Origin of the sequence: Candidatus Blastococcus massiliensis AP3, assembly GCF_000582785.1 — a bacterium.
Classification (GTDB): Bacteria; Actinomycetota; Actinomycetes; order Mycobacteriales; family Geodermatophilaceae; genus Blastococcus; species Blastococcus massiliensis.
On sequence record NZ_HG931173.1, the window covers coordinates 433,075 to 490,550 of the forward strand.

General features: G+C 71.8%; 58 protein-coding genes, 1 tRNA gene, 3 pseudogenes and 1 riboswitch (1 of these 63 running past the window's edge). Of the genes and pseudogenes, 47 read left to right on the top strand and 15 right to left on the bottom strand.

Annotated elements, in window-relative coordinates:
• The 6 genes from BN344_RS20515 to BN344_RS02150 form a co-directional block, all read left to right on the top strand.
• Positions 1–337: PucR family transcriptional regulator (locus BN344_RS20515; RefSeq protein WP_040336825.1), on the top strand; the 337-nt coding region annotated here is incomplete at its 5' end.
• A 193-nt stretch (positions 338–530) separates the two neighbouring features.
• On the top strand, positions 531–1,733 hold the full coding sequence (locus tag BN344_RS02130) for an acyltransferase domain-containing protein (RefSeq protein WP_040336826.1): 1,203 nt from the start codon (positions 531–533) through the stop codon (positions 1,731–1,733).
• Positions 1,730–2,698: a beta-ketoacyl-ACP synthase III gene (locus BN344_RS02135; protein ID WP_081788308.1), complete on the top strand. Its 969-nt coding sequence runs from the start codon at positions 1,730–1,732 to the stop codon at positions 2,696–2,698. The genes BN344_RS02130 and BN344_RS02135 overlap by 4 nt, the downstream gene beginning before the upstream one ends.
• Positions 2,699–2,810: 112 nt before the next feature.
• The gene (locus tag BN344_RS02140; protein ID WP_040336827.1) at positions 2,811–3,056 is read left to right on the top strand and encodes an acyl carrier protein; all 246 of its coding nucleotides are present in this window, start codon (positions 2,811–2,813) and stop codon (positions 3,054–3,056) included.
• Between the two features lie 46 nt (positions 3,057–3,102).
• On the top strand, positions 3,103–4,338 hold the full coding sequence (locus BN344_RS02145; RefSeq protein WP_040336828.1) for a beta-ketoacyl-[acyl-carrier-protein] synthase family protein: 1,236 nt from the start codon (positions 3,103–3,105) through the stop codon (positions 4,336–4,338).
• Between the two features lie 89 nt (positions 4,339–4,427).
• A complete protein-coding gene (locus BN344_RS02150; RefSeq protein WP_040336829.1) occupies positions 4,428–5,840 on the top strand; it encodes an acyl-CoA carboxylase subunit beta in 1,413 nt (470 codons plus the stop codon).
• A 324-nt stretch (positions 5,841–6,164) separates the two neighbouring features.
• On the opposite strand, the gene BN344_RS02155 is transcribed toward BN344_RS02150, so the two are convergent.
• Together BN344_RS02155 and BN344_RS18815 are read right to left on the bottom strand one after the other, a co-directional pair.
• Complete coding sequence (locus BN344_RS02155; RefSeq protein ID WP_040336830.1) at positions 6,165–6,665, bottom strand: DUF3145 domain-containing protein; 501 nt, start codon at positions 6,663–6,665, stop codon at positions 6,165–6,167.
• A gap of 404 nt (positions 6,666–7,069) precedes the next feature.
• Positions 7,070–8,215, bottom strand: coding sequence for a GGDEF domain-containing protein (locus tag BN344_RS18815; RefSeq protein WP_155858711.1), 1,146 nt, complete (start codon positions 8,213–8,215; stop codon positions 7,070–7,072).
• Positions 8,216–8,343: 128 nt separating this feature from the next.
• Here BN344_RS18815 and BN344_RS02165 point away from each other — a divergent pair, with 128 nt between their 5' ends.
• On the top strand, positions 8,344–9,237 hold the full coding sequence (locus BN344_RS02165; RefSeq protein ID WP_040336831.1) for a maleylpyruvate isomerase family mycothiol-dependent enzyme: 894 nt from the start codon (positions 8,344–8,346) through the stop codon (positions 9,235–9,237).
• Here BN344_RS02165 and BN344_RS02170 read toward each other — a convergent pair.
• On the bottom strand, positions 9,224–9,886 hold the full coding sequence (locus BN344_RS02170) for a TVP38/TMEM64 family protein (protein WP_155858712.1): 663 nt from the start codon (positions 9,884–9,886) through the stop codon (positions 9,224–9,226). The genes BN344_RS02165 and BN344_RS02170 overlap by 14 nt on opposite strands.
• A gap of 35 nt (positions 9,887–9,921) precedes the next feature.
• A complete protein-coding gene (locus BN344_RS02175) occupies positions 9,922–11,166 on the bottom strand; it encodes a M23 family metallopeptidase (protein ID WP_081788309.1) in 1,245 nt (414 codons plus the stop codon).
• A 10-nt stretch (positions 11,167–11,176) separates the two neighbouring features.
• A riboswitch (cyclic di-AMP (ydaO/yuaA leader) is annotated at positions 11,177–11,335 on the bottom strand.
• A 187-nt stretch (positions 11,336–11,522) separates the two neighbouring features.
• On the opposite strand from BN344_RS02175, the gene BN344_RS02180 reads away from it, so the two are divergent.
• Both BN344_RS02180 and BN344_RS02185 read left to right on the top strand, forming a co-directional pair.
• Positions 11,523–11,599: transfer RNA gene (locus tag BN344_RS02180), tRNA-Ile, on the top strand.
• A gap of 69 nt (positions 11,600–11,668) precedes the next feature.
• Complete coding sequence (locus tag BN344_RS02185) at positions 11,669–12,595, top strand: tyrosine-type recombinase/integrase (protein ID WP_040336832.1); 927 nt, start codon at positions 11,669–11,671, stop codon at positions 12,593–12,595.
• Positions 12,596–13,457: 862 nt separating this feature from the next.
• On the opposite strand, the gene BN344_RS02190 is transcribed toward BN344_RS02185, so the two are convergent.
• The 5 genes from BN344_RS02190 to BN344_RS02205 form a co-directional block, all read right to left on the bottom strand.
• Complete coding sequence (locus tag BN344_RS02190) at positions 13,458–14,213, bottom strand: ZIP family metal transporter (protein ID WP_197022211.1); 756 nt, start codon at positions 14,211–14,213, stop codon at positions 13,458–13,460.
• A 109-nt stretch (positions 14,214–14,322) separates the two neighbouring features.
• Positions 14,323–14,481: a hypothetical protein gene (locus tag BN344_RS20520; RefSeq protein WP_231486428.1), complete on the bottom strand. Its 159-nt coding sequence runs from the start codon at positions 14,479–14,481 to the stop codon at positions 14,323–14,325.
• A 52-nt stretch (positions 14,482–14,533) separates the two neighbouring features.
• Positions 14,534–14,677 (bottom strand): hypothetical protein, encoded by a 144-nt coding sequence (locus tag BN344_RS20525; RefSeq protein WP_231486429.1) that lies wholly within the window; start codon positions 14,675–14,677, stop codon positions 14,534–14,536.
• A gap of 417 nt (positions 14,678–15,094) precedes the next feature.
• Positions 15,095–16,180 carry a baeRF3 domain-containing protein gene (locus BN344_RS02200; protein WP_155858713.1) on the bottom strand — a complete coding sequence of 362 codons (1,086 nt, stop codon included), beginning with the start codon at positions 16,178–16,180 and terminating at the stop codon, positions 15,095–15,097.
• Entirely contained in the window at positions 16,177–16,602 is a 426-nt protein-coding gene (locus tag BN344_RS02205; RefSeq protein ID WP_040336833.1) for a hypothetical protein, read from the bottom strand. Before BN344_RS02205 ends, BN344_RS02200 begins: the two co-directional genes overlap by 4 nt.
• Positions 16,603–17,287: 685 nt before the next feature.
• On the opposite strand from BN344_RS02205, the gene BN344_RS18820 reads away from it, so the two are divergent.
• From BN344_RS18820 to BN344_RS18835, 8 genes are all read left to right on the top strand, one after another.
• The gene (locus tag BN344_RS18820) at positions 17,288–17,497 is read left to right on the top strand and encodes a hypothetical protein (protein WP_155858714.1); all 210 of its coding nucleotides are present in this window, start codon (positions 17,288–17,290) and stop codon (positions 17,495–17,497) included.
• Positions 17,481–18,263: an amino acid kinase family protein gene (locus BN344_RS02215; protein ID WP_051515457.1), complete on the top strand. Its 783-nt coding sequence runs from the start codon at positions 17,481–17,483 to the stop codon at positions 18,261–18,263. The genes BN344_RS18820 and BN344_RS02215 overlap by 17 nt, the downstream gene beginning before the upstream one ends.
• Before the next feature lie 83 nt (positions 18,264–18,346).
• Positions 18,347–18,628, top strand: coding sequence for a hypothetical protein (locus BN344_RS21140; RefSeq protein ID WP_414625669.1), 282 nt, complete (start codon positions 18,347–18,349; stop codon positions 18,626–18,628).
• Between the two features lie 96 nt (positions 18,629–18,724).
• A complete protein-coding gene (locus BN344_RS19780; RefSeq protein ID WP_051515458.1) occupies positions 18,725–19,363 on the top strand; it encodes a hypothetical protein in 639 nt (212 codons plus the stop codon).
• 450 nt (positions 19,364–19,813) lie between these two features.
• Positions 19,814–20,584, top strand: coding sequence for an allophanate hydrolase-related protein (locus BN344_RS19785; protein WP_231486615.1), 771 nt, complete (start codon positions 19,814–19,816; stop codon positions 20,582–20,584).
• 327 nt (positions 20,585–20,911) lie between these two features.
• Positions 20,912–21,691 carry an isocitrate/isopropylmalate family dehydrogenase gene (locus BN344_RS02225; RefSeq protein ID WP_051515460.1) on the top strand — a complete coding sequence of 260 codons (780 nt, stop codon included), beginning with the start codon at positions 20,912–20,914 and terminating at the stop codon, positions 21,689–21,691.
• The gene (locus tag BN344_RS02230) at positions 21,688–22,164 is read left to right on the top strand and encodes a hypothetical protein (protein ID WP_155858716.1); all 477 of its coding nucleotides are present in this window, start codon (positions 21,688–21,690) and stop codon (positions 22,162–22,164) included. The genes BN344_RS02225 and BN344_RS02230 overlap by 4 nt, the downstream gene beginning before the upstream one ends.
• A gap of 13 nt (positions 22,165–22,177) precedes the next feature.
• Complete coding sequence (locus BN344_RS18835; protein ID WP_051515461.1) at positions 22,178–22,765, top strand: copper chaperone PCu(A)C; 588 nt, start codon at positions 22,178–22,180, stop codon at positions 22,763–22,765.
• A gap of 213 nt (positions 22,766–22,978) precedes the next feature.
• Here BN344_RS18835 and BN344_RS02240 read toward each other — a convergent pair whose 3' ends face one another.
• Positions 22,979–24,100: a calcium/sodium antiporter gene (locus tag BN344_RS02240; RefSeq protein ID WP_051515462.1), complete on the bottom strand. Its 1,122-nt coding sequence runs from the start codon at positions 24,098–24,100 to the stop codon at positions 22,979–22,981.
• A 62-nt stretch (positions 24,101–24,162) separates the two neighbouring features.
• On the opposite strand from BN344_RS02240, the gene BN344_RS02245 reads away from it, so the two are divergent.
• The 8 genes from BN344_RS02245 to BN344_RS02280 are packed head-to-tail and all read left to right on the top strand — an operon-like array spanning position 24,163 to position 31,241.
• A complete protein-coding gene (locus BN344_RS02245) occupies positions 24,163–24,483 on the top strand; it encodes a monovalent cation/H+ antiporter complex subunit F (RefSeq protein ID WP_051515463.1) in 321 nt (106 codons plus the stop codon).
• Positions 24,480–24,773, top strand: a complete 294-nt coding sequence (locus tag BN344_RS02250) for a cation:proton antiporter (protein WP_040336836.1) — start codon at positions 24,480–24,482, stop codon at positions 24,771–24,773. The genes BN344_RS02245 and BN344_RS02250 overlap by 4 nt, the downstream gene beginning before the upstream one ends.
• Positions 24,770–25,735 carry a hydrogenase subunit MbhD domain-containing protein gene (locus tag BN344_RS02255; RefSeq protein WP_081788313.1) on the top strand — a complete coding sequence of 322 codons (966 nt, stop codon included), beginning with the start codon at positions 24,770–24,772 and terminating at the stop codon, positions 25,733–25,735. Before BN344_RS02250 ends, BN344_RS02255 begins: the two co-directional genes overlap by 4 nt.
• On the top strand, positions 25,732–26,049 hold the full coding sequence (locus tag BN344_RS02260; RefSeq protein WP_040336838.1) for a cation:proton antiporter subunit C: 318 nt from the start codon (positions 25,732–25,734) through the stop codon (positions 26,047–26,049). The genes BN344_RS02255 and BN344_RS02260 overlap by 4 nt, the downstream gene beginning before the upstream one ends.
• Positions 26,046–27,527, top strand: coding sequence for a complex I subunit 5 family protein (locus BN344_RS02265; protein ID WP_051515464.1), 1,482 nt, complete (start codon positions 26,046–26,048; stop codon positions 27,525–27,527). Before BN344_RS02260 ends, BN344_RS02265 begins: the two co-directional genes overlap by 4 nt.
• Positions 27,524–29,026 (top strand): proton-conducting transporter transmembrane domain-containing protein, encoded by a 1,503-nt coding sequence (locus BN344_RS02270; protein ID WP_040336839.1) that lies wholly within the window; start codon positions 27,524–27,526, stop codon positions 29,024–29,026. Before BN344_RS02265 ends, BN344_RS02270 begins: the two co-directional genes overlap by 4 nt.
• Positions 29,023–30,732, top strand: a complete 1,710-nt coding sequence (locus BN344_RS02275) for a complex I subunit 5 family protein (RefSeq protein ID WP_051515465.1) — start codon at positions 29,023–29,025, stop codon at positions 30,730–30,732. Before BN344_RS02270 ends, BN344_RS02275 begins: the two co-directional genes overlap by 4 nt.
• Positions 30,729–31,241 carry a Na+/H+ antiporter subunit E gene (locus BN344_RS02280; RefSeq protein ID WP_166518173.1) on the top strand — a complete coding sequence of 171 codons (513 nt, stop codon included), beginning with the start codon at positions 30,729–30,731 and terminating at the stop codon, positions 31,239–31,241. The genes BN344_RS02275 and BN344_RS02280 overlap by 4 nt, the downstream gene beginning before the upstream one ends.
• Positions 31,242–31,343: 102 nt before the next feature.
• Here BN344_RS02280 and BN344_RS20045 read toward each other — a convergent pair whose 3' ends face one another.
• Genes BN344_RS20045 through BN344_RS20055 form a run of 3 tightly spaced genes read right to left on the bottom strand, consistent with a single transcriptional unit; the run spans position 31,344 to position 32,523 of the window.
• The gene (locus BN344_RS20045) at positions 31,344–31,649 is read right to left on the bottom strand and encodes a hypothetical protein (protein ID WP_197022212.1); all 306 of its coding nucleotides are present in this window, start codon (positions 31,647–31,649) and stop codon (positions 31,344–31,346) included.
• Between the two features lie 24 nt (positions 31,650–31,673).
• Positions 31,674–32,009, bottom strand: coding sequence for an integrase catalytic domain-containing protein (locus BN344_RS20050; protein ID WP_197022213.1), 336 nt, complete (start codon positions 32,007–32,009; stop codon positions 31,674–31,676).
• 28 nt (positions 32,010–32,037) lie between these two features.
• Entirely contained in the window at positions 32,038–32,523 is a 486-nt protein-coding gene (locus BN344_RS20055) for a hypothetical protein (RefSeq protein WP_197022214.1), read from the bottom strand.
• 276 nt (positions 32,524–32,799) lie between these two features.
• On the opposite strand from BN344_RS20055, the gene BN344_RS02290 reads away from it, so the two are divergent.
• The 11 genes and pseudogenes from BN344_RS02290 to BN344_RS21145 all read left to right on the top strand — a co-directional run bounded on the left by BN344_RS02290 (position 32,800) and on the right by BN344_RS21145 (position 47,111).
• On the top strand, positions 32,800–33,222 hold the full coding sequence (locus BN344_RS02290) for a hypothetical protein (protein WP_155858718.1): 423 nt from the start codon (positions 32,800–32,802) through the stop codon (positions 33,220–33,222).
• On the top strand, positions 33,219–34,307 hold the full coding sequence (locus BN344_RS02295; RefSeq protein ID WP_051515467.1) for a baeRF3 domain-containing protein: 1,089 nt from the start codon (positions 33,219–33,221) through the stop codon (positions 34,305–34,307). Before BN344_RS02290 ends, BN344_RS02295 begins: the two co-directional genes overlap by 4 nt.
• A gap of 264 nt (positions 34,308–34,571) precedes the next feature.
• Positions 34,572–35,576 carry a TerC family protein gene (locus BN344_RS02300; RefSeq protein WP_040336841.1) on the top strand — a complete coding sequence of 335 codons (1,005 nt, stop codon included), beginning with the start codon at positions 34,572–34,574 and terminating at the stop codon, positions 35,574–35,576.
• A gap of 597 nt (positions 35,577–36,173) precedes the next feature.
• Complete coding sequence (locus BN344_RS02305; RefSeq protein ID WP_051515468.1) at positions 36,174–37,532, top strand: acyltransferase family protein; 1,359 nt, start codon at positions 36,174–36,176, stop codon at positions 37,530–37,532.
• A gap of 309 nt (positions 37,533–37,841) precedes the next feature.
• Positions 37,842–40,592, top strand: coding sequence for a cation-translocating P-type ATPase (locus BN344_RS02310; protein WP_051515469.1), 2,751 nt, complete (start codon positions 37,842–37,844; stop codon positions 40,590–40,592).
• 736 nt (positions 40,593–41,328) lie between these two features.
• Positions 41,329–42,684, top strand: a complete 1,356-nt coding sequence (locus tag BN344_RS02315) for a glycerophosphodiester phosphodiesterase (RefSeq protein WP_166518174.1) — start codon at positions 41,329–41,331, stop codon at positions 42,682–42,684.
• Entirely contained in the window at positions 42,681–42,881 is a 201-nt protein-coding gene (locus BN344_RS02320) for a hypothetical protein (protein WP_040336843.1), read from the top strand. Before BN344_RS02315 ends, BN344_RS02320 begins: the two co-directional genes overlap by 4 nt.
• A 1,278-nt stretch (positions 42,882–44,159) precedes the next feature.
• A complete protein-coding gene (locus tag BN344_RS02325; protein ID WP_040336844.1) occupies positions 44,160–44,570 on the top strand; it encodes a hypothetical protein in 411 nt (136 codons plus the stop codon).
• Between the two features lie 131 nt (positions 44,571–44,701).
• On the top strand, positions 44,702–45,652 hold the full coding sequence (locus BN344_RS02330) for a baeRF3 domain-containing protein (RefSeq protein ID WP_155858719.1): 951 nt from the start codon (positions 44,702–44,704) through the stop codon (positions 45,650–45,652).
• Between the two features lie 569 nt (positions 45,653–46,221).
• Positions 46,222–46,955: pseudogene (locus tag BN344_RS02340) on the top strand (IS5 family transposase); the annotation flags it as partial.
• On the top strand, positions 46,944–47,111 hold the full coding sequence (locus BN344_RS21145; protein ID WP_341765880.1) for a hypothetical protein: 168 nt from the start codon (positions 46,944–46,946) through the stop codon (positions 47,109–47,111). The pseudogene BN344_RS02340 and the gene BN344_RS21145, both read left to right, overlap by 12 nt.
• 644 nt (positions 47,112–47,755) lie before the next feature.
• On the opposite strand, the gene BN344_RS02345 is transcribed toward BN344_RS21145, so the two are convergent.
• Positions 47,756–48,109, bottom strand: coding sequence for a helix-turn-helix transcriptional regulator (locus tag BN344_RS02345; RefSeq protein WP_051515666.1), 354 nt, complete (start codon positions 48,107–48,109; stop codon positions 47,756–47,758).
• 277 nt (positions 48,110–48,386) lie between these two features.
• Between BN344_RS02345 and BN344_RS20535 the strand changes: the two genes are divergently transcribed.
• The 6 genes and pseudogenes from BN344_RS20535 to BN344_RS20970 all read left to right on the top strand — a co-directional run bounded on the left by BN344_RS20535 (position 48,387) and on the right by BN344_RS20970 (position 51,634).
• Positions 48,387–48,728 carry a hypothetical protein gene (locus BN344_RS20535; protein ID WP_040336845.1) on the top strand — a complete coding sequence of 114 codons (342 nt, stop codon included), beginning with the start codon at positions 48,387–48,389 and terminating at the stop codon, positions 48,726–48,728.
• Between the two features lie 502 nt (positions 48,729–49,230).
• The gene (locus BN344_RS20540) at positions 49,231–49,815 is read left to right on the top strand and encodes a baeRF3 domain-containing protein (RefSeq protein ID WP_269319890.1); all 585 of its coding nucleotides are present in this window, start codon (positions 49,231–49,233) and stop codon (positions 49,813–49,815) included.
• A gap of 178 nt (positions 49,816–49,993) precedes the next feature.
• Entirely contained in the window at positions 49,994–50,611 is a 618-nt protein-coding gene (locus tag BN344_RS20955; RefSeq protein ID WP_269319868.1) for a UPF0182 family protein, read from the top strand.
• Positions 50,547–50,861, top strand: a pseudogene (locus BN344_RS20960) (UPF0182 family protein); the annotation flags it as partial. The gene BN344_RS20955 and the pseudogene BN344_RS20960, both read left to right, overlap by 65 nt.
• Before the next feature lie 139 nt (positions 50,862–51,000).
• Positions 51,001–51,156 (top strand): annotated as a pseudogene (locus BN344_RS20965) (UPF0182 family protein); the annotation flags it as partial.
• A gap of 124 nt (positions 51,157–51,280) precedes the next feature.
• Positions 51,281–51,634: a UPF0182 family protein gene (locus BN344_RS20970; protein ID WP_269319869.1), complete on the top strand. Its 354-nt coding sequence runs from the start codon at positions 51,281–51,283 to the stop codon at positions 51,632–51,634.
• Between the two features lie 871 nt (positions 51,635–52,505).
• Here the strand turns inward: BN344_RS20970 and BN344_RS02365 are convergent.
• Positions 52,506–53,054, bottom strand: coding sequence for a DUF1269 domain-containing protein (locus BN344_RS02365; RefSeq protein WP_051515473.1), 549 nt, complete (start codon positions 53,052–53,054; stop codon positions 52,506–52,508).
• Positions 53,055–53,807: 753 nt separating this feature from the next.
• On the opposite strand from BN344_RS02365, the gene BN344_RS20065 reads away from it, so the two are divergent.
• From BN344_RS20065 to BN344_RS02380, 5 genes are all read left to right on the top strand, one after another.
• The gene (locus BN344_RS20065; RefSeq protein WP_051515474.1) at positions 53,808–54,434 is read left to right on the top strand and encodes a hypothetical protein; all 627 of its coding nucleotides are present in this window, start codon (positions 53,808–53,810) and stop codon (positions 54,432–54,434) included.
• Positions 54,435–54,551: 117 nt separating this feature from the next.
• A complete protein-coding gene (locus BN344_RS19790; protein WP_155858721.1) occupies positions 54,552–54,758 on the top strand; it encodes a hypothetical protein in 207 nt (68 codons plus the stop codon).
• A 188-nt stretch (positions 54,759–54,946) separates the two neighbouring features.
• The gene (locus BN344_RS18845) at positions 54,947–55,204 is read left to right on the top strand and encodes a ParB/Srx family N-terminal domain-containing protein (RefSeq protein ID WP_051515475.1); all 258 of its coding nucleotides are present in this window, start codon (positions 54,947–54,949) and stop codon (positions 55,202–55,204) included.
• Positions 55,205–55,435: 231 nt separating this feature from the next.
• Positions 55,436–55,624: a hypothetical protein gene (locus tag BN344_RS18850; protein WP_155858722.1), complete on the top strand. Its 189-nt coding sequence runs from the start codon at positions 55,436–55,438 to the stop codon at positions 55,622–55,624.
• Positions 55,625–56,416: 792 nt separating this feature from the next.
• A protein-coding gene (locus tag BN344_RS02380) for a ferredoxin reductase family protein (protein ID WP_051515477.1) crosses the window boundary here: on the top strand, positions 56,417–57,476 show its 5' portion. 254 nt of this gene lie beyond the right edge of the window; 1,060 of the gene's 1,314 nt are visible here — the first part of the coding sequence; the start codon lies at positions 56,417–56,419; its stop codon lies off the right edge, out of view.

Here is a 57,476-nt window from a genome sequence, read left to right on the forward strand (position 1 = left end):
CGAGGCCCCCCGGCCGGTGGGCGCGGACGCGCTGCTGCCCGAGCGAGCGCTCGACGGCGACCCACTGGCCCGCGCGGCGCTCCGCGACGAGGTCGCCGTCCCCCTCCACGCCGCCGGGGGCGAGGTGCTGGAGACCGTCCGGGCGGTGCTCAGCAGCGGCGGCAACCTGGAGGCCAGCGCCCGCGCGATCTTCGTCCACCCCAACACCGTGCGGTACCGGCTCAAGCGGGCCGCCGAGCTGACGGGCCTGTCGGCGACCGACCCGCGGGGCAGCTGGACGCTGCAGGTCGCGCTGGCCCTGGCGTACCTGGACCAGGACCGATCGCGCCGGGACTAGAGGATCCCTCCACACGCCCCAACCGGCGCCGCTCGCCGTCGGCGCATTACACCGGCTCAGTGGTATCCACCACCGACGACGGCTTTTCGGGGGTCCGAACCAGCGATCTCTGTAGGAACCCACCAAAGATCACCGGTGTCCTTTCGTGCCGCGCGTCACCGCGGACCGCCGCGGTCTTTGGCACGGTGAGAGAGTGCTCGCCGTCCTCGCCCCGGGTCAGGGTGCTCAGAAGCCCGGAATGCTCACCGACTGGCTGGATCTGCCCGGCGCGGAGCCGTTCTTCCGGTGGGCCGGCGCGATCGCCGACGCCGACCTGCTGACCCTCGGCACCACCGGGGACGCCGAGGCGATCACCGACACCGCCGTCACCCAGCCGCTCGTCGTGGCGATGAGCCTGCTCGTGGCCCGCGAGCTCGGCGGCCTCCCCGGCCCGGTCACGCACGGCCCGCACGACGGGCGGGACGTCGTGATCGCCGGGCACAGCGTCGGCGAGCTGACCGCCGCGGCACTGGCCGGCGTCCTCGGCGTGGAGGCGGCGATCGCGCTCACCGCCGTCCGCGGCCGGGCCATGGCCGCGGCCTGCGCGCAGACCCCGACCGGCATGTCCGCCGTCCTCGGCGGGGATCCCGACGAGGTGCTCGCCGCCATCGAGCGGCACGGCCTGGCGCCGGCGAACCTCAACGGCGCCGGCCAGATCGTCGCCGCCGGGCCGCTCGACGGACTGGCCGCGCTCAAGGCCGACCCGCCGGCCAAGGCGCGGGTCATGCCGCTGTCGGTGGCCGGCGCCTTCCACACGCCGTTCATGGCCTCGGCCCGCGAGGAGCTCGAGGGTCTGGTCGATGGGCTGCGCCCGGCGGACCCCAGCCGGCTGCTGCTCTCCAACGCCGACGGAGCCGCGATCGACTCCGGCGCCGAGGCGCTGCGGCGCCTGGTCAGCCAGGTCACCAGCCCGGTGCGGTTCGACGCCTGCCTGGCCACCCTGCGGGAGCTCGGTGTCACCGCGGTCATCGAGCTGCCGCCGGCCGGCGCGCTCGCCGGGCTGGCCAAGCGCGAGTGGAAGGGCGCGGGCATCGAGATCCTCACGCTCGCGGGCCCCGGGGACCTCGACCGCGCCCGGGAGCTGATCGCCGCCGAACGCGGCCGCGCGGAGGCCGAGCACTTCCCCGACTGGCGGATGGTGGTCGCCCCGGCGCGCGGCACGGTCAGCCCCGCGCAGATCGCCGAGGGCACCGCGCTGCCCGCCGGCACCCCGCTCGGCTGCATCCGCGGCCGCCGCGAGGAGGTCAACGTCTCCGCCGCCTACGACGGCGTGCTGGCCGAGTGGCTGGTCCACGACGGAGACCTCGTCGACGCCGGCGACCCGATCGCCCGTCTCTACCCGGAGGTGCCCGCGTGACCAGCATCCAGTTGCCGACCGGGGCGCCGGGCGCCCGCGTCCTCGGGCTCGGCGGCTACCGCCCCCGTCGGCGGGTCACCAACGACGAGCTCGCCCAGGTCATGGACACCAACGACGAGTGGATCCAGAGCCGGGTCGGGATCGCCGAGCGGCGCTGGGCCGGCGAGGACGAGACCCTGGTCGAGATGGCCACCGCGGCCGGCGGCAAGGCCCTGGCCGCCAGCGGCCTGGCGCCCGACGAGGTCGACCTCGTCGTCCTGGCCAGCGCCAGCCTGCGCCAGCCCATCCCGGGCATCGGCCCGCAGGTCGCCCACCGGCTGGGCATCCCCCGGCCGGGAGCGTTCGACCTCAACGCCGGGTGCGCCGGGTTCTGCTACTCCCTCGGCCTGGTCTCCGACGCGATCCGCTCGGGCTCGGCCCGTAACGCCATGGTCATCGGCGTGGAGCGGCTCACCGACGTCACCGACATGGACGACCGCTCCACCGCGGTGATCTTCGCCGACGGCGCCGGCGCCGCGGTGATCGGGCCGGCCGACGAGCCGGGCATCGGGCCGGTGGCCTGGGGCAGCGACGGCGACCAGCACTCCGCCATCGAGATCGCCGCCGGGACGTCGCACATGGCCATGGCCGGCCAGGCGGTCTACCGCTGGGCGACCACCAAGCTGACCGAGACCCTCCACCAGGCCATGGAGCGGGCCGGCGTCACGGCCGCCGACATCGACGTCTTCGCCCCGCACCAGGCCAACCTGCGCATCATCGAGTCGATGACCAAGCGGCTCGGCTTCGGCGAGAAGACCGTGATCGCCCGCGACATCGTCCAGTCGGGCAACACCTCGGCCGCCTCCATCCCGCTGGCCCTGACGGCGCTGCTCGAGTCGGGCGAGGCGAGGTCCGGAGACCTGGCGCTGATCCTCGGCTACGGCGCGGGGCTCACCTTCGCCGGCCAGGTGCTGCGGCTCCCATGACCGCGCACCGGAGCGCTGCCGCTCCCCCCAGTCTCCGGGGCACCACGTCCCGGACGTCGAACGGCCGCCCCGCACCGGGGCGCCGTCCCATGCGAGAGAGAGGACCCGCCGCGTGAGCAGCACCCAGGAGATCCAGTCCGGTCTGGCCGAGATCCTGGAGGAGGTCGCCGGCGTGACCCCCGCCGACGCCACCCCCGAGAAGTCGTTCACCGAGGACCTCGACGTCGACTCGCTGTCGATGGTCGAGATCGCCACCGCCGTCGAGGACAAGTTCGGCGTCGCGATCCCCGACGACGAGCTCGGCAACATCAAGACCGTCGGCGACGCGATCAGCTACATCGAGAAGAACCAAGGCTGACCCAGCCGACCCCCGATCGCCCTGCGCAGCACCAGGAGGAACCGCCATGAGCACGTCCGACGTCGTCGTCACCGGCCTCGGTGCCACCACGCCGCTGGGCGGCGACGTGCCCAGCACCTGGGAGGCGCTGCTCGCCGGGCGGTCGGGGGTCACCCGGATCACCGACGACTGGATCCAGGAGTACCCCGCCCAGCTCGTCGCGCGGCTGGCCACCGACCCGGCCGACCAGCTCGACCGGGTCCGCGCCCGCCGGCTCGACCGCAGCCAGCAGGTCGCCGTCGTCGCGGCCGAACAGGCGTGGGCCGAATCCGGGGCGGCGGACTCCGGCGTGGCGCCGGAGCGCATCGCCGTCGTCTTCGGCACCGGCATCGGCGGCGCGCTCACCCTCCTCGGGCAGGACGACGTCCTGGAGGAGAAGGGCCCCAAGCGGGTCTCCCCCTTCACCATCCCGATGCTCATGCCCAACGGCCCGGCCGCCGCGGTCGGGCTGTCGATCGGGGCCAAGGGCGGGGTGCACGCGCCGGTGAGCGCCTGCGCCTCGGGTGCCGAGGCGATCCGCTGGGGCCTGGACCTGCTGCGCTTCGACCGCGCCGACATCGTCCTCGTCGGCGGCACCGAGGCGTGCGTGCACCCGCTCCCCATGGCCGGGTTCGCCGCGATGCGGGCGATGTCCACCCGCAACGACGAGCCCGAGCGCGCGTCCCGCCCCTTCGACAAGGCCCGGGACGGCTTCGTGCTCGGTGAGGGTGCGGCCGCGATGGTGCTCGAGCGCGCGGACTCCGCCGCCGCGCGCGGCGCCCGCGTCCACGCCCGTCTGGCCGGGGCTGGCGCCACCGCCGACGGCTACGACCTGGTCGCCCCCCACCCGGAGGGCGAGGGCGCCGGACGCGCCATCGCCGCGGCCCTGCGCGACGCCGGGCTGGAGCCCTCCGATGTCGGGCACGTCAACGCGCACGCCACCTCGACCCCCGTCGGCGACACCGCCGAGGCGGCCGCGATCCGCTCCTCGCTCGGGGACCACGTCCTGGTGAGCGCCACCAAGAGCCAGACCGGGCACCTGCTCGGTGCGGCAGGCGCGCTGGAGGCGGTCTTCACCGTCCTCGCGCTGCGCGAGCAGATCGTGCCCGCCACGGCGAACCTCGACGACCCGGACGACGACGCGAACGTGCAGTCCCTCGACATCGTGCGGCACGAGCCCCGGCGAGCCACCCTCACCGCCGCCGTCAACGACTCGTTCGGCTTCGGCGGCCACAACATCGCGCTCGTCTTCACGACCGCCTGAAGAAGGACCTCGCTGCCCCCGCCACTCGCACGCTCGCGCCGGGACCCTGCAGCGAGGCCGAACGCCCACTTCCTTGTATGGAGGAACCCGTGACGACAGCGCCCGCAGCTCCCCTCCTCACAGCGCCGGACCCCCGCGACCCCGAGGACCGGTTGTCCCGGTTCTTCGACCCCGGCTCCCTGCGGCTGCTCGCCGCCCGGGACACCTCCGGTGTCCTGGCGGGCCGCGGCACGGTGGCGGGCAGCCCGGCTGTCGCCTTCTGCACCGACGCCACCGTGATGGGCGGCGCGATGGGCGTCGACGGCTGCCGGCACATCGTCGACGCCATCGACACCGCTCTGCGCGAGCGCGTGCCGGTGATCGGCATCTGGCACTCCGGGGGTGCCCGCCTCGCGGAGGGCGTCACCGCCCTGCACGCCGTGGGCGAGGTCTTCGCGGCGATGGTCCGGGCGTCGGGCCGCGTCCCGCAGATCTCGGTCGTCCTCGGCGCGGCCGCCGGAGGCGCGGCCTACGGGCCCGCGCTGACCGACGTGGTGATCATGGGACCGGCCGGCCGGGTGTTCGTCACCGGCCCCGACGTGGTCCGGTCGGTCACCGGTGAGGACGTCGACCAGGAGACCCTCGGCGGGCCGGACACCCACGGCCGGCGCTCGGGCGTCGTGCACGTGGTCACCGACAGCGAGCCGGCGGCCCTCGAGACCGCCCGGCTGGCCGTCGACCTGCTGGCCGCCCAGGGCAGCTTCGCCCCGGCCGCCGACGAGCCCGACGTGGACCTGGGCACCCTGCTGCCCGAGCAGCGGCAGCGCGCCTACGACGTGAAGCCGCTGATCAGCTCGGTCCTCGACGAGCCGGGCCTGGAACTGCACCCGCGGTTCGCGCCGAACGTCGTCACCACGCTGGGCCGGCTGGCCGGGCGCACCGTCGGGGTGATCGCCAACAACCCCATCCGGCTGGGCGGCTGCCTGGACTCCGCGTCGGCGGAGAAGGCCGCCCGGTTCGTGCGGATGTGCGACGCGTTCGGCGTGCCGCTCGTCGTGCTCGTCGACGTCCCCGGCTACCTGCCCGGCGTGGGTCAGGAGTGGGACGGCGTGGTGCGGCGCGGCGCGAAGCTGCTGCACGCCTTCGCCGAGGCCGTGGTGCCGCGGGTGACGCTGGTGACCCGCAAGTCCTACGGCGGCGCCTACATCGCGATGAACTCGCGCTCGCTGGGGGCCACCGCCGTCTTCGCCTGGCCCGGCGCCGAGGTCGCCGTCATGGGCGCCAAGGCCGCCGTCGGCATCCTGCACCGCAAGAAGCTCGCCGCGGCCCAGCCGGGCGAGCGGGAGGCGCTGCACACGCAGCTGGCCGAGGAGCACGAGCGGATCGCCGGCGGGGTCAACAGGGCGCTCGAGATCGGCGTCGTCGACGAGGTGGTGGAGCCGGCGCACACGAGGCGCAGGCTGGTGACGGCACTGGCCGCCGCCCCGCTCGGCCGCGGAGCGCACGGCAACATCCCGCTCTGAGCCTCGGCGGGGATCAGGTGACCTGATCCCCGAGCGTCCTACCCTTCCGCCCACGGCGAGGGAGGACGCTGCACGGCGAGGGAGGACGCTGCACGGCGAGGGAGGACGCTGCACGGCGAGGGAGGACGACGGGCGCACGGGACAGAGACGTGGAAGGTCGCCCGGACGCCGCTTCCCCGACGGCGTCCGAACGACCGGTTCCAGGCTACGACGCGACCGGCCGGAGGCCGAGACGTCGTGCTCGTTCTGTGACCCTCAGACCACGTCGACGGTCCGATTCCGCGCCCCGGCCCGCCCCTCGCTGCGAGGCTCCCGGGGCTGTCCTCAGACGACCTGGTGCAGCCAGGTGACCGGGCTGCCGTCGCCGGCGTGCCGGTAGACCTCGAGGTCGGCGTCCCAGGCCGCGCCGAGCAGCTCGTCCACCCCGTGCCGGAACGCCTCGATCGAGGACGCCGTCGCCGCGAGGTGCCGGAGCTGCTGCTCGCTGATCATGATGTCGCCGTTGGCGCTGGTCGGCGCGCGGAAGACGCCGTGGCCCGGCACGTAGGACATGCGCTCGCCGTCATTGCCGTGGCTGGCCTCTTCGGTGACCTCGAAGCGCAGCATCGGCCACTGGCGCAGGGCAGCCACCAGCCGGGCACCCGTCCCGGGCGCACCGGTCCAGGCCACCTCCGCACGGAACGAACCGTGCGCAGCGGGCTGCTCGTCCCACGACAGGGAGACCGGCGCGCCGACGACGCGTTCCAGCGCCCACTCGACGTGCTGGCAGAGCGCTTTCGGGCACGCGTGCACGAAAACGACACCCTGGGTTGACCGTCGCTGCACGGGGCACCTCCATCGACTCGATCGGTCTCGTCTTCCCCTACGGACCCATCGATTCGGTGACGCGCTGTGTTCGGCAGTGACGGAGCAGGACTACCTCGACCAGTCTGCACGATGGTGACCCGATCGCGCCAGCCCGGATGGGGCGGATGTGCCGGATGTGACACACGAGTCCTGAACGGCCGCTTTCTCGCTGGTCAGCGGCATTACCACGGCAGGCCGTAGCGCGTCTACCGGATCGCGCGCGCTCCCTGGCCCGCTCGCCGAGGTCCCCGCGTGAGCTCCCCCGACGGTCAGCGCGCCCGATCGGCCAACCCGACCACTTCGTCACACACAGTAGCGAGAGGTCGCCACGGACAGTGGTGACCGACGCGCGGACGGCGTGTCGCGGGGGCGGCTCGCGGAGGTCAGGCGGGCTGGTGGACGACGCGGTCCCCGCCGGCCGCCTTGGCCCGGTACATGGCGTCGTCCGCGCGGTGCAGCAGGTCGGCGCTGCCGTACCCGGCGCGCACCTCGGCGACGCCGATGCTGGCCGTGACGCCGACGGCGAGGCCCACCCGGGCGACCGCCGTCCGGAGCCGCTCGGCGAGCATCTCGCTGGAGAAGTCCTCGGTGACGTCGGCCAGGACGGCGAACTCGTCCCCGCCGAAGCGCGCCACGGTGTCGGTCTCGCGCACCGCCGTCCCGAGCACCGAGGCAACGGACTGCAGCAGGGCGTCGCCGGCGCCGTGACCGGCGCGGTCGTTCACCGCCTTGAAGCCGTCGAGATCGACCAGGCAGACGACCGCCCGGGCACCCGACGCCGCGGCGTCGACCGCGTCGGCCAACCGCTCCAGGAACAGCCGCCGGTTGGGGATGCCGGTCAGCGGGTCGGTCGCGGCGAGGGCCCTCTGGGTGCTGATCAGCAGCGTCTGCCGCTCGTGGGCGGCCCAGGCGTTGACCGACGCCATCGTGCAGATCAGGGTGAACGCGATCAACAGGACGACGAAGAACGCCGCGGAGCTGGTGAGCCCGGAGAGGCCGAAGGCGAGCACGTAGCTCACGGTCATGGCCGTGCCCATGGCCACCACGCCGTGCGGCGAATAGGTCACGGCCATGTAGGTCAGGGTCAGGAAGAGCATCGCGTCGAGCGGGCTCTCGGCTCCGCCGTCGAGGGCCGTGGCGATGATGATCACCGCGGTCGTCGCGAGGGTCCACAGGTAGAACATCACCGGGCCCCGCCGGTCCAGCAGCATGTCCCGGAGCGGCAGGAGGAGGATCGGGGGGCAGCCAGCCACCACCACGGCGGCGAGGGCGAAGATCCACGGGCTGTGCCGCGCCTCGGTCTCGGTGAACAGCGAGTAGATCAGCACGGCCAGGGCGCTCAGCTCGCTGAGCACGATGCCGTAGCGGATGTGCCGGACCAAATAGGCGACGCGGTCGTCGTCCTCGGCCAGTGGCCGGAAGAGGCCGGAACGCAGCGCGGCGAGGCCCCGGCGGAGCCGGCCCGCGAGGCGGACCTCCGCCGGTGCTGCGCCGCTGCTGCGGCGGTCGCCGGACACTGCGCTGGTCACACCGCTGCGATCGTCCTCCACCGGGACGTCCTTGACCCCGATCTCACCCCTTGGGAGGGCAGGGGTTGCGGATCGAGATTGGTACGTAAATCACGCCTGCCGGACCGGCGACGGGGTAGTCCGCGCTGGTGGAGCGACAGCAGGGTCTGGCGGACGCCGGACGGGACACGGTCAGCGGCATGGTGCTGGGTGCGTGGGACGCCTTCCTCGCCCAGGCCGAACGGGTCGATCTCAGCCGTCCCTCGCGGCTGCCGGGGTGGCGCGCCCACGAGATCTGCGTCCACCTGGGCTGCTGGGAGGACCACGCGGCGATGGCCGACCTCATCGCCTCCGCCCGCTCGGCCGGTGCCGGGAGCCAGCCGGATCCCGACGCGGTCAATGCCCGCGTCACCGCCGCGCACCGGGATGCCTCCCGCGAGGAGGTGCTCGCCGCGCTGCACCGCAACCGCGAGGCCACGGTCCGCTACCTCGCCGACGAGCCGGTCGAGCTCGACACCGCCCCCACCGTGTCCGTCGTCGGGCGCCTCCCGCTGCTCAGCGTCGTCCTCGGCCAGGCCTACGAGCTGGCCGTGCACGGCCTGGACCTGGTCCCCTGCGGCGCGGAACCACCACCGGCAGAGGTCCTGCAGTCGGGGCTGGCGGCGCTCACCGATGTGACCGGCGCCCTGGCGTCGTCCTGCGGCATCACCGGCGGGGTCACCCTGGCGACGCCGGACGGCGGCTGGTCGTTCGCCGCCGATCCCGACGGCTGGGTCGTGCGGTCGGTCCCCGGCGGCGAGCACGAGGGCCCGGCGGTCGAGGGTGCGGCCGACCTGCTGCTGGAGGCGGCGTCCGGGCGGATCAACCCCGTGCCCGCCGTGGCCACCCGGAAGCTCAAGGTCCACGACGTCGGCGGGCTGCTGCAGCTGGCGCCGATCGTGCAGAAGGTGCCCGGCATCCCCGGCGGGCCGATCCTGCAGCTGGCGGCACGCACGGTGGGCGGCCCGGCGGCCGCGCTCGGCCGGCTGTTCAGGAGGGGCTGACGCGCGGGCGGCGGCGTCGGAACCAGACGACCGCGACGGCCAGCAGCGCCACCACCGCGACCGCGACCGCCGCCGTCGCGCTGGAGACCAGCGCCGGCGCCGATGCACCGACGCCGACCTGGACGACCGTGGTGGGCAGGATGCCGAGCGCCGTCGCGCCGGCGTAGGGCAGCAGACGCATCGCGGTCAGCCCGGAGGCGTAGCTGAGGACGACGAACGGCACGACCGGTATGAGCCGGCCCACCAGCAGGGGCACGAAGCCACGGTCGACCAGCAGCCGGTCCAGCCGCTCGAGGCGCGGCCCGGCCAGCCGGGTCACCGCCTCCCGGCCCAGCCACCGGCTCACGCCGAAGCTGAGGACGGCGCCCAGCATGGCGCCGGTGAGCGCCACGAGGAGGCCGGGGACGAAGCCGACGACGAGGCCGAGCAGGACCGAGACGGCCGTGCGCGGCACCGGCGCCATCAGCACCAGGCCCACCCCGCCGACCAGCGCGGCCCAGCCCGCCGGCCCCGCGGCGCGCAGCCAGCGACGGAGGACGTCGACCTCGGGCAGGTCGACGGTGAGGGCGACCACCGCCCCGGCAGCCAGCACCAGCACCAGGAGGGCCGCCCGCACCCAGGCGGTATCAGCTCCCCCGGTCCTCGGCACCCGCCCATGATCGGGCACCGACCCGCCCGTCGGGCTCAGCAGCCGCCGAGAGAGATGCCACGTGCCTTCAGCCACGGCACCGGGTTGGTGCGGTTGGCGTAGAGGCCGCCGGTGTGCACCTCGAAGTGCAGGTGCGGCCCGGTGGACTGGCCGCGGTTGCCGACCTCGGCGATCCGCTCGCCCGCGGCGACGACCTGTCCCGGCGTCACGAAGAACTGGTTGACGTGGCCGTACAGGGTGATCGAGCCGTCGCCGTGCAGGACGGCGACCGCCAGCCCGAAGCCGCTCGCCGGGCCGGCCTGGAGGACGACGCCGCTCTCCGGCGAGTACACCGGCGTGCCGATCGGGGCGGCGATGTCGACGCCCGCGTGCAGGGTGCCCCAGCGCGAGCCGTAGCAGGAGGTCACCCGGCCGTTGGTCGGTGCGACGGCGCCGCCGGGCGCGACCGAGACGGCACTGGCCGCGGCACCGGCGGCGAGCCGGGACACCTGCTGCGCCTCCCAGGCAGCCGCGGCGTCACGGGCGCCCTGCATCTCCAGCAGGCGGATCTCGGCGCCGCGCAACTGCTGGTCGAGGCTCGCCTTCTCCACGGCGAGCGCGTCGAACTCGGCCTGCGCGCCCGACAACTGCGCCTCGGCGGCGTCGCGGGCCTCGGCCGCAGCGCGCGCGGCCCGGTCCCGCTCGGCGGCGGCCTCGCGCGCCTCGCGCTCCGCGCGCGCCTGCTGCGCCTCCACTACCTCCATGGTCGCCAGGATCTGGGCCCGCTCGGCGCCGAGGACCTCGAGCGTCGCGGCCTGCTGCAGGAGCTCGCCGGGCCCCTTGGCGTCGAGCAGCAGGTCGATGTCCCCGAAGGACTCCTGGCGGCTGCCCATGTAGGCCTGCCGGCCGACGGTCGCGACGTCGTCCTGGGCGCGGTCCACGGCCTCGCCCGCTTCGGCGAGGGCGGTCGCGGCCAGCCAGGCGTGCCCGTTGGCGGCGTCGAGCGCGGCCTCTGCCGCCAGGGCCTCACCGCTGGCGGCCTCGGCCTCGATGGTCATCCGCTGCAGCTTCTGCTCGGCCTCGGCGACCCGGGCGCCGAGGGCAGCCACCTCCGCGGCGACCGCATCGTGCGCGGAGCGGGCGTCCTCGACCCGGGCGTCGTCCGCGGGCGCGGCGGTGGCGGTCGGCGCGGCCAGGAGTGCCCCGGCGAGGAGGCCTGCCGTGACCAGCGAGGTGCGCAGCCGGCGGGGCCGGCGAGGAGAGGGCGGGGCGGTGGTGTGCGGGTGGTGCAGGGTCGCCAACGCGACGGTCTCCGTTCCTCACGTCCGCCTACCGAGTTAGCTGACGGGTTCGGGCCGTTAGGTGCCCTACCTCCCTGCGCCCCCGTGCGCAGGGAGGACTCACCCCAGAACTGCGGTGGGTCCCCGGTCCCCCCGGCCATCGGGCCGGCGGGTTCGGCGGGGTCCGGCCGAGGCCCTCGGTTGAGGACGGAGCTCGGTGGACCGCAGGCGACGGTACAAGCGGATTCGCCTTATGTCACAGGGAGGTAACGGCCCTTGTGGACGGCGGCCGGCCGACTCGCCGACGCGACCAGCAGGCCTGCCCTCCCTGGGTTTCTGCGCTGTGAGGCATGCCTCTCTGGCAGGCTGTCGGCGCCGGGGCGGTAGCTCAGCTGGTCAGAGCATGGGACTCATAATCCCTGGGTCGTGGGTTCGAGCCCCACCCGCCCCACCACCAGGCAATACTTGGGTACTGGATCCCGCACAGCGCTCCAACAGAGGAGGATTCCGCTAGGCTGTAGACATGTCTTCAGCCCCGTCTCCGCGTGTCGCGGTGGCCGTCGATGACCTGGCGGTGCTGCTGCCCGACTGGCGCACCCACCTGCGCGCCCGCAATGTTGCCCCGTCCACCATCGCCAGCTACCTACGCGTTGGCGAGAACCTGGTCGGGTACCTGCGTGAGGCGGGGATGCCGACCACCGCGGGCGCGATCACTCGCGACCACGTTGAGGCCTTCTTGGCCGCCCTCATGGAGCGCGTGTCCCCCGCGACCGTCGCCAAGCACTACCGATCCATGCAGCAGCTCTTCCGCTGGCTGACCGAGGACGGCGAAATCCCACGATCCCCGATGGAGCGGATGCGCCCGCCAGCCGTGCCCGAGCAGCCGGTCGACATCCTCACTGACGACGAGCTACGGGCCCTGTTGGACGCTGCCCGCGGCAACACCTTCGAGAACCGCCGGGACACCGCGATGCTGCGCATGCTCATCGACACCGGCATGCGCGCCGGCGAGCTGGCCGGGCTCAATGTCGACGACCTGGATTCCGAGCAGAGCGTGGCCCTGGTGATGGGCAAGGGACGGCGCGGCCGTGCAGTGCCGTACGGCGCCAAGACCGCCGACGCCTTGCGCCGCTACCTGCGCGCCCGTGCAACACACCCCCAGGCCGCCCTCCCGGCGCTGTGGCTCGGCAAGAAGGGAAGGGTGACCGACTCCGGCGTCCGGCAGATGCTCGAACGTCGCGCCGCCGAAGCCGACGTTTCCAACGTGCACCCACACCGCTTCCGGCACACCTACGCCCACACCTGGCTGGCCAGCGGCGGACAGGAGCAGGACCTCATGCGGCTCGCTGGTTGGCGCTCGCGAGAGATGGTCGGCCGTTACGCTGCGAGCGCTGCCGACGAGCGGGCCCGTGCCGCGTTCCATCGCGCCGCCCTGGGCGACCGGCTGTAACGAACGTTCTGCTGAATGTCGCCGGTTGCACCGGCTGCAGCGGAGCAGCACGGGCGGCATACCCATATCGCTGGAGTCGGGCCCACTACGTGCCCGCGGTCAGCAGGGTCACGCTGGCCGGAGAACCGACTCCGTCGTCCGAAAGGCTCACATCCCGGGCAAGGACTGCTCCGGCAAGCGTCAGCAAGACCGGTGCGGCGGCGATCTCGCCAAGTCTCGTTGCCCACTGCCGCGGCGGGCCAGCCGGCGGATGCGCAGCCTCGGGGCCGGAAGGGCACGTGGTGGGGCGATACTCGGTTACCGGACGGGTGCGCTCCGGTGAGGGTGAGGGAGAGCCCCCTGGAGGGTGAAAGTCAGCCCTCGGCAAGTGGCGCGCCGCGAGACCTATGCCTCGCCTGCAGCCGAAGACCTCGAACCGCCACCGCCGTTGCGCCTCAAGCCACGAGCGTGGCTTGAGGCCAGCGCAAGACGGACGAAGTACGCCTTGCGTGCATGCTCAGCCCGACGAGCTCGCTCACGGGGATCAAGAGATCCGTCGGGGTCCACCTCCCGTTCGAACCGAGACAAGAACGCAGCCCGGGCAGGCGCCGTATGTGCTGCGGCGTCCCGCACCCTGGCATGGAGCTGATGTGCTGCCATGCGCGCCCGTAGCGCCCGCTGGCTGACAGCGGACGGGCTTCCAAGGTCGCGGTTGCGTCCGGCCCCACCGGCGCCAGCAAGGTGGCACTCGCGATCCTGCGACGACGACTGATGACCTGCCATGGCAACTCCTCGATCCGCTGGTTTGCGTCAACATGGCGGCTCAGCCGTCTCTCGTCGGCGTCCGCTGCCTTCACGAGGAGAAGGCGCTATTCAAGGCCGTTTAGTGACACCACTTGAGCCTCTTGTGCAGGTTTCCTACGTGCCACGATTGCTCGCCCCGGCTCGCTGTGAGTGCAACCGGCTGCGCCGGACGGCGCGGTGACCCCCACCGCCGCGGCCCGTCCTCTTGGCACATAACTGATCCGCGCCACCCGGAGATGGCGCCGAAGATGGCGAAGCCGGCGGTGAGGAAGATGGGCCCCAGCCGTGAGGTCTCACCCTCGTGCGCCTCTCCGATCATCTCCTCGACCACGACGGCGGTGAGCGCGCCACCGGTCAACGCGAGGACCGACAGCGTGACGATCTCGGGAGCGTCCCGGAGGGCGAAGTAGCCGAGCGTGGCGCCGAGGAAGATCGGGACGGCGAAGCCTGCCGCGAGCAGCACCCGCCGACCGCGGCGGATGCCGGCCCTGCGCATCGTCGCGATGGCCGCGAAACCCCCCGGGACATCGGCGGGGACCTGCCCCAGGGCGAGGAGAAGACCGAGAGCCGGGTTGAGGACCGTGCCGGTGCCGATCATGACGCCGTCACTGAACAGGTCCAACGAGACGCCGGAGAAAATCCCCAGTGCGCTCCCCTGCTTCTCAGCCCCGCCCATCCTCGCCTGGATGAAGCCGATGGCTCGGTCCAGGCCGATGAGGGCAGCACCTCCGCCCACGAACGCCAACAGCGGCACCCACGGGAGACCCGCCGCCAAGGCCTCAGGCATGAGTTCGAGGCCCACGACGGCGAGAACGATGCCGGCCGCGAGGTGCACGCGAGGCTCAGCGTGCGTTCAGAGACGCGAAACGTCTCGGCGAGCACTCCCCCGGCGAAGTTCCCGGCCGCGGGCAGGGCCGCGAGGCCGAGGACGAGCAGGTATCCGCTCACGTCTCGTCCTCGTCGTCCTCGACCAGCTGGCCCTCCCAGGCTTGACGGCTCTCGTAGACGGCGAAAGCTGGGATGAGGAAGCCGGCCACCGGGTCGAGCCAGGGCCATCCCACCACGGCGTAGAGGCCGAGCAGGGTGGAGATGCTCAGCAGCACGCAAATCCGGGTCTCGGCGGCGTCAGCCAGGATGAGCGGGTCCCGCAGCCGCTCACCGACGTGGCCGCTTGGCGCGAGCCAGGAGCGGCATCACGACGATGGAGGCGGCGAGCAGTACCAGAGCGACACCCGACGTGTCGGGCTCTTCCCCGTCCACGAGGCTGCGGATGCCCTCGAACGTCACGTAGGCGGCCAACACGAAGAACGTGACGGGCCACCGCCTTGAGGGTGCGGCGCTCCTTCGCCTCATCGGCCTCGCCATGGCGCAGGCGCGCAGCCAGGCGCAGGCCGACCAGTACCGCCGCCGCCGACTCGATACCCGAGTCGAACCCGAAGCCGATCATCGAAACCAGGCCGGCGAGGATGCCGACCGTGACGGCGACGGCGCCCCTCGACGACGTTGTAGGCGACAGTGAACTGTGCCAGGCGCACCCCCCGCCCGGTGAGCCGTTCGATCTGGACCGGGCTCATGGTGGCATTCGTGCCGGTCCCGGTCCCGGTCCCGGTCCCGGTCCCGGTCCGGACGGCCGCAGGGCTGAGCGGGCCGATCACCGGGCCTGTTCCCGGATCGTGATCTGGAGGGGCCCGGGCGCCGGCGCGGCGCGGGCCCTTCTCAGCGGAGGGTCAGCACGACTCGTTCGTGTTCGCTGAGGCGGCCGTCGGCGACGAAGGCGACCCATCCGCCGCGCTGGATGACGAGTTCGATGAGCTCGTCGACAGCGTCGTCGATGACCTCGGGGTGGTCGACATCCGGGGCGGGGAAGAGGAAGTCGCCGTCGTCGCTGATCCGCGCGGGGTAGACGAGGCTTTCCTCGACGGCCAGCATCTCGGGGCGTTCGGCGCGTGCGGCCAGCCAGGCCGAGGGGATTCCGTCGACGACCTTGTTGCGGGACCGGCGGTGGTCGATGAGCTGCAGTGCCTCGTCCTGCCGGGACAGCAGGTAGCGCTCGAGCACCAGCCGGATGCGGGGTACGAGGTCGGTCAGCGGGGCCTGGGTGAGGCTGCCGGTGACGGTGCCGGCCAGCCGGGCTGTGTTGCGGGAGATGCGCTCGAACTCGGAGAGCGTGCGTTCGGTGCCGACCAGGACCAGGGGGGCCGGGTGCAGGCGCAGGTAGGTGGCCAGCGCCCGGTCCACCTGCCGAAGGAAGTCGACCGCCGGCGGGCTGCGTCGCGCGGGGGTTTGGGGCACGACGATGGGGAAGCCGGATCGCGCTGGCGCGGAGAGCCGGTCCCCGGAGCCGTCGAGCAGTCGTGCCTCGCGCTCGGTCAGCAGCAGGACGACGTGGCGGGGGGTGCGGTGCAGCCCGCGGACGAGGTCCCGGGTGGCGAAGGTCGGGTCGATCACCACCCGATCGGTCACCGGAACGGGGAGCCGCACGATCTCGCGCATGTGGGCGTTGACGAAGATGCCGATCGCCCGCCCGGTGGGTCCGGCCAGGGCTCGGGACACCGTGGAGTCGAGCGCCCTCAGCACCTCGTCCCCATGCTCAGAGGACTCGGCTCGCAGCCGCTCCGTGGCTTCGGCAGCCAACCGGGACACGGTGCGCGCGTCGGCCCCCGACATGCGGCGGCCCGGTGTCGTGGATGCCAGCAGGGAGACTGACGGATAGCTGCGGACCGACTGGAGCATCACCACGGCGTCGGGGGAGGGGCCGGCGGGCTCCCGCGCCGGGCGGGACGGACGCGAGACGATCGTCATGCCGCCCACGTCCCCAGCGGCTGGGCGTCGTACCGCCGGGCCAGGCGCTTCACTGCGCGTTCGAGCACCTTCTCGCGGCGTCGGCCGCGGAGCCCGCCCAGGAGGTGGACGCTGATGATCGGCTTGCCACTGACCTTGGCGGTCTTGGCCAGGACGAGCTCCAGGAGGTCCGTGGTCTGGCGGTCGCACTCATCGGCGAGCAGCGCGCTCAGCGCGACGTTCCTGGTCCAGAGCGGGCGCGGTCGTATCACGGCGACGCACAGCTGGCGGCTCTCGCGCGTCGCCAGTGCGATCGCGGCCGGAAGCGTGATGTGGACGTCGTCCCGGTCGAGGATGACGGCCAGGACGCGCGGCGCCCGCTCGGCGGGCGGCGCGGCGGTCGCAGGTCCAAGGAGGGTGCGCGGGCTGAGGTGGGCGGGCACGGGGAGCTCCAGGAGCTTGTCGGCGAGGTCTTCCCCGGTTCGAAGGAACCGGCCGCGGCCCGGGCCTGGCGGCCGGGACTGTCGGGCAGCGGCACCGCGGATGCGGTGGGTACTCCCCTCGTGCGAATGAGTTTACCCGAAAAGCACTTCGCTTGCAACCGAGAGTGCCTGTAGCAACGAGAAGGCGCAAATTCGCCGCGCCCGGGGAGTGCCGGAGGGCGCGGAGGTCAATTCGGCGAAGGGCTACGCCTCTTCGCTGCTGAACGACAGGAACTGACCCACGGTGCGCACATCGCACACCTCGCCCCCTACTCGAGTGTCGGGGTGGATGGTGTAGCGGTTCCGGCGACCCACCCGCACGCGGTGAAGAACGTTGGCGTCCTCGAGGTCTCGGAGCAGGGTGAGGGCGGCGCGAGGCATCGCCCCCACGACGCTGGCTTGGTCGGCGATGTGCTGGCCACGTCCCGGCCGATGCGGCGCATCACGCCGGCGCCGCACCCGAGCGATCCGCTGCCGCCGCGGAACCTCGCGGGATACCCGAGCGGGATCGGCGTGCTCGAGGTGCTCGGCACCGGCATCGCGCACAAGGAGCCGGTCGGGGGGCATATCGGCGCCGGCATCGACGCCGCTCCCGCGAGGTGTTCACGCAGGCCGCCCAGGCCCTGGCCGAGCCGTGCGGCACCCGGTGAGCCGCACCGCGCTGGTCGCCATCGGCGGCAACGCCCTGGTCCTCGACGGCGAGGCCGGCTCCATCCCGCGCCAGCAGGAGCGGGCCGCGGCCTTCGCCGAACAGGTGGCCGATCTGGCCGCCGACGGCTGGGTGGTTCTGGTCACGCACGGCAACGGCCCTCGGGTCGGCTTCATCCTGCGCCCTGGGGGTGCTGGTCGCGCCTGAGGCCGACATCGAGGGCCTCCCGGAGCTGCCGCTGTGGTTGGCCGTCGCCGACTCGCAGGACGGCATCGGCCACATCCTCGCCGTGGCCATCGACAGCGCCCTGCAGCGGCGGGGGCTTGCAGCCCGGGCGGTGGCCGTGCTCACCCAGGCCGAGGTGGCCGCCGACGACCCGGCGTTCACCGAACCGACCAAGCCGATCGGCTCGCAGCTGACCGCCGACATGGCCCGGATGCGGGTGGCCGAGGACGGATGGACGGTCGCCGAGACGTCCGCAGGCGTCTTCCGCCGGGTGGTGGCCAGCCCGCGCCCCGTGCGGATCGTCGAGGCCGAACAGATCCAGGTCCTGGTCGACGCCGGCGGCGGCGGCATCCCTGTCCTGCGCGAGAACGGCGAATGGCGCAGCGGAGGCGCGGTCATCGACAAGGACCGCGCCTCCGCCCTGCTGGCCATCACGGCCGCCGTCGACACCCTGGTGCTGGTCACGGGGGTCGACCACGTGTACGTCGGCTTCGGCACGCCCGGGCAGCGGGCGCTGGCCGAGGTCCACCCCGGCGAGGTGCGCGCGCTGCTCGAAGCCGGCGAGTTCCCCGTCGGGTCGATGGATCCCAAGGTCGAGTCGGCGCTGTCCTTCCTGGCCGGCGGCGGGCGCCGCGCGGTCATCACCTCGCTGCCCCGGCTGCGTGACGCCCTCGCCGGCCGGGCCGGCACCCCCATCACGTCGCCGGACCACCCCGGGCCGGCGCTGTCACCCAGCGCCTCGCGCTGAGGCATCAGGAGAAGCACGATGATCACCTTCCAGCGCAACCCTTCCCGCACTCCTTCAATCCGGCTCACGTCGCGCTGCTGTGCATCGACTTTCAGCGGGACTTCGTCGAGCCCGGCAGCTTCGGCGAGTCACTCGGCAACGACGTCTCACGGCTGCGCACCGCCGTCGGGCCCACCAGGGCCGTCCTTGCCGCCTTCCGCGAGCGCGGCTGGCCGGCCATCCACACCCGCGAGGGCCACCGGCCAGATCTGACCGACCTGTTTCCCGCCAAACGCGACCGGGGCGCCATCGTCGGCTGGGTCGCCACCTCCACCGACCTGCTCGGCGCGCTCGACTCAAGCCCAGTACCCGCGAAGGACATGTGATGAGGACGACCCGCCCCTCCCGCCGTCGGTCGGGCCGCCGGACCCAGGTGGTGGGTCAAGGGTGACTGGAATGGTCTTTTCGGCCTGGGCACGAACGTGCTGTTCAACGTCATCGTGCTGACCGGTTTCTGCCTGGCCGTGGTGAACATCCCGAGCGAGACCGTGTACGGCCGGATCCTGCCGGCGCTGGGCATCGCCCTACCGCTGGGCAACATCTGGTACGCGTTCCTCGCAGGCAGTCTGGCCAAGCGCGAGGGCCGCTCCGACGTGACCGCGTTGCCCTTCGGGCCGAGCGTGCCGCACACCTTCATCGTGGTCTTCGTCGTCATGCTGCCGGTGGCCCTCGCGACCGGTGACACCCTCGCCGCCTGGCAGGCCGGCCTGGCGTGGGCGTTCATCATCGGTTGCATCGTGCTGCTCGGCGCCGTGTTCGGCCCCTGGATCCGCGAGTGGACTCCTCGGGCGGCGCTGCTCGGCGCGCTGGCCGGGATCTCGATCACGTTCATCTCGATGAGCCCGGCCGCGCAGATGTGGCAGGCCCCATGGATCGCGTTCATCGCGTTCGCGTTCATCCTGATCGGCTGGCTGGGGGGACGGAGGCTGCCCGGCGACGTGCCGGTCGGGCTGGTCGCCGTGTTGCTGGCGACGGCGGTGGCCTGGATCGCGGTGCTGGCCGGGTGGAGCGGGATCCTCGAGCCAGCGCGGTGGGCGAGTCGATCACCAACCTGGCGGTGAGCCTGCCCTTCCCCACCGGTGACGTCCTCACCGGCCTGAGCGACATCGCTCCGCTGTTGGCCTCGGCCATCCCGCTGGGCATCTACAACTTCACCGAGGGCATGACCAACGTGGAGTCCGCCGCGGCGGCCGGCGACCGGTACTCGGTGCGCCAGGTGCTCTCCGCCGACGGCCTCGGCGCGATCATCGGTTCGTTCCTCGGCTCGCCGTTCCCGCCGGCGGTCTACATCGGTCACCCGGGGTGGAAGGCGGTCGGTGGCCGGATCGGCTACTTGTTGGTCACCGGCATCGTGGTCGCCGTCGTCTGCTTCACCGGGCTGGTCGGCACCTTCCTGGCCCTCTTCCCGATGCAGGCCCTGGTACCGGTGCTGCTCTTCATCGGTCTGGTGATCGGCGCCAAGGCGTTCAAACGTCAGCGCCCGTCGTTACGCCCCGGCGCCCGTGCTGGCGATGATCCCGAGCCTGGCCGAGTGGGCCACCGGGCTGATCGACAACTCCCTCGCCGCGGCCGGGACGTCCGTACGGGAAGTGGGTGTGGCCAACCTCGTCGCCGGCGGAGCGGTGTACGACGGGCTCAAGCTGCTGGGCCACGGCGCGGTGCTCGTGGGCATCGTGCTGGGCGCCATCGCCTGCTTCGTCATCGATCGGCGGATGTACGCCGCCGCCATCGCCGCGGGCATCGGCGCGGCCTTGTCGTTCGTCGGGCTGATCAACGCGCTCGAGGTGGGCTGGAACGCCTCCCCCGGCGTCAGCCTCGGTTACGCCATTCTCGCGCTGCTGCTGGCCGGCTTCGGCTGGTACTCGCGGCGGGAGATCGACATGGCGCTGCACGACGAGCTGCTGTCCGTCAACGGGACCCTGATGCGCGGACTGGAGCTGCACGGCAATCTCGCCGGGGCCGAGCTCCTGGAGGAGACCGCCACCGAGCCGCGGTACCGGCTGCACAGCATCGGCGGCGTGCACCCCGGCATGTACGAGGTGGGCGAGGACGAGGAGGGTGCGTCGATCAGCGGCGAGCTGTACCAGGTGCCCACCGACGTGCTGCTCAAGGTGGTCGAGAACGAGCCGGCCGGCCTGCACCGCGGCCCGGTCCAGCTCGCCGACGGCCGGGTCGTGCCGGGCATCCTCTGCGCCCGGGAGCTGGCCGAGCAGCACCCGGACATCACGGTCCACGGCGGCTGGCGCCAGTACCGCGCTACCGTGGCCCCCGTGTCGCACTGAGCACGGGCGACCGCGCCACCGGGCGGGCTCCGGGTGGCGGCGGGGCTCGCGCCTGGTCCGACGGCCACCAGTCGGCCCCGGCGGGTCACCGGCTGCGTACCCGGGCGTCGACGATGTCAGGAGGAGCAGCGTGGCGACCTCCGGATAACGCGGTCCGCCCCGGCTTGCGGGGGCACGCTGGGCTCGCGTTCCGACCCCCGGCGAGAGACAGAGCCCGTCGACCTTTCCCGGGTCAATCCGGTCGGTGTAGCAGACCCCCTCGGCGCGGTCGCCCTGGCCCCCGGTGAGACACCGCTCCACCCGAGGCTTTACACGAGCTCCTTCGACGTGGTGGTCACCCCGAACCTCTACGGCGACGTGCTCTCCGACGTGGACGCCCAAATCGCCGGCTCGGTCGGCCTGGCCGGCTCGGCCAACATCGGCGACCAGGTCGCCATGTTCGAGGCCATCCACGGCTCCGCGCCACGCCGGGCCGGCCAGGACGTCGCCAACCCCTCCGGGCTGCTCATGGGCGCGGTCATGATGCTCGTGCACATCGGGCAGGCCGAGGTCGCCGAGCGGGTGCACAACGCATGGCTCGCGACACTCGAGGCCGGCGCGGCCACCTACGACATCAGCCCCGCCGGCCGCGCGCCACTCGGGACGCGGGCCTTTGCCGACGCGGTCGTCGCCCGGCTGGGCGGCCGCCCCCGCACCCTCAACCCCGTGCGCTATGCCGCGCTCCCACCGGCGGTGCCGCGTCAGAGACCCGCACCGCGCACGCCCGAGCGCAAGACCATGGACGGCGTCGACGTCTTCGTGCATGACGCCGGGGTTTTCCCGGACACCCTCGCTGTCATCCTGCGCGAGGCGTCGAAGGACTCCTATCTGAAGCTCCAGATGATCTCCAACCGGGGGGTCAAGGTCTGGCCCGACGGGTTTCCGGAGACCTTCTGCACCGATCACTGGCGAGCCCGGTTCCTCGCCCCGGCACCCGGGTGCGCCCACCACAAGCACGTGCTGCAGCTGCTGTACTTCCTGGAGGGGGCCGGGGTCGACTTCATCAAGACCGAGGGTCTCTACCGATTCGGCGGCCAGCCGGGCTACTCGCTGGGACAAGGTCAGTGAACGCCGCAGTGGCGGAGCAGCGGCGCGCCACCGGGTCCAGCGGCTCGCCGTGCGCCTACTGCCCGGATCCCGCAGTTTTCCCGCCGCCGCCCTGCTGGGTCGCCCAGGCGCCGCAGCGAGCCCGCCTGGAGCTGGCAGCCGCCGTCCTCCGGCGGCACGGCATCCTGGCGACTCCGGCCCCCGGCCGCGATCCGGAACGGACACGCCGCCAGTTGGAGGAGGAGCTCGGCCGCCGCTTCCCGGACGGCGCCCGGTCCTACCTCTTCTGGACGGTGCCGGACGGCGAGCGCTGCTTCGACGATAGCGGCGACCAGGTCGATGACCTTCCCCTGCACCACCCGACACACCTCGCCGCGGCAGTGGCCGCCGTGCTGGAGCAGGTGGGCATCTCCGCGTCGCAACTGCCGGACGGTCGAACGACGGTCGCCCGTCGCCTCGCGAGACCACCGGCGGAACCGAGCCGCGACCGGTAGGGAGGACCACTCGATGACGCGCACCCGACGAGCCGGCACCGTGGCAGTGCTGCTGCTGACATCCGTAGCACTGAGCGCCTGCGGCGCCGGCCAGGTGACGCAGACCGCCACGCAGGACCGCGACCGGACCGGCGGCCACGGCCGGATCGGGGACATCACCATCCGCGCCGTCCAGCTGGCGTACCCGGCCGATGGCGTGCACGACCCGGGTGACCCCGTCGAGCTCACGATGGCGATCGTCAACAGCGGGCGGGGAGCCGACGAGCTGATCGGCGTCACCGGTGACCCGTTTGCCGGCGCGACGGTCAGCGCAACGGGGACGTCGGCGGGAGCCGACGGGACGCCTGCAGACGGCCCGGAGGCGCCTCCGCCGGAGCAGTCGGCGGTGAGCATCCCTCTGCCGGCCGACGAGACCGTGCACGTGGGCACGACGGACGACCCCATCCTCCTCACCGGACTGACCGAGCCGCTGGGATCAGCCCACTCCGTGCCGCTGCGGCTCGTCTTCGCTCGGGCGGGCGAGCTCACCGCCCTCGCGGTCACCGAGCCCGCGCCGGCTCGCCCGCGCAGTCCCGCCTTCGATTTCCACGTACCCGAGTGAAGACCCGGGCAGCCCTGCTGTCGAACCGATCAGAGGAACTCACGTGGACCGGATCGCCTCCACCAGCGGCTCGTGGGTCGCCCCCCTCGCCGCCTGTCTGCGCGAAGACCTCCACCTGGCACCGCGGATGACCGGGTGCCGATACCCCGCTGTCCGGCCTACGCCTGTCGTGGCGTTCGGCGCGCGAGCTCGGCCGCGTCGGAGATTCGTTCGCTAGGAACCGTCGCCGCCGTCATCGTGCCGCGCGACGGCCGTACCGCGGTGGCGGCGCCACTCGTACAACACGAGGGTCAGCAGGCCCAGGCCCGTCAGCGGGAGCACGAAGCCGATCATCGTGGCGCTGAACGCCGGCAAGGCGTCGTGGCCGCTGGCGTCCAGCAGCAGGTAGCCCACGTAGGCGCCGTAGTAGGCGACGAGGAGTGCGCCCTCCCAGCGGCGGAGCACGAACCCGGTGAAGGCCACGGGAAGCAGGGCCACCGCCACCGCCAGCGCCACGGGGAGGTCGAAGCGGACCACGCTCGCCGCGACCGGCACGCCACCGTCGCTGACCACGGCGGCGACGCCCAGCACCGCGCCGATGTTGAACATGTTGCTGCCCACGATGTTGCCCACGGCGATGTCCCGTTCGCCGCGCAGCGCCGCGATCACCGACGTCGCCAGTTCGGGCAGCGACGTTCCGGCCGCCACGACGGTCAGGCCGATCACGAGGTCGCTCACGCCCAGCGCGCCGGCGACGGTGACGGCGGCCTCGACCAGCCATCGTGCCCCGACGACGAGCAGCGCGACGCCGACGGCGATCAAACCCACGCTGGCCAGCACCGCTTTCCCGCGGGGCGTGCCGGCGGGATCGCCGGACCGAGGACCGGCCGCTGCCGTTTTCTCGCTACGACGGCCGATGCGCATGATCCAGCCGGTGTAGGCGACCAGCAGCACCAACAGCAGCGCGCCGTCCAGGACGGAGACCACGCCGTCGAGGGCGAGCGCGAGCAGCACCACGGTCAGGCCGATCATCGCCGGGATGTCCAGGCGGACCAGCTGCGACCGCACGATCAGCGGGGCGACCACGGCCGAGGCGCCGAGGATCAAGAGCACGTTGAGGATGTTGCTGCCGACGACGTTGCCGACGGCCAGGCCGGGGTTGCCGGCCAGGCTGGCGGCCACGGTCACCGCCATCTCGGGAGCCGACGTGCAGGCGGCGACGATCGTCAGCCCGATGACCAGCCGGGACAACCCGACCGCGCGGCCGAGGTTGCTCCCTCCCCGGACGAGCAACTCGCCGCCGAGGACGAGGACGGCGAACCCGCCCACCATCAGCACGATCGTCCCCGCCGTCACCCGGCGACCCTAGCGGCAGTCCCCCTTGCCGGAGCAAGCGCGAGCGCGCGAGGATGCGCGGCGTGGAGTCCGCCGTTCTTGCCGCCGCGGTCCTCCTGTTCGCCAGCACGGCGGTCGCCGTGGTCCGGGTCGTCCGCGGCCCCACCGACACCGACCGGATCGCCGGGGTGTACCTGCTGAGCACCGGAGGCGGCGCGACGCTGGCGGTGCTCGCCGACGTGGCCGGCGAGCGGGCCTACCGGGACGCGGCCCTCGTGCTGGTGCTGCTGTCGTGCGTGCTGTCCGCGGCCTTCGCCGCGCGGGAACGCCGGGACGGCGTCGCGACTGCCGCGGCGGAGGGCCCGGCAGCGACCGGCGGGCACGACGAGGCAGGTGGCGGGTGATCCCGGTCCTCTCCGTCGCCCTGCTCCTGGGTGGCGGGCTCGTCGTGGCCGCGGCCGCGGTGGGCCTGCTGCGCTTTCCGGACGCCACCGCCCGCCTGCACGCGCTGACCACCGCGGAGAACCTCGGCCTCGGGCTGGTCCTGACCGGCCTGGCGCTGCGGGCGGACTCGGTAGCGGCCGCGCTCAAACTCGGCCTGATCTGGGTGGTCGTCCTGGCCACGTCGGCGACCACCGCCCAGCTGGTGGCCGGCCGCGCCCGCGATCGGGTCGACTCCCGCGGCGCTCGATGAGCGACGGCTCAGTGGGGACGCTTCTCGACGGCGTGCTCGCGGTCGCCGCCGTCGCGCTGGCCGCGTCCTCGCTGCTGGCGCGGGGCCGCTTCCCCGCCGTCGGGTTGTTCATCGGCTTCGGCGTGGTGGTGGGGTTGATCTACGCGCGGTTGGCCGCTCCGGATCTCGCCATGGCCGAGGTCGCCATCGGAGCGGCGGCGACCGGCGCGCTGCTGCTCCGGACGGTGTCGGCAGCCGCCGGAGAGGCCGCGGCGAGGACGTCGCCGCGCAGCCGGGTCCGCTCTGGGCCTCCGCGAGTCGCCGCGGTCGTGGCTGGGGCGGTGACCTCGGCCGCCGTGCTGGGCGTCGCGCTGGCCGCCGTGCTGTCCGTACCGCCCCGTACGAGGCTGTCCGCCCTGGTCACGGAGCGGGTGCCCGACAGCGGCGTGGAGCATCCGGTGACCGCCGTGCTGCTGGCCTTCCGGGGGTTCGACACGCTCCTGGAGGTGGTGGTCGTGCTGGTCGCGGCCGTGGCGTGCCTGGCGCTCGCCCCGACACCGCAGGCCGGCCTGGCGCCCGTGCCACCGGCCGCGGCGGCTCCGTTGTCGTTCCTGGTGCGGGCCGCGGTGCCGGCTGGGATCGTCGTCGCCGGCTGGGTGCTGTACATCGGCACGTACGCGCCGGGAGGCGCCTTCCATGGCGGAGCGGTGCTCGGGGGCCTGCTGCTGCTGCTCGTGCTCACCGGACGGCAGCCCCCCGTGCTGGGGCCACGGGTCCTTCCGTCCGGCCTCGCCCTGGGCGCAACGGTGTTCCTCGCCGTGGGGATCGTCGGCCTGCTCACCGGCGGGGCGCTGCTGGATTACGGCAACCACGCAACCGTCGCCATCGTCACCATCGAGTCCTCGATCGCCGTGTCGGTCGGGGTCACCCTCGCCGCGTTCTACCTCGCCCTGGCTCCCGGCCCGCACGGCGCGCTCCGGTGACCCGGGCCGTCCTGTTCGTCGCGACCGGCGGTGTCCTCACGATCGTGGGGCTGGTGGGTCTGGTCGCAATCGGTGACCTGGTACGGCGGGTCGTCGCGGTGAACGTCATGGGCACCGGCGTGTTCGTGGTGCTCGCCGGCCTCGCCTGGCGTACCGACCCCGAGAACCCCGACCCGATACCGCACGCCCTGGTGCTCACCGGCATCGTGGTGACGGTCAGCATCACCGCGATCGCGCTCGCCCTGGTGCAGCGGGTCGAGGCCCTCGAGCGGCAACCCGACGCGCCCCCACGGAGCCCGGGGCCTGCCCCGTGATCGCCCCGAGCCTGGTCGTGGCGGTGCCGCTCGCCGCGCTCCTGCTCACCACCGTGCTCCAGACCCGGCGCGCGGAGCGGACCGTCGCGGCCGGTGGCGCCGTCGCCACCGCCGCGGCGGTCGGCGCGGTCGTCCTTGCTCCGCGGCCCACGGCGATGCCCACCGAGCAGCTCGGCGGGTGGGAGGTGCCGCTGGGCATTCCCCTGGCCGTGGACGGGCTGTCCGCCGTGCTGCTGGGCATGACCGCGGTCGTCGGCCTGGCCGTGACCGCCTACGCGATCGCCGAGCGGCGGACGGGGGCCTTCTGGCCGCTGTGGTTCGGGGTGTGGGTCGCGCTCAACGTCATCTACGTCGCGGCCGACGCCTTCACCCTCTACGTCGGCTTCGAGGTGCTCGCGCTGTCTGCGGTCGGGCTCGTCGCGCTGGCTGGCGGCGTCGCGCTGCGGGCCGCCCTTAGCTATCTGTTCGTCGCGGTTCTCGGGTCCCTGCTCTACCTGCTGGCGGTCGCCCTGCTCTACGCCGACCGGGGAACGCTGGCTTTCGCCACGCTGTCGGAGACGGCCGGGTCGGCTCCGGTCGCGGCTGTGGCGCTGGCCCTGGTGACCGTCGGCATGATGCTCAAGTGCGCGCTGCTGCCGCTGCACGGCTGGCTGCCCGACGCCCACGGCGGCGCTCCGGCGCCGGTCAGCCCGGTGCTGTCCGCGTTGGTGGTCAAGGGCGCGCTGTTCGTCCTGGTGAAGGTCTGGTTCACGCTGCTCCCCGGAACCGGTGGGGTCACCGCGGCCGGGCTGCTCGGCGGGTTCGGCGCGCTGGCCACGGTGTGGGGCGCGTGGATGGCGTGGCGGCAGGAGCGGCTCAAGCTCGTGGTGGCCTACTCCACGATCGCCCAGATCGGGCAGCTGTTCCTGATCTTTCCCCTGGCCACATCCGTCGGCGACGCTGACCCCGGCGGGTTACGCACGGCCTGGACAGGAGCGCTCACCCTCCTGGTGGCCCACGGCCTGGCCAAGGCGGCGATGTTCCTGGCCGCGGGTGCGCTGGCGGCCGGTCACGGCAGTGATCGGCTCTTGACCATGGCGGGGGCCAGCGCGCGACAGCCCGTGGCAGTGGCGGCGTTTGCCCTCGCCGGTCTGAGCCTCGCCGGCCTGCCACCCAGCCTCGGTTTCACCGGAAAGTTCCTGCTGCTGGAGTCCAGCGTGCAGACGGGCCGCTGGTACTGGGCCGTGCCGGTCGTCGTCGGCGGGCTGATCTCCGCCGCCTACGTGATGCGCGTCGTCGGGCTGACTTTCGACCTCAGCCCCACCGACGCTCCGCACGGCGCCCGCCCGGCGACGTGGAGCCGTGAGGTGCCGGCGGTCGTCCTCGCCGCGCTCGTCGTGGTACTCGGTCTGACCGGTGCCGGCGTGCCCGATCGCATCGCCGAGTCCACCCCGTCGACGGCCGCGGCGTCGATGACCGGCAGCGGAGCGGATCGGTGACCTTCGGCGGGTTGGTACCGCTGGCCCTGCTCGCCACGTCGCTGGTCACCGCGCTGGTCATCTTTCCGCTCGGTGAGGAGCGGCACCGCGCGCGGACCGTGGTCAACCTGGTCGGCGCGACGCTGAAGGTCGCGATCGTGGTCGCGGTCTTCGAGCCGGTGCTCGGCGGTGCGCAGTTCGCCTGGACCTCACCGCTGGCGCCCGGGGTCGAGCTGGTCCTGCGGTTCGACGAGCTGTCCCTGCTGTTCATCGCCTTGTCGGCGGCCCTGTGGCTGCTCACCACGGTGTACGCGATCGGTTACCTGGAGGACTCCCCGCACCGCAGTCGGTTCTTCGGGTTCTTCTGCCTCTGCGTGACGAGCACGGTCGGCATCTCCCTGGCCGGCAACCTGGTGACGCTCCTGATCTTCTACGAGCTCCTCACGGTGGTCACCTATCCGCTGGTGGCGCACCGTGGCACCCCGCAGGCCTTGGCGGGGGCGCGGACGTACCTCCGGTACACGATCGGCGGCGGCGCCGTGCTGCTGGTCGGGGTGGCGTGGCTGACCGCTCTCGGGGCCGGCGGCACCTTCGAGCCCGGCGGCACCGCCGCCGTGGCCGCGCTGGCCGCCTCGGAGCCGCTGGTCATGCAGGTCGTGTTCCTGTTGCTCGTCGGCGGCTTCGCGGTGAAGGCGGCGGTCTTCCCGTTGCACGGCTGGCTGCCCCGGGCCATGGTGGCGCCGGCCCCCGTGAGCGCTCTCCTCCACGCGGTCGCGGTGGTGAAGGCCGGCGCGTTCGGCATCGTCCGGGTGGTCCACGATGTCTACGGCCCGGCCGTGGCCGACCGCCTGGGCGTGCTCCTGCCCCTGGGGGTGATGGCAGGGATCACGATCGTCTACGGGTCGGTCCGGGCCCTGACCCAGGACGACCTCAAGCGCCGGCTGGCCTACTCCACCGTCAGCCAGGTGTCCTACATCGTGCTGGGCATGGCGCTGGTGGGCGCGGTGAGCACGACTGCGGCGGTCGCTCATCTCGTGCACCAGGGCCTGATGAAGATCACCCTGTTCTTCTGCGCGGGGGCCCTCGCCGAGACCCTCGGCCTGCACCGGGTCTCCGAGCTGCGCGGGGTGGGCCGGCGGATGCCGATGACCATGGCAGCCTTCACCGTCGGCGCGCTGGGGATGATCGGCGTGCCGCCGGTGGCGGGGTTCGTGACCAAGTACTACCTCGGTGTGGGCGCGCTCTCGGCCGGCCAGCCGTGGGTGATCGGCGTGCTGGTCGTGAGCACGCTGCTCAACGCGGCCTACTTCCTCCCGATCGTCGTCGCGGCCTGGTGGCGCCCACCGGAGGCCGGGGTGGCCTGGGCGGGGCGGCCCCGACCCCGCCGTGAGGGCTCGTGGCTGCTCGTGATTCCGCTGGTCGTGTCCGCGGTCGCCTCGCTGGCCGCGGGGCTCTTCGCCGGGGCGTGGTGGAGCCCGCTGGCGCTGGCAAGGGAGATCGCCGAGCGGGGTGGCGGATGACCTCGCTGTGGACGACCTGGCTGTGGGTGGCCGCGCTCGCCGCGCCCTTGGCCCTGGCCGCTCTCCTGCTGCCGGCGGTGACGCGGGCCGCGGCCGTGCGGTGGTCACCCTTGGCCTGCCTGCCGGCCGGGCTGCTGGCCCTCGCCGGGCCGGCGGACGGCCTCTCCGTCCCCTGGCTGCTGCTCGGCGTGAGGCTGGATCTGGACGACGTCTCCCGGCCGCTGCTCGGCGTGACGGCCCTGCTCTACGCGGTGGCGCTGGCCGTGTCGCCGGCGGAGCGGGCCGGGGACCGGCGGCTGCCGGCCTTTCTCGCGGTGTTCCTGGTGGCCTACACCGGTAACGTCACCCTGCTCATCGCCGCCGACATCGTCACCTTCTACGTCGGCTTCGCCGTCATGTCGCTGACCGCCTACGGGCTGGTCGTGCACTTCCGGACCGACCGGGCGATGCGCGCCGGCCGCGTCTACCTCGGATTGGCCCTCGTCGGCGAGGTGTTGTTGCTCAGCGGACTGATGGCCGCGGCGGCGGCCGCCGGAACCGATATGGCAGCGGTCCGCGAGGCGCTGGGCGACAGGGCGAATCTGCCGGCGGCGGCGCTTGTCGTGGCCGGCCTCGGCGTCAAGGCGGGATTGGTGCCGCTGCACGGCTGGCTGCCCGTGGCCCACCCGGCCGCGCCGGTGCCCGCCAGCGCGGTCCTGTCCGGGGCAATGGTGAAGGCCGGCCTGGTGGGGTGGCTGCATCTGCTGCCGATCGGAACACACAGCCTGCCCGAGCTGGGCTCCTGGCTCGTGGCGCTCGGGCTGGTCGGCATCTTCGGTGCGGTCGCCCTCGGCCTTCTGCAGGACGAGCCGAAGGTCCAGCTCGCCTACTCGACGGTCAGCCAGATGGGCTATCTGGCGGTAACAGTGGGGGCCGGGCTGCGCGAGGCGTCGGTCGGGGCCGCCGCGGTCACCGTGGCCGTCGTCTACGCGGTTGCTCACGGCACGGCCAAGGCGGCGCTGTTCCTCTCCATACCGGTCGTCCAGGCTGCTGCGCCGGGCGCCCGGCGATGGATCGCGCTCGGCGGGGCGGGCGTGGCCGGGTTCGCACTCGCCGGCCTTCCACCGCTCAACGGCTTCGTGGCCAAGTACGGCCTGAAGGATCTGGCTGCCGCGGCGGGAGTGTCCGAGGTCGTGTTGTCCCTCGGAGCCGCCGGCACCGTATTGCTGATGGCCCGGTTCTGGCTCGCCCTGGCCGCCGGCGACAGTGTCCCGCGACCGTGGAGCGTCCTGCAGAGCGGATGGCTCGTCCTGCTCCTGGCCGGTCCGGCCGGGGTATGGGCGCTGACCGCGGCGGGCCCGGCGGTGGACGTGTCCACGACCGTGGCCAGCGTGTGGGCGGGGGTCTGGCCGGTGCTGCTCGGCCTCGTTCTAGTGGTACTGGCGGTGCGTGGGGCCGCCCGGTGGCCGCTGCGCCGGTCAGCGCGGCCGCCGGCCGGTGACGTCGTCGTCGTCCTGGAGCCCGCTGCGGTGGGGGCGCTGCGTGCCCTGGACGAGGCCGGCCGCCTGCCGGGGCGAGCGGTCCAGGCCGTCGTCACCATCGCCGGACACGCCGCGTCCCGGTGGCCCGGGGGAGCCGCAGAGCTCCTGCGCCTGCCGGGCTGGCAGTCGGTGGGGCCGCTCGCCGTGGTCGTCCTGGTGGTGCTCGCGGGGGTGCTGCTGTGGTGACCGCGCCGGTGTGGTGGGTGGCCGAGTCCGTGGGCCGTGGCGTCGCCCTGGCGGCGCTGTGGTGGATCGTGAGCGAGAGCAGCACGCTGGTCGGCCCGGAGCTGGCGGTCCTGGTCGTCGCGACCGCCACGGCCGCCAGCCTGTGGGTGTCGCCACCGCATCCGCGCCGCCCGGCACACCCGCTGCGACTCGCCGGCGCGCTGGGCTGGTTCCTCCTCGCCTGCGTCCGCGAGGGCAGCCGCGTCGCCGCGCGCGCGCTGCGACCCGGGCCTCCGGTCGAATCGGTGGTGGTGGTCCACCGACTACGGCACCCCGACCGCCCCGACCTGGCGATCCTGCTGGCCGACGTGATCAGCGTGCTCCCCGGAACGCTCGTGCTCCGCATCGACGACGACGCGCTGCTGGTCCACGTCCTCGACCGCGACCGGCTCGATCTCGCCGACCTCGCGGCGACCGAGCGGCGGCTGGCCGCTCTCGTCAGCAATCGCTCGACCGCGCTGGAACGGTAGACCGTCGCACGCGGAAGCATCCCCACTCCCTGGTGACTCATGTCAAGATGCGCGCGTAGCGGCCTTCGTTGACTCGTGAGCGGATGCGCGCGTGGAGAGGGCCTACACTTGGGGCTTGGCCGCGGCGCGGGCCTTGCTGGTGGTCAGGGTGAGTAGCTCGGCGGTGAGGGCCTGGATCTGGCGCTGGATCGCGGCCGGGTTCAGACCGACGTGGGTGTCTTTCATGATCGTCTTGTCCTCGGCGGTGACTGCGTCATGGCGCTGGGCCCGGCGGTGTGGCGTGGTCGGGCGGTCGTAGCGCTTGGTGACCTTCGCGCCGTCGCGGACCTTGGAGATCAGCTTCTGCTGGGCCAGAAAGTAGTAGGTCTTCTGCGACTGCAGCACCCAGATCTTGTTCAGCAGCCGCAACTCGGCGGGGGTGTCGTAGCGGTGTTAGCCGACCACGGTGCGCACCACCGCCCAGTTCTTCTGCTCCACGTGCGCGCCGTCGTTGGAGCTGCCCGGACGGGACCGGGTGAAGGTGATGCTGCGCTGCTCGCACCAGACGAGCAGGTGATGGTTGATGAACTCGCTGCCGTTGTCAGAGTCCACGCCCGGCAGCGGGAACGGCATGATCTTCGCGACTTCTTCCAGTGCGGCGATCACACACTTGCGGGCCTTGTTGGGCACCGACCGGTTCTCCGTCCAGCCGGTGGCGATGTCGGTCACCGTCAGCGTGTAGGCGTGGTCGCCAACGGCGTTGCCGCCCTCATGGCCGACCAGGTCCATCTCCACGAACCCCGGTACGGCGTAATCCCTACGCCCAGGTGCGGATCGGGATCGAGTCCTTCAGCAGCGACCCGGGCTTGGTGTGACTACGCCCCCGCAGGTCTAGCGCGGCCCGGTACTCGGCCAGCCGCCGGTCCATCGTGGCCGGCGACATCACCATCAGCGCCGCAGCCAACTCGTCACTGACGTCGAGCTCGCCGAACCGCCGCAAGGTGGGCACCAGCTCGCCCATCACCGGGGCCAGCCGCTTGCCCGTCGGCGCGCCCAGCACCGCCCAGCAAAACCGCAGCGCCAGCACGACGTCGGTCCCGTACTTCGGGGCCCGTGGCTGCCGGACGCGCACCACCTTCGGCATCAGCGCCGAGGCCAACGCCTTGCGCGCGTGGTTGCGGTGCCAGCCCGTCGTCGCGCACAACTCGTCGAGGAGCGCGCCCTTCTCCGCCCTGCTCGCCCGCCGATACCGAGTCGCGATGGCCCTGGTCACTGCCTGCCGCTGGCCCATCGTCAGTCCCATCACCGGGGCCTACCGGCGGGCCAGGGCCCCGCCCGGCAGGCGCGCTCCACGCGCGCACATCTCGATGAGTCAACGACCCCACCTACGCGCGCATCTTTGGTGAGTCAACGCGACCCCTTGCGTGCCGACTAATCTTTCGCGTAACATTTTTCGCACGAGGAGAGTACCCGCCGCCTCCGCGGCGCCATCATCCGACAGTCACGGCCCCTCCGGGCCCGGGTGCAGCAGTTCCAGCGGGAACTGGGGAGACCTCGAACCAACCCAGGAGCTCCCACGGTGTCCTCCCTTCCCGCACCCCTCCCGGTCCACGACTCCAGCACACCTGCAACTACGGGCCTGACCTACCGGGTGCTCGCCGTCATCCTCGATCGCGACGACCTCGTCGAGGTCCTTCCGGCAGCCCTGGCGGCCGCCCGAGACGACCACGTCGAGCTGCACATCGCACTGATCAGGCCGGAGCCACCAGAGACGCTAGAAGGTGCACTGAATGCCGCCCTGCTCGAGCACACCGCACACGAGGTCGTCGAGTTGCGGCGGCGCGCCCGCGCCGCTGCGGCCAACTCCGGCGTCGGCTGGACGATCGACGTGCACTTCGTCAGCGGGCTGCGTGGTCGCCGGCGCCACGAGGTACTCGAGCACGCGGTCGACGAGCTGGCCTGGCGGTACGATGCGCGACCGCTGGGCCGGTGGGCCCAGTGACCGCTGGAGCCCGAGGGCCGCTGCGCACCTACCGGCGCGCCGCCGGCCCGACCCCCGAGACGGTGCTGCTGCTGCAGGCGGTACGCAGCTACCCGTCGGTGTCCCTGCTGGCGACCACAGCACCGGGCACGCGGATGACGGCCCAGGATGCACGCACATTGCACGGGCTCGCCGAGGAGGCCGCCGACCGGCTCCGGGCGGAGGACTCGCCGCAGAGCACCGTCGTGCTGGACGAACTGGGCAAGGCGTTGGCTCGGGCAACCTCCGGACCGACCGAGCAGGCCATCGGCGTGTTCGTAAACGCGGGAATGCAGAAGATCGTGCACCTCTCGGTGCCGGTGACCGACCGCGCGGTCGTCGACCCGGCCTTCGCCACCAGAGACCTGGTCCGCGGTCTCCACCGCACTCCGCGACACGCCGTCCTGGTTCTTACCGAACGGGAGGCCCGTCTGTTCGAAGGTGTCGACGACCACCTGGTGCCACCGGCGCGGTCGGGCTTTCCGCTGACTATGCCGGAGAACCGCGACGCCAATAGGGCACAGGTGACTGCTTTCCTGCGCATCGCCGACCGGGCCTTGGGCATCTACCTGCGGCTGCACCCTGCGCCGCTGGTCCTGGTCGGCGCCCAGCAGACCGTCGCCGAGTTCCGCCGGATCTCTCTCAACACCGGCCGACTGGCCGGCACCATCACCTGCAGCTTCCCCTCGATCCCGTCGGCCCATCTGGCTCCCCGCATCCGCGGCGCGCTCGAGCGGTACCTGCTGTCCCGGCAGGACGAAGCGCTCCAGCTGGTCGAGCGCAGGCGGCCCGACGACAAGGTGGTCGAAGGCCTCTCCGCCGCCTGGCTCGCCGCCCGTCGGGAACGCCCCGAGATGCTGGCGGTGGAAGAAGGCTACTTCTTTCCGGCCCGAATCAGCGACGCCGGCGACCACCTGAGCGCGGCCGAGGACACCACCCATCCCGATGTCGTCGACGACGCCGTCGACGAGCTCATCGAGACGGTGCTCCTTCGCGGCGGCTGGGTCGCCTTCGTCGACGACGGCCGACTGGCCAAGCACGGCCGGGTGGTGCTGACCACCCGGTGACCGCACGCCTCGTGGCCTGAGCCGGGCCGGGCCGGGCCGGGCCGGGCCGGGGTGACCGTACCCACGGCCCAGCGCTCGCTTTCGGCTCTTGTCGGACTCCTCGTTCTGGCCCGGCGACGACACGCCGACGCCTCCCTATGAGCGCCCCCGCCGAGTAGACGCCTGCCCGGCTACTGTCGGCGCGCCGTTCCCGCTGGCCGCAGGCACGCTCGTGCCCTCCGCCGGCCATGAACGCATACCGGTGCGAGGAGAGGTGGGCGAGAAATGGACGTCACCGGGCTCACCTGGGCAGTGACCGTCGGGGCGGTGGTGGCACTCCTGGCCGTCGACCTGGCCGTCGCGGCGGCCAGACCGCACCGCGTCGGCTTCCGGGAGGCCACCGCGTGGTCGGTGTTCTACGTGCTGCTGGCTCTCGGGTTCGGCGCCTGGCTGGCCGCGTCGTACGGCGGTGACTTCGGCGCCCAGTACTTCGCCGGCTACGTCGTCGAGAAGAGCCTGTCGGTGGACAACCTGTTCGTCTTCGTGATCATCATGACCACGTTCGCCGTCCCCGACGAGCACCAACACAAGGTGCTCACCTTCGGCATCATGCTGGCGCTAATCATGCGCGCGGCCTTCATCGCCGTGGGTGCGACGCTGATCTCGTTGTTCTCCTTCATGTTCCTCCTCTTCGGCGCGCTGCTGATCTGGACGGCGGTGCAGCTGTACCGGCACCGCGATGAGGACCCGGACATCGAGAGCAACGTGCTGGTCCGGACCGCCCGGCGGGTGCTGCCCGTGACGCCGGACTACGTCGGCGGCCAGCTGCTGGCCCGAGTCGCGGGTCGCCGGATGGTCACCCCGCTGTTCATCGTGCTGATCGCCATCGGCAGCGTGGACCTGCTTTTCGCACTGGATTCGATACCGGCGGTCTTCGGGGTGACGCGGGAGAGCTACATCGTCTTCACCGCCAACGCCTTTGCCCTGCTCGGCCTGCGGGCGCTGTTCTTCCTGGTCAGGGGGCTGCTCGACCGGCTGGTCTACCTCTCCGCCGGGCTGGCGTTCATCCTCGCCTTCATCGGCGTCAAGCTGATCCTGCACTGGGCGCACGTCGACATCGACGAACGGGTGCCGGAGATCCCCACCCCCGTGAGCCTCATGGTCATCGGCGTCACGCTCGCCCTGGTCACGGTCGCCAGCCTGGCCAAGACCCGCCGCGATCCGGAGGCCAAGGCACACGCCGGTGCACTGCGGGCAACCCGCCCCCGCGAGGACCAGCACCGCTCGTAGGCCGCGGTCGACCTTCCTCGACCGCGGTCCCACAAGCTGGTGAGGGGCAACAGGGCGCGGGCCCCGAACAAAACCGACACCACCTCGGCAAGCGTGGCGAACGGGTCGGAAAACCTCGAGAGCGCGGTAAGAGTCGGACTCATCCGGTGGACGGCCCGACCGCCCGGTCGGGCGCAACCGGCGACACCTGCCGCTGGAAGCCCTTGCTCGACCGGGGGCGGGGCTCGTAGAGGCTCCCGTTGGGGAAAGCGAACCCTCGAACGGCGCGGGCCGACCGACTGAGCAGCGAAGACAGTCGTCCGGTCGACGACGCCACTGACCTCACTCGCGCCATGACTCCTCGCCATCTGGGCCTCAGCGGCGGGCACACCGGCGATCACCGCTGAGCGGGGTGCCCGGGTGTTCAGCCCTCCGTGTTGCCTCACACCATCCGGACCTGGTTTTACGAACTGGCTTTCGCTATTCTTGGGCCCGAGCCGGAGAGTAACCTCCGCTGGCGATCCCGTGAGCCCGGCACCTTCCCGGCATCGCCGCCAGCAAGGGTGGGCGAGCCCGCCTCCGTCAGACAGTGCTGCACAGCGACGCGAGGAGTGGAACATGGCGGACGACGTGACGCGCCCCTCGCTGCGGGCACTCGTGGCGCAGACACCGGAGAGCCGGGACCGGGTGGTCGACCTGCTGCGGGCGGCGGCGATCCTCACCGTGGTCGTCGGGCACTGGCTGGCCGTGGTCATCGTCATCCGCGACGGGCAGCTGAGCGGAACTAACGCTCTGGGGCTGTGGCCACCGGCGGAGTGGTTGTCGTGGCTCCTGCAGGTCATGCCGCTCTTCTTCCTCGTCGGCGGGTACGCCGGCATGGCGTCCTGGCAGTCGGCCCGCGCCCGCGACAGGCCGCCACTGGGCTGGCTGGAGGACCGGCTGCGCCGGCTGTTGCGGCCGACGACGGTCTTCCTGGCCGCCGTGCTCACCGGTATCGTCGTCGGCCAGCTGGTCGCCGATCCGGACCTGGTCGCCACGGCTGCCTGGTTGGTGGCCATCTCGCTGTGGTTCCTGGCCGTCTACGTCGCTGTCGTCGCCACCACCCCGCTGCTCGTCACCGCGCACGAGCGCTGGGGGCTACGGGTGCCACTGGCGCTGGCGCTGGCAGTGGCGGTCTCGGACGGGATCCGGGTGGCCTCCGGAATTGCGCTGGCAGGGGCACTGAACTTTCTGCTCGTGTGGCTGTGCCTCTATGCGCTGGGCGTGGCGTGGCGATCCGGCACACTGCTGACCTGGCGCTCCATGCCGGCCGCAATGTTCCTCGTGGGTGGACTGCTGGCTGTCGGATTGGTAGCGCTCGGTCCCTACCCGGTCTCCATGCTGGGCGTGCCGGGTGAGGCGTTCCAGAACACGGCGCCGCCCACGCTGGCGCTGCTGGCCTACGGCGTCGCTCAGGCCGGACTGGTCCTGCTGATCCGTGGCCCGCTGGCCCGGCTCGCCAAGCTGCCGCTGGTGTGGACGGCGACGGCCGCGGTCAACGCGACCGTGCTGACCGTCTACCTGTGGCACATGGTGCCGGTGCTGGTCGCAGCGCCGACCCTGTACCTGACCGGCATTCTTCCCAGACCCGAGCCGCTGACCGTCGATTGGTTCGCCCTGCGCCCCGTGTGGGTGCTCGCGTGCGCGGCCGTCCTGGCGATCCTGGTCGCCGCCCTTGGACGCATCGAGCGACCGAACGGCCGGCGTCGCCCCCCTGCGGCGGCGGTCACCCCGCTTCGTGCCGGCGCCGCAGCGCTGGGCACTGGGTCGATCTGCGCCGGCCTGGCCCTGCTGACCGCAGCCGGTGTCGACCACGTCACCCGGCCGGCCACCGTCGCCGCGACCGTGGTGCTGTATGTAGCGGGCCTGGCAATCGTCCGGGCTGCGGTGCGCACGGGACGAAATGCGAAGGTTGTTTCACGAGAACCTATGCAGTAGCGTCGTAACGCGGCGCCGGGGCATCCGGCGACCGGCGCCGAGAGGGGGTGCCTCCGTGTCCGATCTGGTCCCGTGGCTGGGCCTAATTGTGTGGTGCGTCGCCATCGGGCTGCGCCTGCACCCGAGGACCCGGTCGTGGGCGCCGCGCGGCATTGCAGGAAGAAGCGCTCTCCGGCAGGCAGGAATCGTTTCTCAGCCCCCGGCACGGCCGGCTTCCGGCTCCGCCGCCGACTACGCCCTCCAGGCCGCAGTCCCTAGCCCCCGTGAGTCCGTCCGCCCCCGTACCAGCCCGTTCCGAGAGGTGTCTCGATGACGCAGTCGCCCCCGTCCGTTCCGACGGTCGGCCTGGATGACCTCCAACTACAGGATCCGTACCTGCGTCCAGCGACAACGGTGGCCGAGGCGCTGGCGGTGGAGCCGGCACGCGGGTTGAGCGAGGAGGAGGTAGCCCGTCGCCGGGAGGTCTTCGGAGAGAACCGCCTGGCCGAGCGACCGCGGCGGCCGGCCTGGCTCCGGTTCCTCGACCAGTTCCGCAGCCTGCTGATCCTCATCCTGCTGGGCGCCGCCCTGCTGGCAGGTCTGGTTGGCGACCTGAAGGACACCATCGTCATCCTCGTGGTGCTGCTAATCAACGCCACTATCGGCTTCGTCCAGGAAAACAAGGCCGAGCGCAGCCTGGAAGCACTGCGGGACATGCTCGTGCCCACGGCACGCGTCCGCCGGGGCGGCGAGGCACGGGTCGTGGACGCCGGGGAGTTGGTGCCCGGCGACCTGGTGCTGCTCGAGGCCGGTGACCGCGTGCCGGCCGACGGCCGTTTCCTGGTGGCCCAGTCGGTGGAGGTCGACGAGTCGGCGCTGACCGGCGAGTCCCAGCCGGTGGCCAAGGACACCGCCCCGGTCGGCGCCGCGCCGGGTGAGAAGGTGCCGCTGGCCGACCGCACCGGCATGGGCTACATGAACACCACCCTCACCCGCGGCCGGGCCGAGCTCGTGGTGACCGCGACCGGCATGCAGACCGAGGTCGGCGCCATCGCCGAGCTGCTGAAGAGCGGAGAGGACCCCAAGAGCCCCCTGCAGGTCCAACTGGACTCGGTGGGCAAGCGCATCGCCGCGATCGGCGGTATCGCCATCGCCATCTACGCGACGATCGCCCTGATCCGGGGCGAGTCGCTCGGGGAACTGGCGCTCTCCGCAGTCGCCTTGGCCGTCGCGACGGTGCCCGAGGGCCTGCCGGCCGTTCTCGCCCTCACCTTGGCCCTCGGTGTGGCCCGGATGGCCCGCCGCGGTGCCATCGTCAAGCGGCTGGCCTCGGTCGAGACGCTCGGCTCGGCGACGGTCATCTGCAGCGACAAGACCGGCACCCTCACCCTGAACCAGATGACCGCGCGGGCGCTGGTCTTCGCCGGCCGTCGGCTCCGCGTCGAAGGGGAGGGCTATTCACCGCAGGGCGCCATCATCGACGAGTCGACCGGCGCGCCGGCCGGGGACCTCGACGGCCTCCTCAAGCCCCTCGTCCTGTGCAGCGACGCCACACTCGCCGCCCCGGCCGCGGGCGGCCGGGCGGGCATCGTCGGGGACCCCACCGAGGGAGCGCTGGTGGTCGCGGCCGCCAAGACCGGCATCTCCGCGCCGTCCCTGCGGGCCGCGGTGCCGCGCATCGCCGAGCTGCCCTTCGACAGCGCACGCAAGTTCATGGCCACCGTGCATGACGACGGCGGCCGGGCGCGCGTCTACGTCAAGGGAGCCCCGGACGTGCTTCTCGCCCGCAGCGCCGCGGTGCTCACCGAGGAAGGCGTCCGCGAGCTCGACGCCGCCGAGCGGGAGCGGCTCGCTGGCGAGGTCACCGCGCTGGCCTCCCGTGGCCTGCGGGTGCTGGCTGCCGCGACCACCCTCCTGGATGACCTGCCCACGAGCGGGGACTCCGCCGCCGCGGAGGCACTCGCCGAGCGGCTCACCGGACTGACCCTGCTCGGGTTGGTGGGCATCGCCGATCCACCTCGCCCACAGGCCAAGGACGCCATCGCCCTGGCGCACCGGGCCGGCGTCTCGGTCAAGATGATCACCGGCGACCACCGCGACACCGCGGCCGCCATCGCCCGGGAGCTCGGCATCCGCGGCGAGGTGGTCACCGGCGCCGAGCTGGACCTCATGACACCGGAGGAGCTGTCGGAGCGGGTGGAGCAGGTCGGCGTCTTCGCCCGCGTCGCACCCGAGCACAAGGTGGCCATCGTCTCGGCGCTCATCGCGCGGGGCCACGTCGCCGCCATGACCGGCGACGGCGTCAACGACGCCGCGGCGCTGCGCTCGGCTCACATGGGCGTCGCTATGGGGATCACCGGCACCGAGGTGACCAAGGAAGCCGGCGACATGATTCTCACCGACGACGACTTCGCCACCATCGTCGCCTCGGTCCGCGAGGGCCGGTCGATCTACGACAACGTCGTCAAGTTCGTCCGCTTCCAGCTGTCCACCAACATCGGCGCCATCCTGTCCTTCCTCGGCGCGACCGTGGCCGGCCTGGCGGCGCCGCTCACCGCGATCCAGGTGCTCTGGGTCAACATCATCATGGACGGCCCCCCCGCCATGGCCCTCGGCGTCGACCCCGCCCGGCCCGGCCTCATGGACGACCCGCCCCGCAAGCCGGAGGAGCGCATCCTCAACCGCACCAGACTGCTCCGGATGTTCCGCGCCGGCGCCATCATGGCTACCGGCACCCTCGCGGTCCTCGCCCTAGCGGAGGACGCCTACGGTGCCGCGGTAGCGGCCACGATGGCGTTCACGACCTTCGTGCTGTTCCAGTTCTTCAACGCGCTCAACGCCCGGGCCGAGCGGGAGACGGTGTTCACCCGCCATCTGTTCACCAACCGCTGGCTGTGGATCTCGTTCGGCGCGGTGGTCCTCCTGCAGGTCCTCGTGGTCCACGTACCGTGGCTGCAGGGGCTGTTCGACACCACGCCGTTGACGGGCTCGCAGTGGCTGGTCTGCACCATGGTGGCGGCATCCATTCTCGTGGTGGAAGAAGCCATCAAGCTGGCACGGCGGGTGACAACCCGACGCTAGGCTTACCCGTCTCAGCAAGCGCGCGCGACCGAGGAGCGAGCCGATGCCCAGCGATCAGCAGCGTAAGCAGATGCTGCGTTGGTGTCGGCGAGCCGGGTCCGCGCAGCAGCTGTGCCGCAACAGCAGAACGTGCTGGCCTACGCCGGGGGGACAGCGCTGCCGCTGTCGGTCCGGTGGGCCGGGCTCAGGGCGGCCGTAGGCAAGTGGCGCGCACGGTCGGTCGCCGATCCTCGCGACAGCTCGCCGACGGCGCCCAGCCGGGGCGACCGCCATCGCAGAGTTCGGTCCGGCTACGCCCTGGATCACCGACCCGGTGCCTTGTCCGGCCGACCGAAGGCGCCGGTAGCCCTGCGCCGCGTACACCGGCTGTTCGCCGCGATTGCCGCCACCGCGACCGAGCCCATGGCAGCGCGACCGCCCTGAGCCGGAGTAGGCGTGGCGGTCCTCGGCCCGGGGGCCCGGCCAGCCGCCGACACGGAGTGGACCGAAGCGACGTGGGTCGACGCCACCGCGACCGCGCGTCCGGCAGGGCCATCCAGGTCGCACATCTTCCCGCGCTCGAGGTGGAGCGTGACTCACTGGTCCGCGTCATGGCACCCGAGATCGTCCGGGCCGAGCCCCGCCGCATCACCGTTTCACCAGCCACGCCACCGCCCTTGGAGGGCCACCGATGACGCTTCCCTCACCGCCGACCCGCGGCTCCTGCGGCTCTCGGGCTGAGGCAGTTCAGGGCAGGGTGTCGGATGCGCTCACCGAAGACGCCCTCCGGGCGTCCTATGCGCGGCTCGGGCGGACCGTCGATGATCTGCCGACGCCGTTCTACATAGCGCACCGTGGCGGCTCGCTGATGGTGCCGGAAGGAACCATGGAAGGGTACCGGGTGGCCGCCGCCATGAAGGCGCAGGCCCTGGAAGCCGATGTGCAGCTTCTGACCGACGGCACCGTCGGGGTCATGCACGACGCCACTGTGGATCGGACGACGACGTCCACTGGCAACGTCGCCGATCACAGCGCCGTCTCCTTCGGCCAGCTGAACATCGACGCGTCCACCTACCTCGGTGGCGGCTGGCCAGACAACCTCCGACCGGCGATGGTCGACGCCTGGCTGCGCGAGTTCGGCAACCACATCGTGCTCATTCCCGAAGCCAAAAGCGCCGGCTCGGTCGGGCCGCTGTGTGACCTGCTCGACGCGCACCGGATCCATCCCGACCGCGTGATTGTGCAGTCGTTCTCGGCCGCGGACTGCGCAGTCGCTGCGGCGCGGGGCTACCTGGCGTGCTTCATCGGGTCGACGAGCGTCGCGACAGCAACAGCGATCGGCGCTGCGTGGATCGCCCCCCATCACACGCAGATCACCGCCGGCTTCGTCACCGAGGCGCACGCGGCTGGCCTGAAGGTGGCCGCCTGGACAGTGAACCGCCGCTACAGGCGCGACCCGCTCGTGGCGGCCGGGGTCGACGCCATCTTCTCCGACGACCCTGCGTACCTGCAGGACGACACCCTGCTGCGCACCACCGACCCCTTCAGGTCGCAGGCCTGGTATCCCGGACTGCAAGCCAATGGCCCGTCCGGCTGCGATCGGGGCAAGTTCTACCCGGACGGGTCGTGGGGCTGGGACCCGGCCGGCGCCAGCGTCAACTTCGCCCTGCACGGCTACCTGCGACCGCCGGATCCGTCAAGCTTCACCATGGACCTCGACCTGCGGATCGACGGTGGCAGCGGCGGGGACCCCACCCGGTGGGCCTCCGTGCTCCTCACCACCGCGGACTACCCGTACGCTGACGCGCCGCACGAAAGCATCGACGGCTACCACCTGGTGATCCGGCAGCAGGGGCAGCTGGAGATCCACCGGGTGCCACCGGGCACTAGCGCTTCGCTGATCGGCACCTTTCACTCGGGAAGCGGAACAGACCTCGTCCTCGGCGCGTACACGCCGTACCGCATCACCGTCACCCCGAGACAGATCACGCTCGCCCGCCGGGACCTGACCGCCGAGACGGTGACCGCGACCGACAACGCCGCCCGGGGCTCGTTCATCACGCTGGGACGCAACCAGGCGGGCGTCCGCTTCAGGGAGATCACGCTGTCATGACCGAGCACATCGACCCCACCAGCCCCTACGGGCAACCCGGCCACGGCCCCGCCGATCCACCCGGCTACTTGATCGAGCGCGGCCGCGACGGATGGCATTGGACCCGCCGCGCCGATGACCACACCGAGTCCGGCTACGACAGCCACACCGAAGCGGTGGAGGCTGCCGAGGCCAACCGTCAGGCGAGTGAGTCGTAGCGACCACGAGCGCAGTTGCGACATGCCCGCACGCCACTGTCGGAGTGGGCGGTCCAGGTCGGCCAGTTGCACGGTCCGGCGCTGCGACGGGAACGCCCACGCAACGCGGGCCACGAGCGGCGACCTGGCGGCAGCTGCGCCCTCCCGAGCCGGTCGTCGAGGCGGTGCGTCCGGTGCTCGCCGCCGTCGGCGCAGCGGCACCGGATGTCGGCCGTCACCTGGCCCACACCCGGGGTCCCCGGCCCCGATGTGCCGGTACAGGGTCGCATGCGGTACGCCGATCAGCCCGTCGCGCTGCCGCTGACCGAGAGCTTCGCCGTCACCGATCAACTCGCCATTGGCGGGGCATCGGTGGAGGGCGGCGTAGTGCGGGTCGTCAGCGAGGACCGGGCGCGCAGCCCGGTCGCACCGATGCCCTCGACGTCCACCACTCACGTGTCGGCCGACGACCTGGCCGGCATGTCGGCGGGGGACCACCGCCGCGCGTTCACCGCGTTCGTCGCCGGCCTGCTCAGCGACTTCGACTGCCATCTAGCCCGCGGGCACGTCGACTTCTCCCCCGACACCGTCGGCTACCGCGGCGCGGCCTGTGGCTGTCCGACGTGGTGCTGGGCGCCATGCTCGGGACCTGGAGGCCGTCGTCGGCTCCTACCTCGGCAACGACCCCGCAGAAGGCGGCGGCTGTCCACCACCGTGCTCAGCCAAGAAATGGGCCGGTCGCTTCCGGTGGTGAGCACGGGCCGCGCACGCAGGCCCGGAGCCCGAGGTCGACCCCAGAGACGTAGCCGCGCGCCGGAACGTAGCCAGGTCGGACGCCGGCGGCCGCTGCGTCCTCGAACGGCGGCGCATCCCTAACCGGCAGCCATGTGACTGCACCTGACAGCGGTGAGCTGACGTGCAGAGGTGTGCGGGCCGCTGGGACCGTCCCCTGGACGGCCACCTTGGCCGACACCAAAGTGCCACGCCGACCACCGCCTCACCATGCGGCGACCGACGGTCATCGCCTGACCGAACCCTCCTGGGACCCCGGACTCGGTCAACCGGCGCTCGAGCGGGCCGCAGGCCTACCCGCTTGATGTGCCGCCAATCAGGGGCGCACGCTGCCAGTCATCCGGCCCGGGCTTGCGGACGAATCATTTTCCTATAATTTGGTTCGTACGGGGGAGTACTCGCCGCACACTGCGGTGCTGCGTTCGCCAGTCCCGCCCCCCGCGGCCCGGACGCAGCCGGTCACTTTCGGACCGGAGAAGACCTCGCCGACACGCCGCGGAGCGCACAGTGCCTCTCCAGCTCACCGCGTCCTACTCCCCCACCCTCGTCTCGCCGACGTGGCCGCAGCAACAGCGCCCGGTGCTGACTGTGATCCTGGACCGGGACGACGTCGAACTCACCTTGCCCGCGGCTATCGAGTCGGCGACACCGGAGGGCCGACGGTTGTGCGTGGCCATCATCCGGCCCCGACCGCGGTGGTCGAGGGACGCCGTCCGGTACGCCCGGCGGACCGAGGAGTCGGATCGGCAGATCGTCGATCTTCTCCACCTCGTCACAACCAAGACCGCCAGGGTCAGCGGCAAGTCGATCATCGGCGTCCACCTCATCGCCGGGCTGCGCGGCCGATGCCGTGCCAAAGTGCTGGAGCGCGCCGCCCGCCGCTACGACGCCCAGCCGCTGGGGACGGAGGCCACGTGACCGCCGGCTCCCGCGCCGGCCTGCGCGCTGGGCGGCTGGCCGGTCCGGCCCCCGAGACCGTGGCGCGTCTGCAGTCGGCGCGCTGCTACCCCTCGGTCTCCCTACTGGCCACCACGACCCCAGCCCGGCGCATGACCGCCACCGACGCACGCACCGTCTCCCGACTGGCCGAGACGGCGTTCGAACGGCTGCAGGCCGAGGCCGGAACGAACGACGTCGTGCTGCACGCACTGGACAGAACCGTCTCCAGGGCCCTCGCCGGCCCCACCGGCCGGGCGATCGGCATCTTCGTCAGCACCGAACTGCAGGACATCGTGCCGCTGCCCGTGCCGGTCAGCGACCGGGTCGTCATCGACCCGACCTTCGCTACCCGAGACCTCGTCCGTGCACAACAGCGCAGCCCACGACACGTCGTGCTCATGCTCACCGAGCAGGAAGCCCTGCTACTGGATGGGTCCGGCGAGCAATTGGCCGCGCCACCCCGATCCGGCTTCCCGATCATCGCGCCGACCGGCCCGGACCAGCGCACACCGGAGGCGCTGGACGCCTTCCTCCGCCAGGTCGACCGAGCGCTCGTCACCTATCTGCGGCTTCATCCAGCACCGCTGATCCTGGTCGGCGCCGAACGCACCCTCGCCACGTTTCAGGGGCTCTCGCGCAACAACGCCCGACTGGCCGGCACCGTCACAGGCACCCTCACCGAGGCACGCTTGATAGATCTTGTGCCCCGGATTCGCGCGGTCCTCGGGCGATACCTGCTCTCGAGGCAGGACGACACCTTGACCCTGATCGACCACCGCCGGTCCCGTCACAAGGTCGTCGACGGCATCGCCGGGGCCTGGCGGGCAGCGCACGCCGAGCGCCCCGAGATGCTGGCCGTCGAAGAGGGCCTCGCCTATCCGGCACGGATCAGCCCGGACGGCGGCTCTCTTGTGCCCGCCAAGGACGCCGATCACCCGGAGGTCATCGACGACGCCGTAGAGGAGCTCATCGAGCTGGTCACCAAACGAGGGGGCTGGGTCTCCTTCGTCGCAGACGGCCTCCTCGGCGAACACGAGCGAATCGTGCTCACTCTCCGCTGAGAATCACGTCATCGCTTTGCTCACCGCACCGATCAAGGCCACCGACGACGGAGCACTCCGGCAGATGCCCCGCTCCGTCGGAGGGACGCACAGTCGCTACCGTCCGAGTCGTGGCACCTGATCCGGCGCCCGAGACCGCCGACGGGGAGCCGAGCGATCGGGAGGTCGGCCGACGCTTCGCCGCGGGCGGCGGGCAGGGACTCGCCTGGGCCCACCAGCGGCGGGCCGCCCGTGTGCACGGCATCGCGGTGCGCGCCTTCGGCCTCGGCCCGGACGCCGGGTGCGTCACACAGCGGACCTTCGCTTCCGCGTGGACCGGCCGGGCCGGTTTCCGCCCTGATCAGGGTCCGCGGTCCGGGTGGCTGGTCGGCATCTGCCGGCGCACGATCGCCGACACACAGGCGCGGGAGCAGGAGCGCCGCGAGAAGGAGGCACCGTTGCCTCAGAGGGTGTTGGGTAACCGGCGTTGAGCTGAGGGTGACGGCGTGAGGGCGGGCGCTCGTTCCAGCGGCGTGGCGGCTGGTAGCCCGCAGCGAGTCGGTGATGGTCCGGTGGATGTGTGTCTGTACATGCCAGCCGCGGTCTGCGGCTCTTCCCGGCATGACAGCTCGCTGACCGACGGCCAGTGGGCGCAGATCGAACCGTTGCTGCCGGTGGCCAATTCCCGCCACGGCGGCCGGCCGTTGAAGTTCGACCGCCGGCTGATCCTGGACACCATCCTGTATGTGCTGCCCACCGGCGGTGCCTGGCGGCTGGTGCCACACGACCTGGTCCCCTGGGATGCCGCCTACCGCTGGTTTCGGGCCTGGAGCGCCGATGACACCTGGCGAGAGGTGCACGAGGCGCTGCGCGACCGGGTCCGTGGAGCCGACGGGCGCGACGCCCAGTCCACCGCCGCGGTGTTGGACTCCCAGTCGGCCAAGAGCGTCGGGGGCGGCGAGGCGATCGGCTATGACGCCGGCAAGCGGGTCCGCGGCCGCAAGCCGCATCTGCTGGTGAACAGCAACGGGCTGCTCCTGCATCGGGTGGTGCACTCGGCCAGCGTGCAGGACCGGGCCGGCGCCAAACTTGTGCTGACCGGCATGCACGAGCAGTTCCCGCAGCTGCACCTGGTCTGGGTCGACGGCGGTTACGTCGACGTCGTCGATCAGGGCCTGATCGGCTGGGCCGACCACCACGAACAGCTCCAGATCGTGGTCGTGCCCCGCAACGCCGACGTGAAGGCTTTCAGGTACTGCCCCGGCGCTGGGTGGTGGAACGGACCTTCGGCTGGTTGACGAGGTGCAGACGGTTGGCGCGCGACTACGAACGCAAGACCACCCACACCGAGGCGATGATCGACGTGGCGATGATCCGGCTCATGGCCGCCCGCCTCGTCGGTGACGACATCGAGCCCCGGGGCCCGATCGAGACCGAGGCCGCTCGACGCCTCGCCGAGGACCTCAACGACCAGAAGTAGTCAGCCGGTTACCCAACACCCTCTCAGGCCCCGGCCCCGGCCCCGGCCGCGGCTGCCGGCCCTGCGGTTCCGGCGCCGGCGCGGTGGCAGCTGATCGCTTGCTGATCCTCTCCTAGCTTGACCGCCTGGACCGGTCCGAGCGGGCGGTCATGGAGCTGGCGCTCTTCGAGCACCTGACCCACGTCCAGATCGCCGAGCGCTCCGGGATGCCGCCGGACCCCCGTCAGGCGTCGCATCCGGGCGGGCTTGGGCCACTTGGGCGCCCGGTGACCGAGCCACCGAAAGCCAGGACGTGCCCCCCGGGGGTCGGTGCGGCGTGCAACCGCCGGGATCGAGCGCGCCGACGAGGGGATCACTCGAGAGGCGAAGGATCCGACCGCTCCCGACACACGGGTGGCCCCGGCCGTCCCGCGACCTTGACGCCGATGACCGTGGGCGCCGGGCTCACAGGGATGGCACCACAGCACTGCTTGGTGTGCGCATCTACCCAGAGCTGCGGCTAAGCGGATCCACGGATCACGGACAGCCTTTTCGGGCGCACCGTTGTTGTCGACACGTCTCCTATGTCGAGTGATTGAGCGCCACGCCCGCGTCCACGCCGCCATGCCCTCTGTGAGAGAAAGTCATCGGGTTTGCGCGAACTGTCATCCTCGGGTCGAAGGAGCCGAGACGACTCGGACCGCGCCAGCGGCTGTCGAGCGTGCGGCGGCGGCATCGTTGACCAGCGAGAGGAAATCACCCACCCGGACGTGCTCCTCGAGCGGGTGCCGGAAGCGGCTCTGATGGACCACCGTGTACTGGTTTCGGCGGCCTACCCGATGGCGCACGATGTAGCCGGCCTCCTCCAGGTCCTTGACGATCATCTGCACCGCGCGTTCGGTGATGCCGACCTGCATGGCGACGTCCCGCATCCGGGCCTCCGGATCGGCAGCCAGCGCGACAAGGACGTGCCCGTGATTCGACAGGAAGGTCCACCCTGTCGTCGGCATTGCAGTCATGCGAAGCATCATACGCGCATCCCGCGCCCGTATACCTATTGCACGGTTCCTCCGTTTCGCGTAATCTCCTTCGTACGCGGGGAGTGCCCACCGCACCCGCGGTGCCGCCGCCCGACAATCCCGGCCACGCAAGGCCCGGGCTGCAGCCGGTCCGGACCAGGACCGGGGGAGACCTCGCCGAACTCCTGGGGCTCCCGTGCCACTCCAGCACATGCAACGACTCTCCAGCGTCCTCCCTCCCTGGTCTCGGACGCGACAGGCGCCACGAATCCTGGCCGTGATCCTGGACCGGGACGATGTGGAACTGACCCTTCCGGCTGCGATCACGGTGGCCACCAAGGAGCGCCGCGAACTCTGCGTGGCCATCGTCCGGCCGCGTCCGCTGTGGTCGATGAACGCCGCCCTGTGCGCTGCGTTGGCCGAAGAAACCGACCGGCAGCTCACCGATCTCCTCGAGCTCGTGCGCGTCAAGACCGCCAGGCTCGCGGGTGAGCCGCGGATCAGCGTGCACCTGGTCGCCGGGCTACGGGGCCGCCGCCGCCAGAAGGTGCTCGACCGCCTCGTCGGCCACCTGGCCCGTCACTACGACGCCCGACCGATGGGGACGTGGGCGGCATGACGACCACCGCTCCCCACGCCGCCCGATCGCCGCGGCCACCAGCGGGGCCCTCCCCCGACACGGTGGTGCTCCTGCAGTCGGTCCGCAGCTACCCGTCGGTGTCCCTGCTGGCCACCACGACCCCGGCACGCCGCATGTCCGCCACCGACGCCCGCATCGTCTCGCGGCTGGCCGGCGAGGCCATCGAGCGTCTGCGGGCCGAACCGGCAGGAGAGGCCGAAGCGGTCGTGCGAGCACTGGACGGCACGGTGGCACATGCGCTCGCCGGACCCACCGGCCGGGCGATCGCCATCTTCGTCAGTGCCGCGATGCAGGAAGTGGTCTGCCTCCCCGTCCCCGTGACCGATCGTGTCGTGGTCGATCCGACCTTCGCCACCCGCGACCTCGTCCGCGGACTGCATCGCGCCCCGCGCCACGTCGTGCTCCTGCTCACCGAGCGCGAAGCCCGGTTGCTGAGGGATCCGGTGACCGGCACACCCCTCCTGCGAGCTCGAACTTCCCCATCACCGCCCCGGCCACTCCCGAACAGCGCACCCGACAGGCGGTCGAACGGTTCCTGCGCCAGGTCGACCGAGCCCTGGGCACCTACCTGCGGCTGCACCCCGCTCCGTTGGTGCTGGTCGGTGCCGAACGCACCCTCGCCGAGTTCCGCCGCTACTCGCGCAACACCGGCCGGCTGGCCGGCGTAGTCACCGGCAGCCTCAGCCAAGCACCGCTGTCCGATCTCGCGCCCCGCATCCGCGTGGTGCTCGAGGAGTACCTGCTCTCCCGACAGGACGAGGCGTTGAACCTGATCGACCAGCGCCGCTCCCGCGGCAAAGTGGTCGACGGGGTGGCCGCTGCCTGGCTAGCGGCACGCGCCGAACACCCGGAGATGCTGGCCATCGAGGAGAGCCTCGTCTATCCGGCCCGGATCAGCGAGGACGGCGACTTCCTCTCTCCCGCCGACGACACCGACCACCCCGACGTCATCGACGACGCCGTCGACGAGCTCATCGAGCTGGTCATCCAGCGCGGCGGCTGGGTCTCCTTCGTCGCCGACGGACTCCTCGACAAGCACGAGCGCGTGGTGCTGACGCTCCGCTGATGCCATCGATCACTCGCACCGGCCGACCGTGGTGCGTCAGGCGCTGGACGTTGCAACGCGAAGGAGAGCCTCGTGGCCACGCGCCCGCCTGTGCCGGTGCCGATCGTGTCGCGCCGCGCGAAGCTGGTGATCGGCGCCGTCGCCGCGCTGTTTCGCGTTGTTTACGATCATCAGCACGTTGACGAACGTCTACGTGAACTACCTGTGGTTCGACGAGACCGGCTACACCGAGGTGTTCTGGACCGAACTCGAGGCGCGGGCGCTGCTGTTCGGCGTGGCCGGCGTGGGTACCGGTGGCCTGGTTGCGCTGTCGATCTACCTGGCCTACCGGTTCCGGCCAACGTTCCGGCCGATGTCGCCGGAACAGCAGAACCTGGAGCGCTACCGGCAGTCGCTGGAGCCCCGCCGCGGCCTCGTGCTCACCGCCGTCGCCGTCGTCCTCGGCCTGTTCGCGGGGGGCACCGCGCACGGCAACTGGGAGACGTGGCTGCAGTTCCGCCACAGCGCCGACTTCGGGCAGGTGGATCCGCAGTTCGGCGTCGACACCTCGTTCTTCGTCTTCGACTACCTTTTACCGGCTGCTGCTGGGCTTCGGGTTCGCGATCGTGCTGCTGGCGCTGATCGGCTCACTGCTCACGCACTACGTGTTCGGTGGCCTGCGGGTGCAGACGCCGGGGCAGAAGCTCACCGCCGCCGCCCAGGTGTAGCTGTCGGTACTGCTCGGCCTGTTCGTGCTGCTCAAGGCAGCGGCTTACTGGCGGGACCGCTACGGGCTGGTGTACTCCGACCGCGGTGAGGTCTTCACCGGTGCCAGCTACACCGACGTCAACGCGCTGCTGGTGCCCAAGACGATCCTGGTGTTCGTCGCCGTGGTCTGCGCGCTGGCCTTCATCGCCAACGTCCTCGTCGGCAAATTACTGCTGCTGGTCTCCAGCCTCGTCATCAGCGTTGCCTATCCGGCGATCGTGCAGCAGTTCGTGGTCAAGCCCAGCGCCGACGAGAAGGAAGCCCCCTTCATCGAGCGAGCGATCGAGATGACCCGGCAGGCGTACGGGCTGTCCAAGATCGAGTACGTCGACTACGCGCAGGAGACCACCGGCGACGACGTCGACCCCGAGGTCGCGCTCGCCGAGTTGCGCGCTGACACGGAGACGATCCCCCAACGCCCGGCTGCTGGACCCGAACGTGCTGGCCGACACGTTCACCGCACGCCAGCAGATCCGGAACGTGTACGGGTTCCCCGAGAAGCTCGACATCGACCGCTACACGATCGACGGGGAGACCCGCGACTACGTCGTCGCCGTCCGCGAGCTGAACAGCGCGGGCCTGTCGGAGAACCAGAGCACCTGGATCAACCGGCACACGGTCTACACGCACGGAAACGGCTTCGTCGCCGCCCGCCCGCGAACGAGGTCGTGGCCGGCACCAGGGCGGCGAGCCGAACTTCACCACCCGGGACCTGCCGGTGCAGGGCGACATCGAGGTGGAGCAGTCGCGGATCTACTACGGCGAGCTGATTCACGACTACTCCGTCGTCGGCGCGCCGGAGGGCGCGACGCCGCGGGAGTTCGACCGGCCCGAGGGCGGGTCCGATGACGGGCAGATCAACAACACCTACGACGGCGAGGGTGGCGTCTCGGTCGGCAGCTTCTTCCGGCAGCTGACCTTCGCGATCTACTACCTCGAGCGCAACTTCCTTCTTTCCAACGCCGTCAACGAGGAGTCGAAGGTCCTCTACGAGCGCGACCCACGCGAGCGGATCGAGAAGGCCGCACCCTTCCTCGATGTCGACGGCGGTGGTCGAGGGGGTCAAGGCTGAAGGGCCTGTTGCTTCTGCTCCCTATCGGCGTGATGGAACTGCGCCGCTGGCCCAGCCGCCCGCGGTCGGCATGGCCTGAGCGCATGTCGGTGGCCGCGTGGCAGACGCGCCGTGCACAGCGAGGAAGGAGTCATCTGCCGGTGGCCCGGGATCTCGCTCGAACCGCGATGCTCGATGGCGACCCGACTCACAGCGTGTACATCTTGGCCAAGAGATAGACGGCTCCGGTATGTGACGCGGTAGCGGCCGCACCGGTGTCCCCGTACACATCGTTACGGAAGACGTGATGGTCGAGCCTGAGCACAGCGAGTGCTCGGCGTAGCCAGCAGCCTGCGTCCTTCAGCGACACGGTCGGGCCGTGCCCAAGCGCCATCCGATAGGTCAGGCTGATCGCCCGCAGCCCGCTTGCGTCTCAGGAGTGCAGATCGTGCGCCTCGATCACCCAGAGGCGACACCAGCGGCGGCCAACTCTCGAGCGGCATCGGGCAACTGGTGTGCGGTATGCCGGTCGAGCTCGCCCGCCAGGATTATCCGGCCGGTCTCCAGGTCGAGCGCGACGGTCGGCCGCTGCGGGGGGAGCTGGGGGCGAGCATGCATCGGCAGAAGCGGGGTCGCACGCCAACACCTTCCGATGCACGCCTCACAGGGGCCTGCACCGGTCGAGGGCGACCAGGGAGTGCACCGTGCGAGTTCTCGCCCGCCCTGTTGAGTTGGCTCCTGAGCGCGGAGGATACCCAGGTGGCTTCGAGCGGCCACTCACCCGCATTGTGGTGTCGGCCGCCGCGGCGAGCCGGAGAGCCTGTCGGTCTCGTACCGCACCACGAACATCAACGATCGGCACCCTCCGCTCGCCGGGCGGCCGATCGCATCCTCAGCTGCTGCGTTGCGTGGGAGCGCCGAGTTGGTCGGCGTGCCCGGCCTGGAGGGCCTCGATGAGCTCGCGTTCGGAGTCACGACTCAGGTTGGTCTGGATGACCGTCGGGTTGTACGGCCTGATCGCTTCGATCACCCGATCGACGGTCGCGTTGCGGGCCAGAAAGAAGACCGCCGCCTTGCCCGGCTGCAGCGCCTTCCCGATCTCCTGGATGAGGTCGTCGTTGATGCCGATGTCGGTAAGGCTGCCGGTCAAGGCTCCGGAGCCGGCTCCCACGCCAGCGCCGACGACCGCGCCCAACAGCGGATTGAGGAAAAGCAATCCGATCAGGCTACCCCACAGCGCACCAGTCGCGGCGCCGTAGCTGGCCGCGGTGGCGGTTAGGTTGACAGACTGGTGCAGTTTCACCGTGCCGTCCGATCGGCGCTCGACCCAGGCGGCGTCGGCGAGCTCAAGCAACTCTTGCCGATCGAGCTCCCCGGCCAGGTCGAAGATCCTCTCCGCGGTCTCTCGGCTGTCGACTCCTAAGACCAGCAGCTGCGCCACGACGGCCACCTCCTAAGGGAACGGCTATGCGGACGTTGGCGAAGCTACCAGCCGCACGGCGCTCCTACCGTGCCGGGTGATGCCGGGCCCATGGCGTCTGGCGGGACAGCCGCCGCGGCGCTCAACCAGTTCCGGTGCCGACCGACCGTGGCGACGTCGCCGTGCGCCGGACCGGTCGGGCGGCCAGTGGCCTAGTCTAGAGATCTCAGCAGCAGGGAGGTGGCCGCGAGGTCGCCGAAACGGGAATCCAGCATGAAGTCACCAGCGGCCGCGGTCATGCGGCCAGTGACCACGATGAAATCCTCGCCTTGAGGGACCAGCGCAACGCCGGCGCGAAGCCGTCCGGACCGGCGCCAGCCCGATCGGCCGCCCACCATCCGGTGGCGAATCTTGTTCCGTTGGCCACCGCCGCCAGGCCAGCGCCGTCAGCCGCACCGTCGCAGACCCGAGTGGGGTCGATCTGTGAACCGGAGCACGCGCAGGGGGCCGCGCGAGGAGCTCACGAAGGGGACGGAGGACGGCCGCTTTGCACGTTCGGCCTCGATCGGTCGATGCCGATCAGGAGCGCGGTAACCCCCGCCGAGACCGGGGGCAGCCGCCGTCCCACGGATCGCCCAGCGGGTTGATGATCATCATTCGTCCTCCAGTGAGGCCAGCCGCGGAACCCGGCCGATGGTCACGGGCGCCAGAGGCGACGAGACTGGCGGTCATGACCAAGCCGGTGACGGTCAACGAGGTCCTGGACGGGAGACCTTGCCAGACACCGACCGGCCGGACGAGCCGCGGGCGCTACGGGGATTCAGGGTTGTCCACGTCTTCGACATCAGCCAGACCGAGGGCGCACCGCTGCCCGAGATCCGCCCGCAGCTACTCACCGGCGACGCCCCCGCCGCGCTGTGGGGCGCGCTGGCCGCCCAGGTCACCGCGCCCGGCTTCACGCTGATACGCGAGCACTGCGGAGACTCCAACGGACGGACCGACCCCACGACATGCGTGGTGCGGGTACGCGCGGATATCGCCGGGGCGCAGGCGGTGAAGACCCTCGCCCTCGAACTAGCCCACATTGAGTGCGGCCATACCGGCGACGCGTTCGACTCCACCGGCTGCCGGGGACGGGCCGAGGCCGAGGCCGAATCGGTCGCCTACATCGTCACCGCCTGGGCCGGGCTGGACTCCGGCGCCTACACCGTGCCCTACGTCGCCGGATGGTCTGGCGGAGACACGGCGATACTGCGCGCCGCGGCAGCGACCATCACTGCCGCCGCCGGTCGCATCCTCGCCCTCCTCGAGGACGACAACGGCGGGGAAGACCCGGCACCGACCAGCCAGGCCAACCAGCCCGACCTACTCACCGCCGATGTCCTGCGCCGCGCGGTGTGATGGTGGGTGCGGTCATGCTCGCCGTCCTCCCCGCCGCCCGCGCGGCCGCCGTCGAACCGGGGCTGTCCCCGGCTTGGACCGGCCTCCAGCTGCTGATCATGAGGCCGCCGCCAACCGGTGCCCGCTGGACATCGGCTCCCCCGCCCGCCCACCGCCGTCGCCCTGATTGGCGCACTCGCCCGACTGGCCGCCGCCGACCTCGCCGTCGCCGTGGTCGTCCACCCCGCCCCGGACGGCTGGCAGCTACGGGCCGTCCTGCCCCAGCTGTCCGGGCGTCGCTGGTGGCCTTTTTGCGCCACCCGTACACCGCGGGCCGCGCTGTGACCGCGCACCGCGGCCCGCATCCCATCAAAACCGACACCGACACCGACACCGACACCGAGCAAGGAGAACCCCGCCATGACCGCCACTAACACCACCTCGACCACCACCGGCAGCGCGGTGGCCCTCGATACCGGCGCCGGCCGACCGTTCAGCAGGTCGACCCCCGCACGCTGCTGGTCGACGCCAACGTGCGCCGCGACGCCGGCGTCGACATAGACCTGGTCGCCAGCGTCCGTGACCTGGGCGTGCTGGTGCCGATCGTCGCCGTGCGTACCGCCGAGGGGCGGCTGCGGGTGCGGTTTGGGCACCGCCGCACCCTGGCCGCCATCGACGCCGCCCTGTCCACCGTGCCTGTCGTCGTCGCCGCCGACGAGGCTAGCGACGATGCCGCCGAGATTGAGCGGCTGGTCACCCAGTGGCCGAGAACGAGCACCGAGCCGGGTTGAGCACCGCCGAGCGGGTCGGCGTGATCGCCCAGCTCGCCGCGTTCGGGCTCAGTCCCACGCAGATCAGCAAGCGGACCCGGGCCAAGCGCGGCGGGGGTCACCGCCGCCGCCGCGGTGGCCGGGTCCTAGCTCGCGCAGGCCGCGACCGTCCGCTACGACTCTCTCGACCTGACCCAGGCCGCCACCGCCGCGGAGTTCGAGGACGACCCCGAGGCGGTCAAAGCGCTCGTGGTGGCCGCCAAGGGCGGGCAGTTCGACCACACCGCGCAGCGGCTGCGGGACGCCCGGGCCGAGGGCGCCGAGCGGCAGCGCGTAGTTGACCAGCTGCGGACGGCCGGCGCCCCGGTGATCGACCGCCCCGTCTCCGGTGATCCCGCCACCGACCTGCAGCGGCTCACCGCGCCGGCGGAACCCAGCTGAGCGAGGACGCCCATCGGGGCTGCCCTGGGCACGCCGCCTACGTCTCCACCCTGGCCGGCTACGTCAGCCCCGGCGCCGAACTCCCGACCCACGCCGCCGACAACCCCGACGACCCGGACGACGGCGGCGACCCAGAGGACTGCGACGAGCCGCAGGAAGCCGACCCGGACGAGGCCTGCCCCGACGAGGTCGAGGAGAGGGGACGGAAGTCGCGGCCGGTGTGGCGATCCTGGATCGGCGCGCGCTACGTCTGCACCGACCCCGCCCGGTACGGCCACCGCGACTGCGCCCACCGGAATCTGGTCTCGGCAGGTAATCCCAGAGCGGACTTGTCCCGCGCCGATGATAGCCAACTCTTGCGGAGGAGTGTTGAGGGAGCGCCTGTCTGGTCAAGCCGCTCGTACGGTTCACCCGCTTGCACCCACCGCCTGACAGCGCGGCGGGTACATGGGACATCGGGTCACCTCGTCGCGTGGCCGCGCCGGCCCTTGCCTGCCGTGAAGCGGTACACGGCGCGTAGCAGCCGACCGCCTGGTGACGCCCGCCCCCCACGCGGTGAGCGCATCGAGGGCGGTTCGGGCGCAGCGCGACGGCAGGGACTACGAACGCCTACCAGCACACTCCGAAGGGATGTTAAAGTCCGCCGCTCGGGCTGATGACCACCGTCTCGCGCCCGCGTCCAGCCGCCGTCCTTACAACCGGTACGCGCCGCCCACCGCCTTTCCAACACCTCGAGAGAGACCTGCCGCCGCCGGTTGCCGCCGGTGTCGACCGCTACGACGGGAGATCGAAATGATGCGGCAGGTCGCGGGCGGGATTTTGTGGGTCGGGCTGTTCGTCGGGATCTGCGTGGCGCCGCTGGTGTTCGCGCTGATCGGAACCGCCCGAGCCGGGCAGGGGTTCTGGACCGACTTCTCCGTCGCACTCGGGTTCGTCGGGCTGGCGCTGCTGGGGATCCAATTCGCACTAGTGGCACGGGTGCGGTCCGTCTCCGAGCCGTTCGGGACCGACGCGGTGATCCAGTTCCATCGGCAGGTTGGCGGCGTCGGACTGGTGTTCGTCCTGACTCACGTGGCGCTCTCCGCGCAGTGGAGCGAGCTGGTCCGCTTCGACGTGAGTGACACCCCGGCACGGGTGTGGTTTGGTGCGGCGGGAGCCTCCGCGCTCCTCCTGCTCGTCGCCTCCTCGCTGTGGCGCCGCCGGCTCCGGCTCTCCTACGAGATGTGGCAACGAGTGCACGCGGCCTTGGCTGTGGTTGCGGTCCTCGCCGCGGTCACTCACGTCCTGCTGGTCAGCTACTACGTCGATAGTCTCTGGAAACGAGCGCTGTGGATGGTCATGTCAGCGGCGTTCCTCGGGTTGCTGGTGTGGGTGCGGCTGCTGCGACCGCTGCGGCTGCGACGACGGCCGTGGACCGTGCATCGCGTGGTACCCGAGCGGGGTACCACCACCGTCCTCCAGCTGCGCCCGGTCGGACACCCTGGGTTGCGGTTCGAGCCGGGACAGTTCGCCTGGTTCAGCATCGGGCGCTCACCTTTCCACCTCACGTCCCATCCCTTCTCGTTCTGTTCCAGCGCCGAGTCCGAAGGGCAGATCGCCGTCGCGATCAAGGCGGCCGGCGATTTCACCTCCACCGTCAGGGACGTCGAGCCCGGCACCACTGTCTACGTGGACGGTCCCCACGGGGTGTTCTCCATCGACCAATACGAAGGCGCCGGATACTGCTTCCTCGCCGGCGGCGTCGGCGTCGCCCCGATCGTGAGCATGCTGGGCACTCTCGCCGATCGCGGTGATGCCCGACCGGTCGTCCTCTTCTCGGCGCACGGGTCCTGGGACTCCGTTCCGCTACGAG

Bases quoted from the DNA above. Each gene is read 5' to 3' on its own strand.
- BN344_RS02145 (WP_040336828.1), top strand. From the start codon at position 3,103: ATGAGCACGTCCGACGTCGTCGTCACCGGCCTCGGTGCCACCACGCCG.
- BN344_RS02185 (WP_040336832.1), top strand. From the start codon at position 11,669: ATGTCTTCAGCCCCGTCTCCGCGTGTCGCGGTGGCCGTCGATGACCTG.
- BN344_RS02345 (WP_051515666.1), bottom strand. From the start codon at position 48,109: ATGACTGCAATGCCGACGACAGGGTGGACCTTCCTGTCGAATCACGGG.
- BN344_RS20055 (WP_197022214.1), bottom strand. From the start codon at position 32,523: ATGGGACTGACGATGGGCCAGCGGCAGGCAGTGACCAGGGCCATCGCG.
- BN344_RS02275 (WP_051515465.1), top strand. From the start codon at position 29,023: ATGACCTCGCTGTGGACGACCTGGCTGTGGGTGGCCGCGCTCGCCGCG.
- BN344_RS02320 (WP_040336843.1), top strand. From the start codon at position 42,681: ATGACCGAGCACATCGACCCCACCAGCCCCTACGGGCAACCCGGCCAC.
- BN344_RS02255 (WP_081788313.1), top strand. From the start codon at position 24,770: ATGAGCGACGGCTCAGTGGGGACGCTTCTCGACGGCGTGCTCGCGGTC.
- BN344_RS02310 (WP_051515469.1), top strand. From the start codon at position 37,842: ATGACGCAGTCGCCCCCGTCCGTTCCGACGGTCGGCCTGGATGACCTC.
- BN344_RS02200 (WP_155858713.1), bottom strand. From the start codon at position 16,180: ATGACGATCGTCTCGCGTCCGTCCCGCCCGGCGCGGGAGCCCGCCGGC.
- BN344_RS18835 (WP_051515461.1), top strand. From the start codon at position 22,178: ATGACGCGCACCCGACGAGCCGGCACCGTGGCAGTGCTGCTGCTGACA.
- BN344_RS20050 (WP_197022213.1), bottom strand. From the start codon at position 32,009: ATGGACCTGGTCGGCCATGAGGGCGGCAACGCCGTTGGCGACCACGCC.
- BN344_RS02300 (WP_040336841.1), top strand. From the start codon at position 34,572: ATGGACGTCACCGGGCTCACCTGGGCAGTGACCGTCGGGGCGGTGGTG.
- BN344_RS02305 (WP_051515468.1), top strand. From the start codon at position 36,174: ATGGCGGACGACGTGACGCGCCCCTCGCTGCGGGCACTCGTGGCGCAG.
- BN344_RS02330 (WP_155858719.1), top strand. From the start codon at position 44,702: ATGACCGCCACCGACGCACGCACCGTCTCCCGACTGGCCGAGACGGCG.
- BN344_RS19785 (WP_231486615.1), top strand. From the start codon at position 19,814: ATGATCCCGAGCCTGGCCGAGTGGGCCACCGGGCTGATCGACAACTCC.